Here is a 54165-nt window from a genome sequence, read left to right on the forward strand (position 1 = left end):
AGACGCCTCGCACATCCGCACCCGCCACCTACCCCGCGTCATGGCCGGCCTGCGCAACCTCGCCATCGGCGTCCACCGTCAGGACGGCCACACCAACATCGCAGCCGCCCTCCGCCACACCACCCGAAACCACCTGCGGCCCCTCACCGCCTTCGGCCTGGCGTGACGAACCCGGACACAAGATCACTTCTCAAAGACCCTGGGTAGGGGCCGCCCGGCCACCTCGACCACGGGGCCCAACCCAGCCCGTGAGACCATCCGTGATGGGCTGGAGGTGGTGGCGGTCCGGTCGGTCCCATCCCCGCGCGCCGGACGGTTCATCCGTTGGAAGCCCACTGCTCCTCCTCGCTACGGTCGCGCCGACCCGGACTGTGCGTACAGGCCGCACACCATGTCACGTAGACCCTATTCCCGATTGCCCACGGCGACGACCAATGGCATCGGCAGTCTGGTGGCGCCCGGTCATCGGCGCGGCGTTTTTCCCTATGACCTGCTGGAAATGAAGGAGACACCCAGCCCGCGGACGCTGTGGGGGACCCTGCGTATCTATGGTGCTGCCGAGGACCCCGAGCGGGTGCGGCATTCACCAGCGGCCCGGCACGGTCCAAGCGGTGGACCTGCGGAGGCCCGGCGCAAGCCTGGCCCGTGTCCCTCCTGCCCCACGGTGAAGGTTCTCATCGCCCGCGTCGACGGGCAGCGGGCCTGCGGTCCTTGCGCCGGACACCCGGACCCTATGTGTGCCCGCGCTGCGGAGCCCCAGCAGCCCCATCACTGGGGACTCGCGTGACCTGTGCGCGGTCGAGGACCGTGCACGAGGCGCACTCGCTCAAGCGTCGCGCGGCAAGCGCAACGCGGCCTGTTCCCATCCCGCCGCAGTTCGTACGCATGTTGCGTGCCCATGTGAATCGGTTCGACGTGGCACCCGACGGTCGACTTTTCCAGAACCAGGGCGGCAACTACGTGGACGCTGCCGCCTACGGCATCACATGGGCGCGGGCCCGGGCCCGGGAATACGCCCTGACCCGTACTGAGCGCACTTCTCGCCTGGCCAAGCGGCCTTACGATCTCCGTCACGCCGGAATCTCGTTCTGGCTCTACTCCGGAGTGGACCCGGCCGAGTGCGCCCGCCGCGCCGGCCAGAGCATCGAGGTTCTCTTTCGCCACTACGCCAAGTTCCTTGACGGCCTTCGAGAGCAGGCGAACCGTCTCATCGAGCAGTCCATGAACGAGTGGCAGCGTGTCAGTCAAGGTGACGTACCCGAGGGCTGAACCGGGGGTTTGGTCCGTGACTGGTCCGGAAGCACTGGTCAGGAGGGGTGCAGTCGTGGGAGGAATTGGGAGTTAGCGCGCAAGCCGGGCCGGTCGAGAGCGGGTGGCAACGAAGGACGCCTGACGGGTGAAAACCCAGGTCAGGCGCCTTTTCGCATGTGTCTAGAAGAAGCCCAGCCTCTTCGGCGAGTACGACACCAGAAGATTCTTCGTCTGCTGGTAGTGGTCGAGCATCATCCGGTGCGTCTCGCGGCCGATTCCGGACTGCTTGTAGCCGCCGAACGCGGCGTGCGCCGGGTAGGCGTGGTAGCAGTTCGTCCACACGCGGCCCGCCTGGATCGCGCGGCCCGCGCGGTAGGCGGTGTTGAGGTCGCGGGTCCACACCCCCGCTCCCAGCCCGTACAGGGTGTCGTTCGCGATCTTGATGGCGTCGTCGAAGTCGTCGAAGGAGGCCACCGAGACGACCGGTCCGAAGATCTCCTCCTGGAAGACCCGCATGCGGTTGTCGCCCTCGAAGATGGTCGGCTGGACGTAGTAGCCGCCCTTCAGTTCGCCGTCGTACTCGACGCGTTCGCCACCGGTGAGGACCTTGGCGCCCTCCTGCCGGCCGATGTCCAGGTAGGACAGGATCTTCTCCAACTGGTCGTTGGAGGCCTGTGCGCCGATCATCGTGTCGGTGTCGAGCGGGTGCCCCGGCTTGATCAGCCGGGTGCGGGCCACGGCCGCCTCCAGGAACTCGGCGTAGTGGCCCCGCTGGACGAGCGCCCGGGAGGGGCAGGTGCACACCTCTCCCTGGTTGAGCGCGAACATCGTGAAGCCCTCGAGGGCCTTGTCCCGGAAGTCGTCGTCCTGCGCCCAGACGTCGTCGAAGAAGATGTTCGGGGACTTGCCGCCGAGCTCCAGCGTGACGGGCTTGATGTTCTCCGAGGCGTACTGCATGATCAGCCGCCCGGTCGTGGTCTCCCCGGTGAACGCCACCTTCGCCACCCGAGGGCTGGACGCCAGGGGCTTGCCCGCCTCCGCGCCGAAGCCGTTGACGATGTTCAGCACGCCCGGCGGCAGCAGGTCGGCGATCAGGCTCACCCAGTAGTGGATGGACGCCGGGGTCTGCTCGGCCGGCTTGAGGACGACCGCGTTGCCCGCGGCGAGCGCCGGCGCCAGCTTCCAGGCGGCCATCAGGATCGGGAAGTTCCACGGGATGATCTGCGCGACCACACCGAGCGGCTCGTGGAAGTGGTACGCCACCGTGGCGTCGTCGATCTCGCTCAGCGAGCCCTCCTGCGCGCGGATGGCGCCCGCGAAGTAGCGGAAGTGGTCGATGGCGAGCGGGATGTCCGCCGCCAGCGTCTCCCGTACCGGCTTGCCGTTCTCCCAGCTCTCCGCCACGGCGAGGGACTCGAGGTTCGCCTGCATGCGGTCGGCGATCCGCAGCAGGACGTCGGAGCGGTCCGCCACCGCCGTCCGGCCCCATCCGGGCGCGGCCTCGTGCGCCGCGTCCAGCGCACGCTCGACATCCTCCGCCGTGCCGCGCGCGATCTCGGTGAACGGCTGCCCGTTGACCGGTGACGGGTTCTCGAAGTACTGACCGCGCGCCGGCGGCACGTACGCGCCGCCGATGAAGTGGTCGTAGCGCGCCTGGTAGGAGACGATCGCGCCCTCGGAGCCGGGCGCCGCGTAACGGGTCATGCTGGTCTGCCTCCCGGTGAAGCGCTGCCCGCCGTTGGGCAGCTCGCGGCGCGAGGCTAGGCGCGCGGACGTTGCGAGTACGTTGCGCCGTGGCCCGGTGGCGTGAACGCCCGGCCGCGTGGTGCCGCCGGCAGGGCCAGTTCCCCCTCCAGTGCCGCGACGCGCGCCCGTACCGATGCCGAAGGGCGCACCGCCGCCAGGGCCCGCCACACCTCCAGGTCGTCCTCGCCCCACGGGGCACCCGCCCATCCGGCGAGCAGATCCGGATCGCGCCGCGCGATCAGCGCCGACCGCATCCCCTCGGCGAGGCGCCGCCTGAGCCGTACGACCCCCGGGGCCCGCGAACCCGGCAGCAGGGGACCGGTGTACGACGCCACCGCCCCGGTCACCGCGCCCGCCTCCAGCCGCCGCTCCACCACGGTGACGTCGGTCTCCACGGGCACCGTCAGCCGGTACGGCCGTGAGGCGAGCAGCCCCGGCCCGATCAGGCGGCGCAGTCGCGCCAGCTCGGCCCGCAGCGTCACCGGGGTCACCGCCTCGTCCTCGTACAGCGCGCAGAGCAGTTCGTCTCCGGCCAGCCCCTCGGGACGGCGGGCCAGCAGCACGAGGATCTCGCTGTGCCGACGGCCGAGCCGCACCCGCCGTCCGTCCAGGCGGAGTTCCGCCTCGTCCCGGCCCAGCGCACTGAGCAGAGCCGTGTCCCGCGCCGGCCGGGGCGGCGCCAGCAGCGCGAGCTGCGACTCGGCGGCCCGGGCCACCGCCCGCACGAAGCCCAGGCTGTGCGGGTGGGCCAGCCCGTCGCCGCCGGTGATGTCGACGGCGCCCAGGACCCGCCCGGTGTGCGGGTCGTGCACCGGCGCGGCCGCGCAGGTCCACGGCTGCACCCGCCGGATGAAGTGCTCCGCCGCGAACACCTGCACCGGCCGGTCCAGCGTGACGGCCGTCCCCGGCGCGTTGGTGCCGACCGCCGCCTCCGACCAGAGAGCGCCTGGCACGAAGTTCATCCGGTCCGCGAGGCGCCGGGTCGCCGGGTGACCCTCGACCCACAGCAGTCGGCCGTGCGCGTCGCACACCGCCAGCAGATGCTCGCCGTCGGCGGCGAACGAGCCCATCAGCTCCCTGAACAGCGGCATCACCCGGGCCAGCGGATGTTCGGCCCGGTGGACGCCGAGATCGCCGTCGGTCAGCTCCACGTTCGCCGTGCCGTCCGGCCCCACACCGGCCCGCGCGCTGCGCCGCCAGGACTCGGCCACCACCGGGCGCACCGGGCGTGGCACCGTGCCCGCCGTGGTGAACGTCTCGTGCGCACGGCGCAGCGCCCGGACGCGCTCAGCGGGGTCGGCCCCCGGTTCCAGGGCCACCCAGGGGTCGGTCAACTGGCCCTCCCGACGGGTGAAACGGCTGGCACCATCGTCACTCGACGTGTTGGTGGGGACAACCGGTTCGACAGCCGCCTAGGCGAAATTGACCAGTCTGATGTAGCGCACCCAGTCCCACAGTGGGCCGGGATCGGAGTGGGTGCTGCCCGGCACCTCGTAGTGGCCGATGATGTGCTGTCTGTCCCTGGGGATGCCGTAGTGGGAGCAGATCGCCGCCGTCAGCTTCGCGGACTGCTCGTAGAGGGCGTTGGTGAAGTAGGCCGGCTGGTCCACCCAGCCCTCGTGCTCGATACCGACGCTGCGGGTGTTGTAGTCCCAGTTGCCCGCGTGCCAGGCGATGTCCGCCTCGCGCACGCACTGCGCCACATGACCGTCCGCCGAGCGGACCACGTAGTGGGCCGACACCTTCTTGTCGGGGTTGCGGAAGATGGACAGCGTGTCGCTGTACGTCTCCTGGGTGACGTGGATGATCACGCGGTCGACGGAGTAGCTGCCGGGGCGGTTCGACGCCGTGTAGTTGGTGGAGATCGCCGGCTGCCACTCGGCCGAGGGGTAGTCCAGGGTCGCCTGTGTGCTCGCGTGGGCGTCGGGGAGCAGTACGGAGGGGACCGCGGCGAGTGCCGCGCCCATCAGGATCCGTCGCCTGCTGAGCTGGAGTCCGGGCCGGTTCGTGTCCATCGTCGGCTGCCTTTCGGAGCGGGTGGGGGGATGGGGCCGTGCCGTTGCGCGGTTGACGGGACGTCAGAGGGGGTGCCGCAGGGTCTCGCGCGGCCGTGTGCGCGTGCCGGGCGCCGGTCACCGCACCAGGTCAAGCTGCGACATCCGGAACGCGTCCTCCAGCGGGCGCGCCGTGCCGGTCGAGATCGGCCGCGGGTCTGACTCCAACCGGGGGCGGGCGGCGGTGGCGCCCTCGCGGCGGACCACCATCACCACGGTGTTCGGTTCGCGCGCCACGGCCACCCCTCCCCGTACGTGTCGAGGTCTTCCCGCGACGGACGTCGGCCGCGGCCCCCTCGACGGGGGCGCGTTCCTCGCCCGACGTGTGTGCGTTCCTCGTCGCGCGAGGCACGTCCGCGGGGCAGTGGCGGGACGGCCCCGCGGTCGTGTCTCGTGCAAATCACGGTACGACGTGGGGGAGTTGGGCATAAGGGTGCGCAGCGGACCGGTGGACGGAGCGTGCTGTGTGGACAACTCGGCCACCCGATCGGGTGAGGTCGGCCGCTCGGTGCCCTCCGCCGGCCCCGGTCTCCCCGGACGGTCCGTCAGGCCGGTCCTCGGCCCTCGGCCGGTTCCTCAGCTCGATTCCTGCGCCCGTTTCCTGGGGTCGTCTCGTGCGCCTGTCGCCTGCGGCCGGTTCCTCGGCCCGGTTCGCCGAGTCCTCGGACGCGAGTCCGGACCAGGACGGAACCGGACCCGTCCCAGTGCGGGCCCCGGCCCCGGGTGTGCTCCGTGCCCGGCCGTCCGCCTCGTTCCGTCAGTCCCTCTCCGGCACGGGCCGCTCCGCGGCGGTCGCCGGGTCGTCGAGCACCGCCCGGACGACATGGTGGGCGGCGCCCAGCAGCGGGCCTTCGGGGCCCAGTGCCGACACGGACACCGGGCAGGCCGGCCCGGCCGTACGCCCCGTCAACTCCGCCTCCAGCGCGGGCAGCAGCCAGGGGGAGAGACCGGCGAGTGCCCCGCCCAGGACGACGGTCTCGGGGTCGAGCAGATTGACGGCCCCGGTCAGCGCCGTGCCCAGGGCCGTGCCCGCGTCCCGCAGGGCCCGGCGCACGGCCTCGTCGCCCTCCGCGGCGCGCCCCGCGAGCAGGCCGGCCAGGTCCTCGCGCGGCTCCAGGCCGGCCGCGCGCAGCACCGCCTCCTCGCCGGCGTACTGCTCCAGGCAGCCGCGCCCCCCGCACGGGCAGGCGGGGCCGTCGGGATGGACGGGCACGTGTCCCAGCTCGCCCGCGAAACCGCGTGCGCCGCGCAGCAGCCGCCCGTCCACGACCAGCGCGGCGCCGATGCCGATCTCGGCCGACACGTGCAGGAAGTCGCGCGGAGTGCCCGCGCCCAGCCACAGCTCCGCCAGAGCACCGAAGTTGGCCTCGTTGTCCACGGTCAGCGGCGGCCCGCCGGGCAACAGGGCCCCGAGGTCCGTATCGTGCCAGTCGAGGTTCGGGGCGCGGACGACGGTGCGGCCGTCGCGGGCCACGAGGCCGGGCACGGCGACCGCGAGTCCGGCGGCCCACAGGCCTTCCCGTTCGGCCTCGGTCAGGACGCCGCCGACCAGCTCGGTCAGCTCCTCCAGTACGGGTTCCGGGGCCCGGCCGCGGTTCGTGCCGTACCGCACGGCACGCGCGCGGACGGTCCCGCGCAGGTCCACCGCGCACACGGCCAGACGATCGACGCCGATCTCCGCCCCGATGCCGGCCGGGCCGCGTCCGCTCACCGCGAGAGCCGATCCGGGGCGGCCCACCCGCCCCGGCCGCTCCGGGCCCAGTTCCTCCAGCAGTCCCCAGCGGATCAGTTCGTCCACGAGGGTCGACACCGCGGCCCGGGTCAGTCCGATGCGCGAGGCGACCGCCGCCCGCGAGAGCGGGCCCGCCGCGCTGACGGCGTGCATCACCCGGGCGAGGTTGCGTCGGCGCATGCCCTGCTGGGTGTCCGGCAGGGAGCGTCCGATACCGCGCTCGCGACCCTCGTGCAGTGGTGCGGTCATACCCTTCGTCAACCCTCGGTGTCTGCTGCGGCCCCGGATCCCGGACCGGAGGCTCGGTCTCAGTGCGCTTCCGCACCCCGCTCCAGCAGCGGGGCCGCGTCGGAGAGTACCCCGCTGATCCGCGCCAGCGTCGCCTCGTCCCGCTCCACGGCCTCCAGCACCGGGCCGGCTGCCGTCCGCCACCGGCGTGCCACCGCGCCCGGATCCTCCCCGGTCAGCAGGCCGGCCGCCTGTGCGGCGGCCCCCAGGGCGACCAGTTCCCGGGCCCGCGGGATCTGGACCGGCCGCCCGGACAGCCGCCGTACGGTCTGCTGCCAGGCGGTGCCGCGGGCGCCGCCGCCGATCAGCAGCAGCGGCGTGCCGCGGTCCGCGTCCTCGTCCAGGACCAGTTCCAGCGCGCCGAGCAGGGCGTGCACCGCGCCGTCGTAGGCCGCCTGCAGCAACTGGCCGCCGGTCGTGTCATGACGCAGCCCGTGCAGCAGGCCGGAGGCGTGGGGGAGGTTCGGGGTCCGCTCGCCGTCCAGGTACGGCAGCAGGGTGACGGAGGTGCCGGCCTCCACGGCCTCGCGGTCCAGGCCCAGCAGTGCCGCGACACGGTCCACGGCGAGGGTGCAGTTCAGCGTGCAGGCGAGCGGCAGCCAGTCCCCGTGCGCGTCCGCGAAACCGGCCACCGTTCCCGTCGGGTCGGCGGGTCGGCGCCTGGCGACCGCGTACACGGTGCCGGACGTGCCGAGGCTCAGCACCGGCGTGCCCGGCCTGAGCCCGAGGCCCAGCGCGGCGGCTGCGTTGTCACCGGTGCCCGGTGCCACCAGGGTGCCCCGGGAGAACGGCAGGCCGCGGCCGTCGCGCACGGTGCCGGCCACCTCGCCGGGCCGCACCACCCGGGGCAGCAGCGCCGGATCGAGCCCCACGTGGGCAAGCGTCTCCTCGTCGTACGCCTCGGTGCCGGCGGCCCACCAGCCAGTGCCGGACGCGTCACCGCGATCGGTCGTGCCCTGACCGGTCAGCCGCTCGGTGAGATAGTCGTGCGGGAGCCGAACCGCCCTGGTGGCACGGACGGCATCGGGCTCGTGCTCGGCCAGCCAGGCCCACTTCGTCACGGTGAACGACGCCCCGGGCACACTTCCGGTCCGCTCCGCCCACGCCTTCGGACCGCCCAGTTCCCCGACGAGCCGACGGGCCTGCGGCGCCGAGCGGACGTCGTTCCAGAGCAGCGCGGGGCGCACCGGCTCGCCCCGGTCGTCCAACGTGACCAGACCGTGCTGCTGACCCCCGACCGACACCGCCGCGGCCTCGTGCGCCGGCTCGCCGCACTGACGCAGCGCCTCGCACAGCGCGTCCCACCACTGGCGCGGATCACTCTCCCGGCCCACCCCTGAGGACACGGTGTGCGGCGCCTGGCCGCTCGCCACCACCTCGCCGGTGGCCGAGTCGACGACCAGTGCCTTCGTGGACTGGGTGGAGGTGTCCACGCCCACCACGAGCGGACCCTCGGCTGCTGACATCGGGCTCTCCCTCTTTCCGCGGCTCCGCGGGACGTGCCGTGACCCGGCAGGACATCCGTCCGCGGCGGCGGTGGAACGAATCCACCGTCGTCGAGGACACACCTTGTCTCTTCCCGGAGGTGTGTGCGCATACTAATTTGTAAACGGCCATGACGAAATAGTCGTACCAAGCGAGGAGCCACGGCATGAGCTACCAGCCCACCCCCGAGGACAGGTTCACCTTCGGCCTGTGGACCGTCGGCTGGCAGGGCAGGGACCCGTTCGGCGACGCCACCCGCCGCGCCCTCGACCCGGTCGAGACGGTGCGGCGTCTGGCGGAGCTCGGCGCCCACGGAGTGACCTTCCACGACGACGACCTGATCCCCTTCGGGTCCTCGGACACCGAGCGCGAGTCCCACATCAAGCGCTTCCGCCAGGCCCTGGACGCCACCGGCATGACCGTGCCGATGGCCACCACCGACCTCTTCAAGCACCCCGTCTTCAAGGACGGCGCGTTCACCGCCAACGACCGCGACGTCCGGCGCTACGCCCTGCGCAAGACGATCCGCAACATCGACCTCGCCGCCGAACTGGGCGCGAGGACGTACGTCGCCTGGGGCGGCCGCGAGGGCTCGGAGTCCGGCGCCGCCAAGGACGTCCGAGCCGCCCTGGACCGCATGAAGGAGGCGTTCGACCTCCTCGGCGAGTACGTCGTCTCGCAGGGGTACGACCTCCGGTTCGCCATCGAGCCCAAGCCCAACGAGCCGCGGGGCGACATCCTGCTGCCCACGGTCGGTCACGCGCTCGCCTTCATCGAGCGGTTGGAGCGCCCGGAGCTGTACGGCGTCAACCCCGAGGTCGGGCACGAGCAGATGGCCGGGCTGAACTTCCCGCACGGCATCGCGCAGGCCCTGTGGGCGGGCAAGCTCTTCCACATCGACCTCAACGGCCAGTCCGGCATCAAGTACGACCAGGACCTGCGGTTCGGCGCCGGTGACCTGCGCGCCGCCTTCTGGCTCGTCGACCTGCTCGAGACCGCGGGGTACGAGGGCCCCCGGCACTTCGACTTCAAGCCGCCGCGGACCGAGGACCTCGACGGCGTGTGGGCGTCGGCGGCCGGCTGCATGCGCAACTACCTCGTCCTGAAGGAGCGGGCCGCCGCGTTCCGCGCCGACCCGGAGGTCCAGGAGGCGCTGCGCGCCTCGCGGCTGGACGAGCTCGCCCGGCCGACCGCGGCGGACGGCCTGGAGGGCCTGCTCGCCGATCGCGCGGCCTTCGAGGAGTTCGACGTGGCGGCGGCCGCCGCGCGCGGCATGGCCTTCGAGCGGCTCGACCAGTTGGCCATGGACCACCTGCTGGGCGCCCGGGGCTGAGTCCGGGCCCTGCCGGATCCGACCGGACGGCCCTCTCCGGCCCGGTCCCGTCGGCCGCGTCCCGCCGGGTCCCTCCGCATGCGCCGGACGGCTTCATTCGCCGGACGGCTTCGGAGAGGCCTGGCGGGGCCCCGGTCGGCCGACACCCTTCAGGTACTACGCCTCCCCCATTCCGCTGCCGGCCGGCGCGCCGGTCCGCCAGGTCGCCGCGGCCGTCGGGGGTCCTGGCGCGGCGGGGTCCTTGGGCCGCGCGGGCCGTCACCCGCGCGGCTGCCGGGCTCCGGGCCGGGGCATCCGCCGGATCCCAGCGGCCGCCCCGCGCCGGGCACGGCCACCGGCGGCCGTCCGGCTCTGGGCGCGACTGCACCCGCTTCATCCGGGATCGTGCACCGGTTTGCCGCCGCGCCGGAACGGCGGTCGCTGGTCCGCCTCCCAGGGCGTGTCCGGGGCTGCACGCGCGCGTGCGCGCGCCACGTCCCGGACCTGCCACTCCGCGTCGGGCACGGACGGGGGCCGCGGGCCCTCCCGGGCGCCATGCGCGAACGGCCGTCACCAGCCCCTCGCGGCCCCGCCCCGAAAACCCTCGGCGAGCCGCGCGGGCACGCGGCAGCGGGACCCCGCCGTCGGCGAGCCGTACGGCGTCCTCGGCCGCCGACGGCGCGCCGTGGTCCCGGTCCCCGGAACCGCTGCCGTCCGGGGACCGCCTCAGCAGCCGATGGGCCTCCCGGGCCGTCCTCCCGGACCGGTGCTCCGCCTGCTCGACGGCCGGGTCCACGAGACGGGCCCACTCCGTTCCGGACGGCTCGGGCGGCGGGACGTCGGCCCGGAGCGCCGTACAGCACGCCGGGGGCCCGGTTCTCCTGCACGGGCTGTGGTGCGGGCCACTAGGGGATGGGTATCGGGGATGTCTCAGGGGCTGGTCCCGGAACCGCAGGAGGCGTGTGGCCGTTCTCAGGACAGAGAGCGGCAAGGGCTGCCGCTGAGGAGGCGACGCTCATGTCCAAGAACGCGAAGATCGCCGCAGGGGGCGTTGCGGTCGGTCTGCTCCTGCTGATCTGGCTGCCCTGGTGGGTGGCGTTCCTCATCGTGGTGGGCGTCCCGGTCGCCGCCTACCTGGCCCTGGATCCCTCACAGCGGCGCAGACTGCGTCGTGCCTCGCGCAAGGAACTCGGCCGCTGAAAGTCCCGTGTCCGGCCGGGGCGGACACGGGTGGGGGCCCACCGGCGGGCCGGAGAGCGGTCACGGGGGCGCCGCGTGCCGCCGCGGGCGCGGCACTGCTTCCCGGCTCACAGGGGCCGCACGGCCAGCTTGTCGAGCGCCTCCAGCAGGCCGGGCAGCTCGGGTCCCCGGCCCACCGGCAGCACCTCACCCGGCTCCTCGTCCAGCAGGACGAAGGCGATGTCGTCCGTGCGGGCCACGATCGACCAGCCGGGGCCGTCCGCCCGCAGCGTACGGGCGTCGCCCGGGGCGAACGAGGAGCGGACCCGGCCGAGCGGCGGCGGCGAGTCGACGTACGCACGCGCCTCCGCCAGTACCCGCCGGACACCCGGGTGCCCGGACCTGGATTCGCCCGCGGCGGCGTCGGCCGGGGGCTCCTCCGCCTCGGCCCGCGGGTCGGGGGAGGGCGAGTAGTCGTCGCCGATCTGCTCCCGCCAGACCGCCCACTGCAGCGCGATCTCGTCGGCGCCCATGCGACGCTGAGCCGGCCCCCAGGAACTGGTGTCCGGCGGCGTCAGCGCGGGACCTTCCGCGGCTTCCGGGGTGGGATCGTGGGGTGCGGGCACGCCCGGCGCGGCCACGGCGACCGCCAGCGGCCAGCCCGGCAGGGCGGCCACCACCGTGCTCTCGTCCGGCGACAGTTCGTACTCCATGCCGCAGTCCCAGGAGGCGATCGCCACGGCGACCAGCGACACGTCGTCGATGGCGACCGTCCAGCGGGCACCGTCACCGTCCTGCCCCAGCACCAGCCCGTAGCCGTCGGCATGCGGCGCCAGACCCAGCGCCGCACAGGCCTGCGGATAGTCGTCGCCCAGCACGCTCGGGAACTGTGCGGGCGTCAGCAGCACCGCCGTGAGCACGTACAGCGCCTCGTCCGCGGCGGCGACGGCCTGCTCGTCCGTCCCGGCCATCACAGCCCTCCCAGTGGTTCGTCCATCGGCGCGCACCCTAGTGCGAGTGGAAGGTGCTTGTCACGACTTCGCACACCACGCGGAGCTGCAGGTTTCCACCTGGACGGGGCGAAACGGCCGCCCGGTGCGGGGCCGCGCCCCGGGGCGGGTCCGGTCCGGTTCAGGAGGCCGGCAGGCCGAGGAGGTCGCGGGCGACCGTCCGGGGCGACTCGTTGCGGTCCCGGGCCAGCGCGGCGACCGCCCGCGACGCCAGTTCGCTCACCCCGAAGGACAGCGCCTCCGGCGACACCCAGGCCGACGCCTCGTCGATGCCGTCCTGGTCGTCCTCCGTGCGCGCCGCCACGTAGGCCGCCGCGGCCTCGAACAAGTTGTGTGGACGCCGTTCCCGTCCGTCCGGCACCTTCGCGCGCGGGGAGGTGCGGAACCTGGCGGCGTACTTGCGCATCGCGTCGAACACGTGACCCGCCTTTCTCTGCGCGGGGTCGTCATCGACCACCCGTCCGGCACTGTTCAACGTAGAGTTGAAGCTCCGGCGGCAAAAGGGGGCAGCGGCGGTGCGCTTCGACCGGCTCAGGCGGATCCGGCGGATGGATCCGGTGGCTGACGCTCACGAAATCTACCGGCTCAGCACGGCGTTCGAATTCCCGTGGGACTACACGCGGGCCCTGGAGCTGGCCCTCTACCGCACCTACGCCGTCCCTTCGATCGGCCGGCTGCTGGCACGGACGGGGGAGCTGACCGAGCGCACCCAGAAGCGGTACGACGACACCGCACTGCTCCTGGACACCGTCGTGGAACACGGCTTCGCCTCTCCCGACGGCCGCACCGCGATCCGCCGCATCAACCAGATGCACCGTGCCTACGACATCAGCGACGACGACATGCGGTACGTGCTGTCCACGTTCGTGGTGGTGCCCCGGCGCTGGATCGACACGTACGGCTGGCGCCGCCTGTCCCGGCACGAGGTCGTCGCGGCCACCGAGTACTACCGCACCCTCGGCCTGCACCTGGGCATCCCCGGTGTCCCGGAGACCTACGAGGAGTTCGAGGCGCTGCTCGACGCCTACGAGCAGGCGCACTTCGCCTGGGACGACCAGGCGCGGCGGGTCTCCGACGCCACGCTCGACCTGATGGCGTCCTGGTATCCGCGCCCGCTGGCACCGCTGCTGCGCACGGCCACGCTCGCCCTGCTCGACGAACCCCTGCTGCGTGCGTTCCACTACGAGCCGCCGGGTCCCGCCGTCTCCGCGCTCGTGCGCCGCGCGGTCCGCTTCCGCGGCCGGCTGGTGCGCCTGCTCCCGCCCCGCCGCGCGCCGCACTTCGCCCGGCAGAACCGGGAGATCAGGAGCTACCCGAACGGCTGTCGTCCCGCCGACCTGGGCACCCGCCCGGTTCCGGGGACGGGCGGCTGCCCGGTACGCCGCCTCGACGCCTCAGCGGGCGACGTCCCCGAGTGAGGCCAGGGTGTCGCGCAGCCAGGTGAGTTCGGCCCGGCTCGTGGCGCGTGCGATGGTCAGGACGCCGCGCCGGAACGGATCGTCGAGTTCCTCGGCGCGCAGTGGCCGGTCTCCGTCGTAGAAGAAGCTCGCCGGTTCCTCCAGGAAGGCCAGCCGGCGCCGCAGCACCGCCGCCTGGGCGGCCGGATCGTCGAGGTGCCGCAGGAACGCGAGCACGGTGAACCAGTGGTTCTCGTCGGTGATCTCGCGCTGTCCGGGTTCGGAAAGGCGGCGGCGCAGCTCCTGCCTGCCCTCCTCGGTCAGCGTCAGGACGTGACGCGGCGCGGCCACGGCGCCCGGCTCGGTGGTCCGCGCCAGCAGCCCCGCCTTCTCCAGCCGCTTGATCGCGGGGTACAGCGTGCTCTCGGCGACGGGCCGCACGTGCCCGGTGAGCGCGGCGATGTGCCTGCGCAGGACGTAGCCGTGCAGCGGGACGTCGCAGAGGAAGCCCAGGATGGCGAGTTCCAGCATGGGTGCATTCTCCCGGACGGGCACTGTACGGCGAGATGTACGGCGAGGCCGAATATTACTGTGGCGCAATACATCGGTGTCGAAGTATGGTGCCCGGCGCAGCCGAGCAGCAGTGACGCAGGAGGGGCGACGTGGAGCAGGCCGTGTTCGACGACAGGGGAAGCCGGATCCGGTGGACGCAGGTGCCCGGGGAGGAGCCCGCGCGCGTGTACCTGCACGGACTGGGGTCGGTCTCCTCCGTGTACCACGCGCATGTCGCGGCCCGTCCCGAACTGGTCGGCAGGCGGAGTCTGTTCGTGGACCTGCCCGGGCACGGGACCAGCGATCGGCCCGAGCACTTCGGCTACACGTTGGAGGAGAACGCCGACGCCGTGGCGGTGGCGATGGACCGGGCGGGCGCCACCGGCGCCGAGTTGATCGCGCACAGCATGGGGGGCGCGGTGGCCATCGTGCTGACCCACCGGCGGCCCGACCTGGTCTCACGCCTGGTGCTGACCGAGGCCAACCTCGACGCCTTCCCGCCGCCCACGGCCGGCAGCAGCTCGATCGCCGCCTACGGGGAGGACGAGTTCGTCGAACGGCGCCACGCGCGCGTGCTGGAGGCCGTCGGCCCCCTGTGGGCGGCCACCATGCGGCTGGCCGACCCCCGGGCACTGCACCGCAGCGCCGTGGGCCTCCGCCGCGGCTCGGACCCTGTCATGCGCACCATCCTCGAGGGCCTGGACATCGACCGCGTCTATCTCCAGGGCGAGCACAGCGGAGAACTCCCGGGCCGGAAGGACCTGGAAGCCGCGGGGGTGCGCGTCCTCACGGTGCCGGGCGCCGGGCACAACGTCATGTTCGACAACCCGGACGCCTTCGTGGCGGCCGTGGCGGGACGGGGCTGACAGGCCCCTCGCGCTCAGTCCTCGCGCGTCGCCAGCGCGAGGAAGCGGGAGTCCTCGTCGGCGTACGAGGTCAGGCGCCACCCCGCACGGTCCAGCACCGGACGGAGGTTGGCCTCGGCGCGGAGGTCGTCCGGAGTGATCAGCCGCCCCTGCCGCGCCGCCAGTGCCGCCCGGCCGATGGGATGGAACAGCGCGAGCCGGCCGCCCGGACGCACCACACGGGCCAGCTCCCGCAGGTTCTCGACCGGCCGCGGCAGGTGAGCGATCAGACCGGCTGCGAAGACCGCGTCCAGCGCACCGCGGCGCAGCGGCAGCGCGGCGACGTCCGCGAGCAGCAGGCGGCCCTCCCGGTCCCTGCCGGCCCGCACGGCGGCCTGGAGCATCTCCGCGGTCAGATCGACGCCGACCACCACCCCGCCAGGCCCGACCGCGGCCCGCAGCGGCGGCAGAGCGCGGCCCGTGCCGCATCCGGCGTCGAGCACACGGTCGCCCGGGCGCAGGCCCATCTCCGCCACCGCGGCCGCGTAGGCGGGGCCGTCGTCGGGGAACCTGCTGTCCCAGCCGGCCGCGCGGGCGCCGAAGAACTCCTGGACGTGGGTGTGGTCGTCGCTCATGTCACGCATGATTCCTCACCGACACGACGGACACTCCCGCGCGCACGTTCAAGCACGACCCGATCGTTCCACCACCTCTCCGTGTCATATTCCAGCACCTTTCGAAATGCGCCCCCTGTGTGCTCCTCTGCCCCGGCTAGCGTCCCTGGGCCATGGGACACCTGGACCACGCCGCTTTCGGCTGGCTGACCCCCGTGCTGTCGTACGTCATGGCCTGCACGGGCTCCGCGCTGGGCCTGCGCTGCACCGTCCGCGCACTGGCCGCCACCGGCCGGTCACGCCGCAACTGGCTCCTCACCGCCGCCTCCGCGATCGGCACGGGCATCTGGACCATGCACTTCGTGGCCATGCTCGGCTTCCGCGTCAGCGGCACCGACATCCGGTACGACGTGCCACTGACCATCCTCAGCCTGGTCATCGCCGTCGCAGTCGTCTGCGCCGGCGTCTTCGCCGTCGGTCGCAGCCAGGACCGCAACCGCGCCCTCCTGCTCGGCGGGCTCACCACCGGGCTGGGCGTCGCCAGCATGCACTACCTGGGCATGGCGGCCGTACGACTGCACGGCGACGTGACCTACCGGCCCGTCCTCGTCGGCCTCTCGGTGCTGATCGCCGTCGTGGCGGCGACAGCGGCCCTGTGGGCGGGGCTCAACATCAAGTCGCCCCTCGCGGTCACCCTCGCCTCCCTCGTCATGGGAGCGGCGGTCAGCAGCATGCACTACACCGGAATGCTCGCGGTGCGAGTGCGTGTCGCCCCTTCCGGCGACCCTCTGCCCGGGGCCACTGCGATGCAGTTCATCTTCCCTCTCGCCGTCGGCCTCGGGTCCTATCTGTTCCTCACCTCCGCCTTCGTCGCGCTCTCGCCCACGGTCGGCGAACGCGAGGCGTCCGCCTCCGCCGAGCGGCCCGTCCAGAGCGCCGTCCGCTAGCGGGACCCCGTTCCCGGACCCCGTCCCACGTCCCGAGCGAGGAGGCCATGCGCCCACCCCGAGACACCCCGGATGCCGGCTCGGCCGGACGACTGCCGGCCCCGCCGCGCGGACGCCGCGCGCATGCCGGACCACCGGCCGACGAGGGCGCGGATCAGCCCCTCGGCCCACCTCCGCTCGACCCGCCCGCGCGCGTGGGACGCCGGCGTCTGCGCCCCCGCACGGTGCGCGCCAAGGTGATCTGCCTGCTGATGGTGCCCGTCGTCTCCCTGCTCGCCCTGTGGGGCTACGCCACCGTCAGCACCGCCCAGGACATCGCCCGGCTGCGCCAGTCCCAGCGCGTGGACACCGAGCTGCGCGCCCCGGTGGCCGCCGCCGTCACCGCGCTGCAGGACGAGCGGGCGGCGGCCGTACGCTACGCCGCCGAGCCCGACGCGGCACACGGCGACGCTCTGAAGACCGCGGGCGCCCGCACCGACCGCGCGCTGACCGCGCTGCGGCTCGACGACGCCAGCACGGTCGCCGACAGCCAGGAGCTCCCGGGACGGGTCGCGGACCGGCTCGAGACCTTCGTGACCCGTGCCGAGCGCCTGCGCACGCTGAGGACCGCCGTGCTCGACCGCCGGGCCGGCTGGAACCAGGCCCACGTCCAGTACACGGGTGCCATCGGTACGGCCTTCACGGTGGACGGCGCCCTCACCGGCATCCAGCAGGCCGACGTCGGCTCGGACGCGCGCGTGCTGCTCGAATTCTCCCGGGCCGCCGAGGCACTGGCGCAGGAGGACGCCCTCGTCGGCGGCATCCGCCCGGACGCCCGGCCGCAGGGCGAACGGCTGCGGCTGTTCGCCGCGGCCGTCGCCACGCGCCGTGCGCTCACCGAGGCCGCGGTGGCGGACCTGCCCGGCACGCAGCGAGACGTGTGGCAGGACCTCGCGGGTACCGAGGCCCACACCGCCCTGACCGCCACCGAGGACAGGATCCTCGACGCCGGACCCGGTGCCGGGGCCGCGGCACCGGGGACCGCCTGGAACAGCGTCCACGCGCGCGTGCAGGACGACATGCGGACCCTGGCGGCGGACACCGGCCGCGCCGTGGCGGGCAGATCCGATCCCTACCGGCGCGGACTGCTGAGTCCGGCGGGCGCCGCCGTGCTCTTCGGTCTCGTCGCCGTCGGCGCCTCGCTCGTCATCTCCGTCCGCATCGGCCGGGCCCTTGTGATCGAACTGGTCAGCCTGCGCAACGACGCCCTGGAGATCGCCCGCCGCAAACTCCCCGAGGCGATGCGGAAACTGCGCACGGGCAAGGAGATCGACGTCGAGGCCGAGGCCCCCGCCGGGCCGCCCGCGGAGGACGAGACCGGCCAGGTCGCCGAGGCCCTGACCGTCGTGCACCGCGCCGCCCTGCGCGCGGCCGCGGAGCGGGCCGAACTCGCCGGCGGCATCTCCGGGGTCTTCGTCAACCTGGCCCGGCGCAGCCAGGTACTGGTCCACCGTCAGCTCAGCCTCCTGGACAGCATGGAGCGGCGCTCCGACGACCCCGACGAGCTGAGCGACCTGTTCCGGCTCGACCACCTCACCACCCGGATGCGGCGCCACGCCGAGAGCCTCATCATCCTCTCCGGTGCGGCACCCGGCCGGGCCTGGCGGACTCCGGTCCCCCTCACGAACGTCGTACGCGCGGCGGTCTCCGAGGTCGAGGACTACGCGCGCGTGGAGGTGCGCGGGCTCCCGGCGGCGGCCGTCGTCGGGGCGGCGGTCGCCGACCTCACCCATCTGCTGGCCGAACTCGTCGAGAACGCCGCCCAGTTCTCCCCGCCCCACACACGCGTGCGGGTCACCGGCGAACCCGTCGGCAACGGCTACGTCCTGGAGGTCGAGGATCGGGGCCTCGGCATGGGGGCCGAGGTCCTCGCGGAGGCGAACCGGCGCATCGAACAGTCCGAGGCCCTCGATCTGTTCGACAGCGACCGTCTGGGACTCTTCGTGGTCAGCAGACTCGCCTCCCGGCACGGCGTCAAGGTGCACCTGCGCACCTCCCCCTACGGAGGCACGACCGCGGTCGTGCTGCTGCCCACCGCCCTCCTGCACACAGGGTCCCCGGAACACCCCGCACCCGAGGAGACGCCCGCGGCCCCGCCGCGCACACCCCGGTACACCCGTGTGCCCGAGGAGCCGCCGGCCCCTTCCGAGGTCCCCGCCCGGCCCGGCCGGCCCGCCCTCGCGGCCACCGCCCCCGCGCACCACCTCCCGACTCCGGAACGCCGGCCGTCGCCACCCGAGCACCAGGACCCGGCCCCCGCGCCCCCGTCGGCCCCCGTGCCCTCGCTCTCGGCCCCCGTGCCTCCGACCTCGGGTTCCGCACACGAACCGCCGCCCGCCGCGGTCACCGCCCTGAGGCCGCCTCGCCCGCCCCACGACTCAGAGCCCTCCGAGGTCCTTCCACGTCGTGTGCGCCAGGCCAACCTCGCCCCCCAGCTCCGCCGGCAGACGCCCGAGGAGCCGGCCCCGGAACCCGCCCCGCGCGGTGACGACGGGCGCACTCCCGAACGCGTACGGGACCGTATGGCGGCCTACCGCGACGGCTGGGTCCGAGGCGGTGGCGGACCCGCAGGCCGAGGTGCCGTCCCCGGACCCGGAACAGGCAGTGAGAGCACCGAAGGAGACCCGGCATGATCCACGACTCGAGCATGAGGGCCGCCCATCGATCCGGCGAACTCGACTGGCTGCTGGACGACCTGGTCATGCGGGTGAGCGAGGTACGGCACGCGGTCGTGCTGTCCAACGACGGCCTCGCCGTGGGCGCCTCCACCGGCCTCGGACGGGACGACGCGGAGCATCTGGCAGCTGTGGCCTCCGGCTTCAACAGCCTCGCCAAGGGCGCCGGACGCCACTTCGGAGCGGGCGGCGTACGCCAGACCATGGTGGAGATGGACGACGCCTTCCTCTTCGTCGCCGCCGCCGGAGAAGGCTCCTGCCTCACCGTGCTCACCGCCGCCACCGCGGACATCGGCCTGGTCGCCTACGAGATGGCACGACTGGTCAAGCGCGTCGGTGAGCACCTGCACACCGCGCCCCGCATCTCCGCCCGGCCGCCCGCCGCCGGATGAGCCGGAAGAGCGGAAGCGATGATCGACATGCCGCCCGGCCGTCCGGGCGAACCGGGCATCCAGTGGTACGACGGCGAGGCCGGCCCGCTGGTACGCCCCTACGCCATGACCGGCGGACGCACGCAGCCCGGCCCCTCCGGGGTGAGCTTCGACCTGATCGCCCTCGTCACCCTCGACCCGGCCGCACCGGCGACGGACGACGACACGCTGCTGGGACCCGAACACCGGGCCCTGGTCGACCTGTGCCGCCTGGAGACGCAGTCCGTCGCCGAACTCGCGGCCGGGGCGGACCTGCCGGTGGGCGTGGTCAGAGTGCTCCTCGGCGACCTGCTCGAACTGGGCCGTGTCACCGTCCGCCGCCCGGTGCCCCCGGCCCAGTTGCCGGACGAGCGCCTTCTGCGCGAAGTCATCGAAGGGCTGCGGGCGCTGTAGATGAACCCTGTGGAACCCAACTCACGCCGAGAGAAGTGATCAATGGTCTCCGAGCACTCCGACGCAGCGGCCGACACGTCCGCCCTGGCGCTGAAGATCCTCGTCGCCGGCGGCTTCGGTGTCGGCAAGACGACCCTGGTCGGCGCCGTCAGCGAGATCCGTCCGCTGCGCACCGAGGAACTGCTCAGTGAAGCCGGCCAGTCGGTGGACGACACCGACGGCGTGGACCACAAGGTCACCACGACCGTCGCCATGGACTTCGGGCGTATCACCATACGCTCCGGCCTCTCCCTGTACCTCTTCGGAACGCCGGGGCAGGACCGCTTCTGGTTCCTGTGGGACGAACTCTCCCAGGGGGCGCTCGGCGCCGTGGTCCTCGCCGACACCCGGCGCCTGGAGGACTGCTTCCCGGCGGTCGACTACTTCGAGCACCGGCGCATCCCGTTCGTGGTGGCCGTCAACTGCTTCCCCGGAGCGCGCGGACACGGCGCCCACGATGTGTCGCGGGCCCTCGACCTGGACCACGGCACACCGGTCGTCCTGTGCGACGCGCGCGAGCGGGACTCGGGCAAGGAGGTGCTGATCCGGCTCGTCGAGTACGCCGGGCGGATGCACACCGCCCGGCTCCTCGACTCCGTGGGCTGAGCGGTCCGCTCAGGCGGCCAGGTCCTTCACCGCCACCACCTTGTCGATGGTGACCCTGACCAGCAACTCGCCCGGCACGCCGTTGCGGGCCCCGTACTCCTCGGCGCGCTCCTCACCCATGTACCGGGCGGCGATTCGGGTGGCCCACGACCGCACGTCCTCCAGGTCCTCCGACAACCGGGCCCGGCCGCTCAGCACCACGAAGTGAAAGGGCGGCCGGTCGTCGTCCACGCACAGGGCGATCCGTCCGTCACGGGCGAGATTGCGCCCTTTCACGGTTTCCTTGCCGGTGTTGAACACCAGTTCGTCCCCCTCCAGCAGAAACCAGATGGGGGCCACATGCGGGCTCCCATCGGCGCTGACGGTGGACAACTTGCCGGTTCGGGTGCCGTTCGAGACGAACGCCCGCCATTCCTCATCGGTCATCTTCTGTGCCATACGCCCATCCTGCTTGCCCGGACGCTGGTCGTGGGGAAGGCTGGCGGGCAGATCCTCCGGCCAGGAGGGGATGTCGCACGGGGAGACGGAACATGGCGCAGAACCAGGGACTCGGCTGGCTCCTGGACGACCTGACCCAACGAGTGGACCATGTGCGGCACGCGCTGGTCCTGTCCAACGACGGGCTGGTCACCGGAGCGAGCACCGGGCTCCGCCGGGAGGACGCCGAACATCTGGCCGCCGTGGCCTCCGGACTGCACAGCCTGGCGAAGGGTTCCGGGCGCCACTTCGGCGCGGGCACCGTCCGGCAGACCATGATCGAGTATGACGACGCCGTGCTGTTCGTGACCGCGGCCGGCACCGGTAGCTGCCTGTGCGTGCTCAGCGGCGCCGAGGTCGACATCGGCCAGATCGCCTACGAGATGACCCTGCTCGTCAATCGCGTCGGCGAGCACCTCGGAGTGGACGCCCGTCAGCCCGACCACCCCGCGACGGACCTCTGACCTGCGTGTTCTCCTGAACCTTCGAGTTGTCCACAGGCGTATCGCACCTCGCGGAATTCTGGCTACGGTGTGTGGACGGGCAACGCACAGGGCGTGAGCCATCCACTCCACGGGGGAGTACCACCATGCCGGACCGCACCCTTGTCCCCGCCGTCCCCGCCGTCCCCGCCACCTGCTCACCGAGCCGGGCCGCTCGCGAACTCGGCCTCAGGCGAGCCGAGTTCGACCTCGCCGTTCATCTCGGCCGGATCCGGACGGTGCCCGACGAAGGCGGAGGCACCGGCCGCGGGGTGGAGCGGGCCGAGATCGAGCGGCTGCGCGCCCAGTACGGCTTTCCCAGCAGTCTGCGTGAGCACGTACGGGTGGTGGGCACGGCACAGGGCGCCGCGCTCATGAGGATCGCCGAGGGCAGGTTCACCCGGCTCGCCCGCCTGGGCCTGCTGGTGCCGGTCCGCTTCCATCTCAACCGCTATCGCGCCGTGGTCTGGCTGTATCTGGCCGAGGAACTCGAGCAGTTCGCGACCGGCGCGGAGAACGCCCGCCTGCTCAAGGGGCGTACGCCCGAGACCCTCAGGGCACAGCTTGCGACCGGGGTGGATCTGCGGGCCCGCAACTGGCGGGGACGGCACTTCGGATTCCTGCTGCGACAGACCGGGGGTCCCTGGCCCCGGGCGGCGGCGGTGGCCGCGTTCCTGGCGCCCGCCGAGGTCGCGGACGTCGTCCGGGACCCCCGCGAACGAGCTGTGCTGGAGCGGCTCCGGCCCGCCCCGCCCGCCCACGGCGCGCCGGGCTCCTCCTTCGCCCACCTCGCCGAGCACCTCATGACCGCGCAGGACTCCGACGAGATCGGCTGGCTCCGCAGCGAGCTGGCGCAGGCGACGCGAGAGGCTCGCGCCCAGTCACCCGCCCCGCGGCCGCCGGCTCCGCTCCCGGAACCCGCGGAGCGCGCTCCCGCGGAACGGGACGGGTCCGGGCGACCCGTGCCCGGGATGTCCGGAGGGGCCGCGCGGGGCGGGCCCGCCCGAGAACTCCGGGCGGCGGCACGCGCCGCGATCGCGGCGCCTCCCGACCCGGCCGCTCTGCGCCGGGCCCGTGCCGCCGGGCGGGAAGCGTCCCGCCCCACCCGCGGGCTTCGGGCGTGGCTGCACCGCGCGAACTCCGGGTCCGCGCCGCGGACACCGCGCTACAGGGTCCGGAACAGACCTTCCTGCACGACGGAGACGAGCAGCCGGCCGCGCACGTCGTAGATGCGGCCGCGGGCCAGCCCGCGCCCACCGGTGGCGACCGGGGACTCCTGGTCGTACAGGAACCACTCGTCCGCGCGGAACGGCCGGTGGAACCACATGGCGTGATCCAGCGAGGCCATGTCGAAGTTCCGCGCGCCCCAGAGGGGTTCGACCGGAATGCGCACCGCGTCCAGCAGCGTCATGTCACTGGCGTACGTCAGGGCGCAGGTGTGCACCAGCGGATCGTCCCCGAGCGGACCGACCGCGCGCATCCACACGGCACTGCGCGGCTCGGCCCCCTGGATCTCCTCGGTGTTCCAGCGCAGCCGGTCCACATAGCGGATGTCGAACGGCTGGCGGCGCGCCATCCGTTCCAACCGCTCCGGCAGCTCGCCCAGGTGCTCGCGGATCTCCTCGGTCACCGTCGGCAGGGACTCCGGTTCCGGCACCTCGCGGGCGGGCGGCAACTGGTGCTCGAAGGGTCCTTCCTCGGGCTTGTGAAAGGAGGCGGTGAGATTGAAGATCGTGCGGCCCTGCTGCACGGCCGTGACCCGTCGGGTGGTGAACGACCGGCCGTCGCGCACTCGTTCCACCTGGTACACGATCGGCACCCCCGGCCGGCCCGGGCGCAGGAAGTACGCGTGCAGCGAGTGCACGGGGCGCTCGCCGTCCGTGGTGCGCCCGGCGGCGACCAGGGCCTGCCCCGCCACCTGGCCGCCGAACACCCGCTGCAGGGACTCCTGCGGGCTCCGGCCACGGAAGATGTTGACCTCGATCTGCTCCAGGTCGAGCAGGTCGACCAGCCTTTCGGCGGGGTTCGTCGTCATCGGTGGAGTTCTCCCGTGCTCACAACTGGCCGACTTCGGTGACGCGGACGACCGCACGCCCCTCGGCGTCGGAGGCGGCGAGGTCGATCTCCGCGCTGATACCCCAGTCGTGGTCCCCGTTCGGGTCGTCGAAGATCTGCCGGACCCGCCACAGGCCGTTCTCCGGCTCTTCCTTGATCACCAGCAGCTTGGGGCCACGGGCGTCGGGGCCGGTGCCGAGGTCCTCGTACTCGTCCCAGTACCTGTCCATCGCCTCGCCCCACGCGTCGGCGTCCCAGCCGGCCTCGGCGTCCAGCTCGCCGAGGTCCCCGACCTGGTCGAGAGCGGCGAGTTCCACCCGGCGGAACATGGCGTTGCGGACCAGGACCCGGAAGGCGCGCGCGTTGGCGGTGACCGGCTTGACCTCGTCGGCCTTCTCCTGGGCCTCCTCGGCGGTCATCTCCTCCGGGTTGGCCAGTTGCTCCCACTCGTCGAGCAGGCTGGAGTCCACCTGGCGGACCATCTCGCCGAGCCACTCGATCAGGTCCTGCAGGTCCTCGGACTTCAGGTCGTCCGGGATCGTGTGGTCCAGGGTCTTGTAGGCACTGGCGAGGTAGCGCAGCACGATGCCCTCGGTCCGGGCCAGCTCGTAGAAGGACACCAGTTCCGTGAAGGACAGCGCGCGTTCGTACATGTCGCGGATCACGGACTTCGGCGACAGCGGATGGTCGCCGACCCACGGATGGCTCTTGCGGTAGGTGTCGTAGGCGTGGAAGAGCAGCTCCTCCAGCGGCTTCGGGTACGTGACGTCCTGGAGGCGCTCCATGCGCTCCTCGTACTCGACCCCGTCGGCCTTCATCGCCGCGACGGCCTCACCGCGGGCCTTGTTCTGCTGGGCGACGAGGATCTGCCGGGGGTCGTCCAGCGTGGACTCGACGACGGACACCATGTCGAGGGCGTAGGAGGGCGACTCGGGGTCGAGGAGCTCGAACGAGGCCAGCGCGAAAGTGGACAGCGGCTGGTTCAGGGCGAAGTCCTGCTGCAGGTCGACCGTGAGCCGGACGATGCGGCCCTCGGCGTCCGGCTTGTCGAGCTTCTCCACGATCCCGCCGTCCAGCAGCGAACGGTAGATCGCGATGGCCCGCCGGATGTGCCTGAGCTGCTGCCGGCGCGGCTCGTGGTTGTCCTCCAGGAGATGGCGCATCGCCTCGAACGCGTTGCCGGGCCGGGCGATCACCGAGAGCAGCATCGTGTGCGTCACCCGGAACCGCGACGTCAGCGGCTCGGGCTCGGAAGCGATGAGCTTCTCGAACGTGTTGTCCGTCCAGGCGACGAAGCCCTCCGGAGCCTTCTTGCGCACCACCTTGCGGCGCTTCTTGGGGTCGTCGCCCGCCTTGGCGAGGGCCTTCTCGTTCTCGATGACGTGCTCGGGCGCCTGCGCCACGACGAGTCCCGCGGTGTCGAAACCGGCCCGCCCGGCCCGGCCCGCGATCTGATGGAACTCGCGGGCGCGCAGCGTACGGACCCGGGTGCCGTCGTACTTGGTGAGAGCCGTGAACAGCACGGTGCGGATGGGCACGTTGACGCCCACGCCGAGGGTGTCCGTACCGCAGATCACCTTCAGCAGGCCGGCCTGCGCGAGCTTCTCCACCAGGCGCCGGTACTTGGGCAGCATGCCGGCGTGGTGGACGCCGATGCCGTGCCGGACGTAGCGGGAGAGGTTGCGGCCGAACTTCGTGGTGAACCGGAAGTTGCCGATCAGCTCGGCGATCCGGTCCTTCTCCTCACGCGTGCACATGTTGATGCTCATCAGCGCCTGCGCCCGCTCCACGGCCTGCGCCTGGGTGAAGTGCACGATGTACACCGGTGCCTGCCTGCTTGCCAGCAGGTCGGTCAGTGTCTCGGTGAGCGGGGTGAGCTCGTACTCGTACGAGAGGGGCACCGGGCGGGTGGCCGAGCGGACCACCGAGGTCGGGCGGCCGGTGCGGCGGGTGAGGTCCTTCTCGAAGAAGGACACGTCACCCAGGGTGGCGGACATCAGGATGAACTGCGCCTGCGGGAGCTCCAGCAGCGGAATCTGCCATGCCCAGCCGCGGTCGCCCTCCGCGTAGAAGTGGAACTCGTCCATGACGACCTGGCCGACATCGGCGTTCCTGCCGTCGCGCAGCGCGATGGAGGCCAGTACCTCGGCGGTGCAGCAGATCACCGGCGCGTCCGCGTTCACGGAGGCGTCGCCGGTCAGCATGCCGACGTTCTCGGTGCCGAACAGCTTGCACAGCTCGAAGAACTTCTCGGACACCAGTGCCTTGATCGGGGCGGTGTAGAAGGTGACCTCGTCCCGGGCCAGCGCGGCGAAGTGGGCGCCGGCGGCGATCATGCTCTTGCCGGAGCCGGTGGGTGTCGAGACGATCACGTTCGCCCCGGACACCACCTCGATCAGCGCCTCCTCCTGGTGGGGATAGAGGGTGAGGCCGCGCTCCTGTGCCCACGACTCGAAGGCTTCGTACAGGGCGTCGGGGTCGGCGGTCGGCGGGAGCTGATCGATGAGGGTCACGCCCCCATCTTGCCTGGCCTCGTGCCCGAGGGGGGAATCGGCTGCGAGGACGAAGATCACTGCGGCTACGCTGTGTCGCCGACGACGCGTCAGCGCTCCAGGTCAACGGGGCGGCGGCACACGAGGAATGGGGCGGGAAGCGGCCATGATGGGACCAGCACACTCACTGTCGGGGGCCGCGGCCTGGCTCGGCGTCGGAGCGGCCGCCGCCGCGGCCGGACATCCGATGCCCTGGCCCGTCCTCCTCGTCGGCGCCCTGATCTGCGCCGGAGCCGCGCTCGCCCCGGACCTCGACCACAAGGCGGCCACCATCTCCCGGGCCTTCGGGCCGGTCTCCCGGTGGATGTGCGAAATCGTCGACAAGCTCTCCTACGCCGTCTACAAGGCGACCAGGAAGACGGGCGACGCCCGCCGCTCGGGCGGCCACCGCACGCTCACGCACACCTGGCTGTGGGCGGTCCTCATCGGTGCGGGCAGCTCCGGCGTGGCGGTCGCCGGTGGCCGCTGGGCGGTGCTGTCGATCCTCTTCGTGCACATGGTGCTCGCGATCGAGGGCCTGCTGTGGCGGGCGGCCCGCGGGTCCAGCAGCGACGTACTGGTCTGGTTGCTCGCGGCGACCAGCGCGTGGATCCTCGGGGGAATACTGGACGATCCCGGCAACGGTGCCGACTGGCTGTTCACGGAGCCCGGGCAGGAGTACCTGTGGCTCGGTCTGCCGATCGTGCTGGGCGCCCTGGTCCACGACATCGGGGACGCCCTGACGGTGTCGGGCTGCCCGATCCTGTGGCCGATCCCGGTGGGCCGCAAGCGCTGGTACCCGCTGGGGCCGCCGAAGGCGCTGCGTTTCCGGGCCGGGAGCTGGGTGGAGCTGAGGGTGCTGATGCCCGCGTTCATGCTGCTGGGCGGCGCCGGGGCCGCGGTCGCGCTCAACGTGGTCTGACGCGCCGCCGCCCCTCAGGTCTCCCCGCCGGCTCCGCTTGCCCCGAAGCGGCGTTCGAAGCGGGCGACGCGGCCCTCGGCGTCCACCGTGCGGGCCTTGCCCGTGTGGAAGGGGTGGCTCTCGGAGGAGATCTCCACGTCGACGACCGGGTAGGTCTCGCCGTCGTCCCACTCGATGGTCTGCTCACTGCCGGCGGTGGAGCGGGTGAGGAAGGCGTATCCGGCGGAGCGGTCCCGGAAAACCACGAAGCGGTAGTCGGGGTGCTTGTCCTTCTGCATGGCGGCTCCTCGCGCGGGGCGGTCGGGCAGGGGGCGCCCGATTCAGCCGGAGAGGGTGTCCTCGTCGACGATGTGCATCGCGGCCTCCTCGGCGGATGCGGCGGCGCCGTCGATACCGACGTCCGTGGCGACGAGGGCGCTCTCCTCGTCCTCGTGCGCACCCTCGTCCGGGGCGACCAGGCGGCCGGAGCGGGAGGCGCCGACCTCGTTGTCGAGGAGTTCGCCGTCCGTCCCGTCGCAGTCACCGATGCCGTCCCCGTCGGGGGCGGCGGGTTCGGGCAGCTCTTCGGCGAGCCGCTGGTCCAGCGTCTCCCCGGTCAGGCGTTCGCCCGCCGTCACTCCGGTGTGCTCCACCGCCCACGGCCGCTCGGGAGGGGACCAGCCCCGGTCGAGAGGGTCGTCGACACCGTCGAAGTCGAGAGTGTCCTCGGCGTCGAGGATTCCCGAGTCCTCCCGGATCTCCGAGGGATCGGGCTGGTAGACGTCATCCCCCCATCCGTCGGCGCTGTCCACGGGTACCTCCATGTGGTGAGGACGGCCTTGTGCCCCCAGGAGGGGCAGTGCGCCGTCGGCACGCTCGGCGCCGCCTGCGTACGCCGGGACCCGACGGGTTCCCGGCCGTCCCCCGAGCCGGTGCCGCTTTCCAGCCTTCCACCCCTGTTCGCTCCCGCGCAACGGCACGGGTCGTGGCACGGGGTCGCACACCCGGGACGGACGGTACGGAACCGCCGTCACGGCCCGCCCCCGGGTGCCCGCCGGGACCCGACCACGGACCCCGTCGCCGAGCGGCCCACACTCCGTCCGGCCCCGCGTGCCGCGGTACGGTCCGCGTGCCCGGCCACCGCCCGGCCAGCCCTTCCGGCCGCGCCTCGGGCCGCGCCCACGGCCCGGGCCGCGCCCCACCTCCGCCCGCGCTCGCGACCACGGCTGTGCCCGCGGGTCCGGACGCGCCCGCGAGCCGAGGCGGTGACGAGCGCGCCCAGCCCGGGCACCGCCCCGCCCGGCACGCCGGTGCCGTGCCGGCGGACTCGCGATACCGGCTCCGCCGGCCCGCCCACGCTGTCCACCGTCCCGGCGTCCCCGCGGAGCCCCGGCCCCTCATCCGTGCCAGGACCGCCACAGCGCCGCGTACGCCCCGTCCGCGGCGACCAGCTCCGTATGGCTGCCCAGCTCACTGATCCGGCCGCCTTCCACGACGGCGATCACGTCGGCGTCATGGGCCGTGTGCAGCCGGTGCGCGATCGCGACCACCGTGCGGCCGTCCAGCACACGTGCCAGCGAGCGTTCCAGATGCCGGGCCGCGCGCGGGTCGAGCAGCGAGGTCGCCTCGTCCAGGACCAGGGTGTGCGGGTCGGCCAGCACCAGCCGGGCCAGCGCGATCTGCTGGGCCTGCGCCGGGGTCAGGGCCAGCCCGCCGGAACCGACCTCGGTGTCGAGTCCGTCGTCCAGCGTCCGGGCCCAGCCGTCCGCGTCGACGGCGCCCAGCGCCGCCCAGAGCTCGGCGTCGGCGGCCGCGGTCCGTGCGAGCAGCAGATTGTCCCGAAGGGAACCCACGAAGACGTGATGCTCCTGGTTGACCAGGGCGACGTGCGAGCGGACGCGTTCCGCGGGCATCCGGGACAGCTCCGCGCCGCCCAGGGTCACGCGCCCGTCCCGGGGCGCGTAGATCCCGGCGAGCAGCCTGCCCAGGGTGGACTTGCCGGCGCCGGACGGACCGACCAGGGCCAGCCGGGTGCCCGGAGCGACCTCGAGGGACACCTGGCGCAGTACGTCGACGCCCTCGCGGTAGCCGAAGCGCACCCGGTCGGCGTGGACGTCCCGGCCACCGGGGGCCACCGAGGCGTCCCCGGCGTCCGGCTCGATGTCCCGTACGCCGACCAGACGGGCCAGCGACACCTGGGCCACCTGTACCTCGTCGTACCAGCGCAGAATCAGGTTCACCGGATCGACGAGCATCTGCGCGACGAGCGCGCCCGTCGTCAGCTGGCCGACCCCGATCCAGCCCCGCAGCACGAAGAAGCCGCCCACCATCAGCACCGAGCCGAGCACGGTGACATGGACGGCGTTGATGACGGGGAAGAGCACGGACCGCAGCCAGAGGGTGTAGCGCTCCCAGGCGGTCCACTCCTTGATCCGCCGCTCCGACAGGGCGATGCGCCGGTCGCCCAGGCGGTGCGCCTCCACGGTGCGGCCGGCGTCCACCGTCTCGGCGAGCGCGGCGGCGACGGCGGCGTACCCGGCCGCCTCCGAGCGGTAGCCGGAGGGGGCCCGCCTGAAGTACCAGCGGCACCCCACCACCAGCACCGGGACCGCGAGCAGCACGGCCGCCGCGAGCGGCGGGGCCGTGACCACCAGACCGCCGAGCAGCAGCAGCGCCCACACCACGCCGATGGCGAGCTGCGGCACGGCCTCCCGCATGGCGTTGGCGAGGCGGTCGATGTCGGTGGTGATGCGGGACAGCAGGTCACCGGTGCCCGCCCGCTCCAGCACGCCCGGTGGCAGCCCCACCGAGCGGACGAGGAAGTCCTCGCGCAGGTCGGCCAGCATCCGCTCGCCGAGCATCGCACCCCGCAGCCGCACCTGCCTCACGAACACGGCCTGCACGAGCAGCGCGACCACGAACAGCCCGGCGGTCGGGCCCAGACGCAGCTCCCGCGCACCGTCCGACACCCGCTCGACGAGGCCGCCGAGCAGGTAGGGCCCCACCATGGAGGCGATCACGGCCACCGTGTTGACGGCGACGAGCAGCAGGAAGGACCGGCGGTGCCTGCGGAACAGTTCGGCCACATAGGCGCGGACGGTCGCGGCCGCGCCTACGGGCAGGGTGGTGGCGGTCGTCGGGGCCGCCGGGTCGTACGCCGGTGGCGCAACGCCGATCATGCGCTCTCCTCGATGTCGTCCAGCGTGCCCGAGGCACCCAGGAGGGCCCCCTGCCCGGGAAGTTCCTGTTCGGCCCCGGCCGCCGTCCGCTCATCGCCGGTCTCCCGTGTCACCACGGCCCGGTACCGCGGCTCCGTGTCGACCAGTTCGCGGTGCACCCCGACCGCCACGACCTCGCCGCCGTGGACCAGGACGACCCGGTCCGCGTGGTCGAGCAGCAGCGGGGAGGACGTGAACACCACCGTCGACCGTTGCGCACGCAGCCGCCGCAGCCCCCGCGCGATCCATGCCTCGGTGTGCGAGTCGACGGCGGAGGTCGGCTCGTCCAGGACCAGCACCTCGGGGTCGGCGATGAGCGAGCGGGCCAGGGCGAGCCGTTGGCGCTGGCCGCCCGAGAGGGAGCGGCCCCGCTCGGTGACACGGGAGTCCAGCGGGTCTGCGGCGCCCAGTGAGCCCTGCACCAGCGCGTCCAGCACGTCCTCGCAGCGGGCGGCCGCCAGCGCGTCCTCGGCCCTTACCGCACCGGAGGCGGGCACGTCGAGCAGCTCGCGCAGCGTTCCGGACAGCAGCACCGGGTCCTTGTCCTGGACGAGGACCGCCGCGCGGGCGCTGTCGATGGGGAGTTCGTCGAGCGGCACGCCGCCGAGCAGCACCGACGGACCGGCCTCAGCGGGGTGGCCGCCCAGGCGTTCCGCCAGCCGTCCGGCCGCGTCGGGGTCGCCGCACACCACCGCGGTGAGCAGGCCGGCGGGCGCCAGCAGTCCGGTGGCCGGGTCGTACAGGTCACCGCACGGCACCTGAGCGCCGCGCGCTCCGCCGGCGTCCGTGGACCGCCGCAGTGACAGCACGCGTGCCGCCCGCCTGGCCGAGGGGCGCGAGAAGGAGTACGCCATCGCGATCTCCTCGAAGTGCCGCAGAGGGTAGTTGAGCACCATGACCGCGCTGTAGACGGTGACGAGTTCGCCGACCGTGATCCGGCCCTGACGGGCCAGGTGGGTGCCGTGCCAGACCACCGCGATCAGCAGCAGCCCGGGAAGCAGCACCTGGATCGCCGAGATCACGGACCACATCCGGGCGCTGTGCACGGCGGCGTGCCGTACCTCCTGGGAGGCGCGGCGGTAGCGGTCGAGGAAGAGCTCCTCGCCGCCGATGCCGCGCAGCACCCGCAGGCCGGCCACCGTGTCCGCGGCCAGCTCGGTGGCCCGGCCGGCCTTCTCGCGCTGCACGTCGGCCCGCCGGGTGGCCCGGGGCAGCAGGGGCAGCACGGCGAGCCCGACGACCGGCAGACCCACGGCGACGACCACGCCGAGGGCGGGCTGGTAGACGACCAGGCCGACGCAGACCACGACGACGGTGAGCGCGGCGGCGGTGAACCGGGATACGGCCTCGACGAACCAGCCGATCTTCTCCACGTCGCCGGTGGACACGGCCACCACCTCACCGGCCGCGACGCGGCGGGTGAGCGCGGAGCCGAGCCGGGCCGCCCTGCGGGCCAGCAGTTGCTGGACCCGGGCGGCGGCGGTGATCCAGTTGGTGACGGCGGACCGGTGCAGGAAGGTGTCGCCGACCGCGATGGCCGTGCCGCACAACGCCATCAGACCCCCCGTCAGGGCCAGCCGGCCGCCGGAGCGGTCCACGACGGCCTGGACGGCGAGACCGACGCAGAAGGGGAGCGCGGAGACGGCGACGAAGTGCAGCAGGCCCCAGGCCAGCGCCTTGAGCTGGCCGCCGAGCTGGTTGCGCCAGAGCCACCACAGGAGGTGGGGACCCGAACGCGCGTCCGGTACGCCCGGATCGGGGTACGGAAGGTCTTGGATTCGCATGACGTCCCAGTGGCTCGTGTCAGAGAGGGTGGTGGAGCGGTGACAAGCCGTGAAAGGGTCGCGTCGCGGACCGGGGAATCTCAACCGGTTTTCCCCGGGTGGCGCACGCGGTTCGCCTGGTTCCGGCCAGGCGCGGGCCGTCGGCGGCACAGGCCCTGACCCGGAAGAGTGAATGTCCGGAAGGTCGCACGATGCCCCGGCGGCCGATGCCAGCATGGGCGGCGTGCGGAGCGACGGTGCGCGGGGTGCGGCATGGGTGGTGACGGCCGCCGCGATGCTGCTCGCCGCCCTGGCCGCCTGCGGCTCCCCGGGGGGCGGCGTCCACGCCGGGGAACCGGGCGGCCGGGCCGGCACGGACGGGCACGACCCGCGCCGCGTCCCGGGCATCGGCCCCGAGGTGTGGCGGCGCGTCCCGGCCGGTTCCGGACAGGTGGTGGCCGTCTACGGCGACGGCAGGGACTCGGCGGACTCCACGGTCGCGCTCTACACCAGGCACGGCGGGGCGTGGCGGCGCGTCCGTGACTGGCCGGCGCACAACGGCAGGAAGGGGTGGACGGGGGACCACCACGCCGGCGACCGGCGCAGCCCGGTCGGGGTCTACACCCTCAGCGACGCCGGCGGTGTGCTCGATGATCCGGGCACCGAACTGCCCTACACGCAGGACCGGTCCTTCGCCGCCCCGCGCTGGTGGGCCAGGCCGTACTGGCACGACTTCGACTACGTCATCGCCATCGACTACAACCGCGTCCGGGGCACCCCGCCGAACGACCCGCGACGGCCCGAGGGCGAGGCGAAGGGCGGGAGCATCTGGCTGCACCTGGACCACGGCAGCGGTACGTCGGGCTGTGTCAGCGTGTCCGGCCAGGCCATGGAGTTCCTGCTGCGCGAGCTGGACCCGGACCGGCATCCCGTGGTGGTGATGGGGGACAGGGCGGATCTGGCGGGGCGGTGAGGATGGCGCCACGCCGCATTGCGGCCCGGTCCCGAATCGCCGTAGAACCGGGCTCATGAGAAGACGGATAGTCATGTCCATGCTCGCCGGGGCGGCTCTCCTGGCGAGCACGCTCTTCGGCACCGGCGCGGCGACCGCCGAGACGGCTGCACAGGCCGCCGACGCTCCCGCGGAGTTCGGCACCGACTGGCACGACCCCGTGACCGCCGCTCCCCCCGTCACCCGGCCGCACACCAAGTCCTGCCAGGTCACCCTGGCCGAGCACCAGTTCCGTGACTTCACCCCCTACCGCGGCGCGTACACACCGCCGCGGGGCTGCGGCGAGCACTGGAGCAAGGTCGTCCTGCGGCTCGACGGGAAGGTGAAGGGCCGTCAGTTCGACCGCCTCGGCTACCTGCACGTCGGCGGTGCCGAGATCCTGCGCACCTCGACACCGGAGCCGTCGCCCGAAGGCGTCGAATGGCGCGTCGAGAAGGACGTCACCCGGTACGGCGACATCTTCCGCGGTCCGCGGGACGTCGAGATGCTCATCGGGAACGTCGTGGACGACACCTACACCGGCGTCATCGACGTCAGGGTGACCCTCACCTTCTACCGCGGCCGCCCCGAGACGCCGGCACCCGACCGCGTCCTCACCCTCACCGGCGCGGCGGACGCCACCACCCTCACCACCCCACGCAACAGCGAGCGCATCGTCGCGGAGGTGTACGCGACCGGATCGGGGGGCGGCTGCGAGGAGTTCTGGTACCTGACCGCGCCCGACCCGGCCGCCTACTCCTGCAGGGCCGGCCACGGCCCTTACCGCGAGGTGCAGATCAAGGTCGACGGACAGCTCGCCGGAATCGCCGCGCCGTTCCCCCATGTGTGGACCGGCGGCTGGTCCAACCCCTTCCTCTGGTACGTCCTCCCGGCGCCGCGCGCCTTCGACGTCCGGCCCGTCGAGTACGACCTCACGCCGTTCGCCGGGCTCCTCAACGACGGCCGACCGCACCGGGTGGAGGTCTCCGTCGTGGGCGTGCCCGCCGGCCGGTCCGGGTGGAGCGCCCCCGTGAACGTGCTGGTGTGGCGGGACGCGCATCGCGAACACGTCACGGGAGCACTCACCCGGTCCGAGGCGACCGACGTCGCGGACTCCTCGGTGTACACGCCGGGTGCGGAGAACCGTGTCGACACCGACGCCGGACACCGGCTCACCGTCTCCGGCCACCTGAACACCTCGCACGGTCGCGTGACCACCACCGTCACCCGCGCCCTCGCCAACACCTCCGCGCACCGCTGGACCGACGGCGAGGACACGGACGCACTGGACGCGGTCTGGGCGGACGACGAGACCGTCACCGTGGAGGGAGCCGGCCCCGAGCGGACGACACGCACCCATCGGACGTACACCGTGAACGGCGCCGTCACACTCGGCGCGGACGGCCGGCTGCGCACCGTGCTCACCCTGGGCGACCGGGCCACGGTCGTGCGGCACGAGAGCGGCCGGCGCGCCGTCCGGTCGCGGCTCGACGACACCTACAGCGGCGACGCCGCGTACACGGTCGACGTACCGCGCGACCAGCGGCACGCGGTCGGCACCTCGAACGAGCGGTACCGCGTGCACGGCCCGGCGGGATGCTGGGACCGATCGCTGGGCACGGCGCAGGGCGCGCTGACGGAGGACCGTCGCCGCTGCTGAGGCCGAGGGCCGTCCCCGCTCCCGCGGCGCGAGACGGAGCGGGGACGGCCGCGTTCGTTCAGCAGGGCTTGGCGGTCTCCGCGTCGACCAGCGTGTCCAGCAGCACGCCGAGCACCGCGCGCTCCTTCTCCGTGAGCGGGGCGAGTATCTCCTCGGCGGCCGAACGGCGGGCCCCGCGCAGCTCGCGCAAGGTCTCCCGGCCCTCGTCCGTCAGCTCGATCCGGGTCACCCGCCGGTTCGACGGGTCGGCGGCCCGGCGCACCTTGCCGCTCGCCTCGAGGCCGTCGACCAGCGTCGTCACCGCGCGCGGCACCACTTCGAGGCGCTCGGCCAGGTCGGCCATGCGCGGGGGCGAGCCGTAGTGCGCCAGGGTGCGCAGCAGCCGGGACTGGGCCGGGGTGACGCCCAGCTCCCGTCGCTCCAGATGGCGTTTCTGGATGCGGTGCACCCGGCGGGTGAGCCGAAGCAACTGCTCGGCGAGCAGGCCGTCGGGATCGGGGGAGGTCATGTGGGAACAATATCAGGATGCCGTTCATTGTGAGTATAGGTAACAATGAGCTACGATCCGTCAGTCGGCGGCGGCCGGTCCCGGCCGCCGCCCGCCACCTCCGTAGGAGCCCATGCATCCCGAACGAGAACCCTCCTGGACCCCGCCTGCCGACGCCGCCGAGCAGCCCCGGCAGGTGCGCCGCATCCTGAAGCTCTTCCGCCCGTACCGCGGGCGCCTCGCGATCGTCGGCCTGCTGGTCGGCGCGTCGTCGCTGGTCTCGGTGGCCACGCCGTTCCTCCTCAAGGAGATCCTCGACGTGGCGCTCCCCGAGCGCCGCACGGGCCTGCTGAGCCTGCTCGCGTTCGGCATGATCCTGAGCGCGGTCCTCTCCAGCGTCTTCGGCGTCCTGCAGACCCTGATCTCGACCACGGTCGGCCAGCGCGTCATGCACGACCTGCGCACGGCCGTCTACGGCCGCCTGCAGCGCATGTCGCTCGCCTTCTTCACCCGCACCCGCACCGGCGAGGTGCAGTCCCGCATCGCCAACGACATCGGCGGCATGCAGGCCACCGTCACCTCCACCGCCACCTCGCTGGTCTCCAACGCCACCGGCGTCGTCGCCACGATCGCCGCGATGGCGGCCCTCGACTGGCGGCTCACCATCGTCTCGCTGCTCCTGCTGCCCGTGTTCGTGTGGATCAGCCGCCGTGTCGGCAACGAGCGCAAGAAGATCACCACCCAGCGCCAGAAGCAGATGGCCGCGATGGCCGCCACGGTCACCGAGTCGCTCTCCGTCAGCGGCATCCTGCTCGGCCGCACCATGGGGCGTTCCGACTCCCTCACCGCGTCATTCGCCGCGGAGTCCGAGCAACTGGTGGACCTCGAAGTGAGATCCAGCATGGCGGGCCGCTGGCGCATGGCCGTGATCACGATCGTCATGGCCGCGATGCCCGCCGTCATCTACTGGACCGCGGGACTCGCCCTCCGGTTCGGCGGCCCGCAGGTCTCGCTCGGCACGATCGTCGCGTTCGTCTCCCTCCAGCAGGGCCTGTTCCGTCCGGCGGTGAGCCTGCTGGCGACCGGCGTCCAGGTGCAGACCTCCCTCGCGCTCTTCCAGCGCATCTTCGAGTACCTGGACCTGCCCGTCGACATCACCGAGCGCGAGCGGCCGGTCCATCTCGACGAAGTGAAGGGCGAGGTGTGCTTCGAGGGTGTCGAGTTCCGCTACGACGCCAAGGGTGCCCCGGTCCTCGACGGCCTCGACATCACCGTGCCCGCCGGCGGCAGCCTCGCCGTCGTCGGCCCCACCGGCGCCGGCAAGTCCACCCTGGGCTACTTGGTGCCCCGGCTCTACGACGTCACCGGCGGCCGCGTCACCCTCGACGGCATCGACGTGCGCGACCTCGACTTCGACACCCTCGCGCGCGCCGTCGGCGTCGTCTCGCAGGAGACCTACCTCTTCCACGCCTCGGTCGCCGAGAACCTGCGCTTCGCCAAACCGGACGCCACCGACGAGGAGTTGCACGCGGCGGCGCGGGCCGCCCAGATCCATGACCACATCTCCGCGCTGCCCGACGGCTACGAGACCGTCGTCGGTGAGCGAGGCCACCGCTTCTCCGGCGGGGAGAAGCAGCGGCTGGCGATAGCCCGCACCATCCTGCGTGATCCGCCGGTTCTCATCCTGGACGAGGCGACCAGCGCCCTGGACACCCGTACGGAAGCCGCCGTGCAGCAGGCGATCGACGCCCTGTCGGCCGACCGGACGACCCTCACCATCGCCCACCGCCTGTCCACCGTCCGGGGGGCCGAGCAGATCGTCGTTCTGGACTCCGGCCGGGTCGCCGAGCGGGGCACGCACGAGGAACTGCTCGATCTGGAGGGTCGGTACGCGGCCCTGGTGCGCCGGGACGCCCACCTGGAGCCGGCGGGCTGACCGACGGCGGCCCTCGCCGACAAACTGACGATATGTCGGGTTTGCGGACGTATGCGTATTACCGTGCCCGCATGCAGATGAACACTCCACCACGGAGCACGATGCGACTGACGCGCCGGGGCAAGCTCGTCCTCGTCGTGACCGGCGCCGTCCTGGCCGGCACCGCCGTGGCGGTGCCGCTGCTGAGCCTGGCGAGCGGTCGTGCGGAGCAGGCCGGGCCCCGCACGCTGGTCATCCCGGAGGGCCGGCGCGCGAGCCAGGTGTACGAGGCCGTCGACAAGGCCCTCGCACTGCCCCCGGGCAGCACCCGCAAGTCACTCGGCAAAGCCGGCCTCAAGCTGCCGAAGGAAGCGCAGGGCAACCCGGAGGGCTACCTCTTCCCGGCGGTCTATCCCATCGCGAAGGGCGCCACCCCCGCGTCCCTGCTGCGGCTCATGGTCGACACGGCCGGCAAGAAGTTCGACACCACACCGGTCGCCGCCGGGGCCCAGCGCAACACGCTGAACGTCTACCAGACGGTCATCGTGGCCAGCATCGTGCAGGCCGAGGCGACCGCCAAGGCCGACATGGGCAAGGTGGCGCGGGTCATCCTCAACCGGCTGCAGCGGGGCATGCCGCTGCAGGTGGGATCCACCCTCAACTACGCCCTGAACCGCACCGGCGGCGACGCCGGCGAGCACGCCGACTCGGACAGCCCGTACAACTCATACCGGCGCGTGGGGCTGCCGCCCACCCCGATCGGCAACCCCGGCCCGGAGGCGATGCACGCCGTGACCAACCCGCCGTCCGGCGACTGGCTCTACTACGTCACGGTCAAGCCCGGGGACACCCGCTTCACCGCCGACTACGCCGAACACGTGCGCAACGTCGCCGAGTTCAACGCCCGCCGGCAGAGCCCGGCGCAGTCCCCGCAGCCCAGTGGCAGCCCCCGGCAGCCCGCGGTCACCCAACCGCCGCGCTGACCCGGCGGAACGTCACACGGCGACCGGCCGGACCGGCTCCCCGGCCAGCAGCCGACCGATGTCCCGGGCGGCCGCGCGTCCGGCCCGGTTCGCGCCGACCGTACTGGCCGAGGGGCCGTAGCCGACGAGATGGACGCGCGGATCGGCGACCGCCCGGGTCCCCTCCATCCGGATGCCGCCGCCCGGCTCCCGCAGCCGCAGCGGCGCGAGGTGCTCCAGGGCCGCCCGGAAACCGGTGGCCCAGAGGATGACGTCGGCCTCCACCCGCCGTCCGTCGCCCCACTCCACCCCGTCCGGGGTGATCCGCTCGAACATCGGCCTGCGGTCCAGGACGCCGTCGGCGAGGCCCCGCCGGACAGCGTCGTTCAGGGGGAGCCCGGTGACGGAGACGACGCTCCTCGGCACCAGACCCTGCCGCACCCGCTCATCCACCAGCGCCACGGCCGCCCGGCCCGCCTCCTGGTCGAACGGGCCCTCGCGGAAGACCGGGGGCCGCCGGGTGACCCAGGTGGTGGCGGCCGCGTACGGGGCGAGTTCCAGCAGATGCTGGGTACCGGAGGCGCCACCGCCCACCACCACGACCCGACGGCCGGTGAACTCCTCCGGTCCGGCGTACTGCGCGGTGTGCAACTGCCGTCCTCGGAAGGTCTCCTGGCCCGGGTATCGCGGCCAGAACGGCCGGTCCCAGGTGCCGGTCGCGTTGATCAGCGCCCGGGTGTCCCAGCCGCCGTCCGAGGTCTCCACGGCCAGCCGCCCGCCCCGCCCTCCGGTCCCCGGACGGACGGCCGTCACGTCCACCGGACGTCGTACGCGCAGGTCGAAGGCCTGCTCGTAGCGGTCGAAGTAGGCGCCGACGACCTCGGCCGACGGCCGCGCCGGATCGGCGTCCGTCAGCTCCATACCCGGCAGCGAGTGCATCCCGTGCACCTTGCCGTACGTCAGCGAAGGCCAGCGGAACTGCCAGGCGCCGCCCGGCCCGCGGGAGTGGTCCAGGACCACGAAGTCGCGGCCCGGCCGCAATCCCTTGCGCCGCAGGTGATAGGCACTGGACAAACCCGCCTGACCAGCGCCTATGACGACCACGTCGACCTCGCGCGTCTCACTCACGCCCCTGCCAACAGCGGCGCGGCCACCGATCTTCCCGCCTGCCCGGCACCCGCCCGCGCTCAGCCGGTTCCGCCCTCGCCCGGCGTGTGAAACCCGGCACATGGGTCAGGATGGAGGACATGTCGGATGCCTTCACCACACGCATGCTGAACGTCGTCACGGGTTCCCGGGAGCGGGTCGTCGATCTCACCGGTGAGTGCGAGGACTTCCTCCGGGAGGCCGCGGCCGGCCGCGACGGCCTGCTCAACATCTTCGTCCCGCACGCCACGGCCGGCGTCGCCGTCATCGAGACGGGTGCCGGCAGCGATGACGACCTCCTCGCCGCCCTGCACTCCCTGCTGCCCGCCGACGACCGCTGGCAGCACCGGCACGGCAGTCCGGGCCACGGCCGCGACCACGTCCTGCCCGCGCTCGTGCCGCCGCACGCGACCCTTCCGGTCATCGGCGGGCACCTGGAGCTGGGGACCTGGCAGTCGGTCTGCCTCGTCGACACCAACAAGGACAATGACAACCGTCAAGTTCGGTTGAGCTTCCTGGGCTGATCGAGCCGATCAAGATCGTCCTGGGTGTGGCCGACGATTCTCCCTACGCACCGGCGAAACGGGAGGAGGATGCGCGGCACCACCATGGACGAGATCGAGCGGCCGTACGACGGCTGCGGAACGTGCCTGCTCGGAAGTGCGCCGGCTGTCGCGGGTCCGAGCGACCGAGGTGCCCGCCGGGCGACCGGGGAAGCCGATGACGCCCAACGGCACCGACGCCGACTTCGCCCGGTCCAAGCCCTCGGTGATGGGGGGCGCAGGGCGGCTTTCCTGCCCCGGGGCCGCCCGCACCCCACGTGCGGTGGATCAGTTCGCCGGCGGAACCAGGCGCGGACGGTTTCACCGCGTACCGTGCGGAAGGCGGGGTGGACAGGTGGAGGCGCGCCTCCGGGGGCGGGGGAGTGGGGCGGCGGTGGTCGCAAAGGGAAGGTAAAGATCTGGCTTGGACTGGGCGTCGGCATGGCGGCGGTTTTCGGCCGGGGGACCTCGGCGAGGGGCGGCCGCGTCCGCCGTGGTGGGTTCGTCGCAGCGCTTGTCGCCCGGGCTGATCAGGGATTTGGGCTGCTTGGTTCCAGCCAAGTAGGGGGGGGCGAAGTAGGGGTACTCCCGGCTTTGGGCGCTCTGCTAGAACTGGCTACACCGAAACGCGTGTACGGAATTGGCGGAAGCGTTCGAACCGCCGACCGCGCGCGACGCATCTGGGACTTGAACAGGGAGTTTCAGTCCGTTGATTGAAAAGCAAAACACTGGCCTCTGGGTTCGCCGCTACCACGCTTCGGACGAAAGCCCGGTGCAGCTGGTCTGCCTTCCGCACGCCGGTGGCTCGGCCTCCTTCTACTTCCCCATGTCCCAGTCGCTGGCCCCGGAGGTGGACGTCCTCTCCATCCAGTACCCCGGCCGGCAGGACCGCAGGGACGAGCCCGGGATCACCGACATCGGTGCCTACGCGGACGCGCTGACCGCACAACTCAAGCCATGGCTCGATCGGCCCCTTGCATTCTTCGGCCACAGCATGGGCGCCGTCCTCGCCTTCGAGGTGACCCGCAGGCTGGAGCGCGACCACGGCACCAGCCCCCTGCACATCTTCGCCTCCGGTCGGCGCTCGCCCTCCAGCCACCGGCACGAAACCGTGCACCTGCGGGACGACGACGGAATCGTGAAGGAAATGCGGGAACTCAGCGGGACCGATGCGAAGATTCTCGGGAACGAGGAAATCCTCCGCATGGTGCTCCCCGCCATCCGCAGCGACTACACCGCCATCGAGAACTACCGGGCCGCCCGCGAAGAAGTCGTGCGCACCCCCGTCACCGTACTCACCGGCGACGCGGACCCGAAGACCAGCCGCGAAGAGGCCGACGCCTGGGAGGCGCACACCACCGGCGGATTCGGCATTCACTGCTTCCGCGGCGGCCATTTCTTCTTGGCGAACCATCAGGAACAGATCATGAAGATCGTGACGGAGGAACTCGCCACCGCGGCTCGGAGCCACTGAGCGGAACGCGGCGGGAACCACCACGCCGGGCAGGGCCCGGCGCAACCCCGCGCAGTCGGACGGCCGCATGACCAACGGCCGACCGGAGGCGGACCGGCGGGGGCAGGCCGCGGTGGCGGCCCGGCAGGGCGCGTCGCGCCCGTCGCACCACACCGAGCCGCGTCGGCGTCGCCGGCCGGGCACGCCACGGACCGGTGTGGATCGTGCGCAAGTCATGCAGTTCGGGGGAAGGGAAATCTGTGGCGGCCAGACTCGTCGAGCGCGAAGAGCAGCTGGAGACACTGAAGGAACTGCTCGGCAGTGCGACGCGCGGCAGAGGACGCGTCGCCGTCATCAGCGGGGCGGTCGCGGGCGGCAAGACCAGCCTGCTGGAAAGATTCACCGAAGAGGCCCTCGCACAGGACGCCCTGGTACTGGAAGCGGCCGGCTCCCGGGCGGAGCGCTACCTGCCCTTCGGCATCCTGCGCAGGATCCTCGACAGCGCGGCCCCCGTGGCCCCCGACGTGCACGCCTACGCCACCGAACTGCTCGACCGCGTCACCGACGGGACGACCGACGCCGAAGCCGCAGGCGAAGCCGGCATGCGCGTCATGCCGCACGTCTCCACCGCACTGCTGCGCATCGCCCGCAACCGCACCGTCGTCATGGCCGTCGACGACGTCCACCACGGCGACGAACTGTCCCTCGCCTTCCTGCTGTGCCTCGCCCGGCGCGTACGGCAGGCCGGTGTCCTCATCGTGCTCACCGAAGCCGTCCGCCTCCGGCCCGCACAGCTCGCCTTCCACGCCGAACTCCAGCGCCAGCCCAACTGCACCACCCTCCGGCTCCCGCTGCTCAGCACGGGCGGCATCACCCGCGTCCTCGCCGACCACTTCTCCCCCTCGGCCGCGCAGCGGCTGTCCGCCGAGTGCCAGGAGACCACCGGCGGCAACCCGCTGCTGGTCAGGGCCCTGGTCGGCGACGGCCTCACGGCCCTCGGCGACAGCGAGCCCTTCCAGCGGCTCGCCCCCGCCGAAACCTTCGAACGGGCCGTCCTCGACTGCCTCCACCGCGGCGACCCCGAACTGCTCACCGTCGCCCGCGGCGTCGCCGTCCTCGGCGACGCCGGCTCCCCGGTCCTCCTCAGCCGGATCGTCGACCTCCACGTCAAGGCCACCGAACAGGCCCTCCAGGACCTCGCCCGCTGCGCCGTCCTCCACGACGGGACCTTCCGTGACCCCGCGGCCCGCACCGCCGTCCTCGAAGCCGCGCCGGCCGGCGTCCTGTCCGCCCTGCACTCCCGCGCCGCGAAGCTCCTCCACCAGGAGGGCGCGGCGGCCCTCGATGTCGCCCGCCACCTCCTCGCCGCCCGCAAGAACGTCGAGGACTGGGCCATCCCCGTCCTCCAGGAGGCCGCTGAGTACGCCCTCGTCGACGACGAGCACGACCTCGCCCTGCGCTGCGGCGAACTGGCCGTCGCCTCCTGCGCCGAAGGACCCCGGCACGCCTCGCTCAAGTCCCGCCTCGTCAGCATCGTCTGGCGCAGCAGCCCCGCCGCGGCCGAGGGGCATCTCCGCCAGCTCTCCCGCGAGCTCGCCGCCGGCCGGCTCGCCGACCGCGACCTCGTGCACGTCGTGTCCTGCCTCCTGTGGATGGGCGAGTCCCGAGCCGCCGGCGAGGCCGTGCTGCGCCTCCAGGAAACCGACGGCAAGGCCCGGGCCGAAGGCCGCGCCCCCGCGTACGACCCGAACACCCTCGCCGCCGCCCATAGCTGGCTCACCATGGTCAGCCCCCCGGTACGGGACGTCCTCGGCGCCCCGCACCCGTCGCGGACAACGCTGTCCGGCGCCCCTGGAGCGCTGCCCCTCGCGGGACTCGAGACCGTCCCGTACGACATCCCCGACAACGCCCACGTCCAGGCCGCCGACGCCGTCCGCACCGTCCTCGGCGGCAGGAACCAGGCCGACGCCGCCGTCGGCGAGGCCATCCGGGTGCTCCAGCGCTACCACCTCAGCGACCGCACCCTCCAGCCCCTCGTCTTCGCCCTCCTCGCCGTCGTCTACGCCGGACGCCTCGACCTCGCACTCGCCTGGTGCGAACGCCTCCTCGCCGAATGCTCCGGCCGCAACACCCCCACCTGGCAGGCCGCCCTCGGCGTGATCCGCGCCGAGATCTCCCTGCGCAGGGGCGATCTGCCCGGCGCCGCCGCCCAGGCCCGCCACGCCATGTCCCGCATCTCCGTGCAGGGCTGGGGCGTCGGCATCGCGCTGCCGCTGGCCATCCTCGTCGAGTCCGAACTCGGGATGGGCAACCACGACGAGGCGATGAGCCTGCTCGAACAGCCCGTACCAGAAGCCATGTTCAGCACCCTCCCCGGCCTGCACTACCTCCGGGCCCGGGGCCGCTGCCACCTGGCCAACGGCCGCTACCACGCCGGCCTGCGGGACTTCCTCAACTGCGGCGAACTGATGCAGTCCTGGGGCATGGACGCGGCCGAGCTGGTCCCCTGGCGACTGGACGCCGCCGAGGCGTGGCTCGCCCTCGGCAACCCCGGCCGCGCCAAGGAGTACACCGAGCAGCAGAAGGCGCGCGAGACGGGCTCCGCGGGCAGTCGCACCCGCGGCTTCCTGCTGCTCGCGCTCGCCCGCACCAGCACCGACCTCACCGTCCGGCTCAAGCGCCTCACCGAAGCCGTCGAGACCCTGGAGGAGGACGGCGACCGGCTCCAACTGGCCACGGCCCTCGGTGAACTGGGCCGTGGATACCGTGCGCTGGGCGACTTCAACCGCGCCCGCATGCTGGTCCGCAAGGCCTGGCACGTCGCCAAGTCCTGCGGCGCCGAACCCCTGTGCCAGCAGTTCATGCCGGGCCAGGGCGACGGCGACACCGGAGCCTCGCCGAGCGTCCGGGAGACGGAGGCCCCCAGCGAGGTCGAGGTCCTGTCCGAGGCCGAGGCACGGGTCGCCCTGCTCGCGGCACGCGGCCACACCAACCGGGAGATAGCGACCAAGCTGTACGTCACCGTGTCGACCGTCGAGCAGCACCTGACGCGCATCTACCGCAAGTTGAAGGTCAAGCGCCGCCGCGACCTGCCCGCCAGTCTCTCCGACATGAGCCTCCCGGGCATCGCCTGACCTCGGGTGGCCGCGGCACCGGCACCACGGCCGGTCCACGGCCCCCGGACGCCGCGCCCCGGCCACCGGGAACCGGCACCCGGGCCGACACCCGCGTCGGCGCCGCTACCGGCGCCGGACCGTCAGGACAGCAGGCCGCGTTCCAGCGCCGTGATGACCGCGGCCGTACGGTCCGACACCGACAGCTTCTTGAACGTCCGCAGCAGATGCGTCTTCACCGTCGCCTCGCTGATGAACAGCCGGCGCCCGATGTCCGCGTTCGTCAGTCCCTGGCTGACGAGCTGGAGCACCTCCCGCTCCCGGTCCGACAGCGCCGGCGGTTCCACCACCCTCGCCCGGAACAGCTTGGGCGCCAGCGACGGCGTCAGGACCGTCTCGCCCCGGGCCGCCGCCTTCACCGCCTGCACCAGGTCGTCGCGCGAGCTGCCCTTCAGCAGATAGCCGGCCGCCCCGGCCTCCACGGCCCGCAGGATGTCGGTGTCCGTCTCGTACGTCGTCACGATCACCACCTTGGTGGCCGGCGCGACACGCAGCAGATGGCCGGTGGTCTCCACCCCGTCCATCCCGCCCATCCGCAGGTCGAGCAGGACGATGTCGGGAGCGAGCCCGGCGACCGTCGCGATCGCCTCCTCGCCCGAACCGGCCTGCCCGACGACCCGCACCCCTTCGGCGGACCGCAGCATCGAGCTGAGGCCCTCCCGCACGACCGGGTGGTCGTCGACCAGCATCACGCTGATCGTCCCGTCAGCTCCCACCGTCCGCCCCTCCGCTCGCGGGCACCGTCACCTCGACGGTGGTGCCCCGCCCCGGGGCGCTGACCACGGTCACCGCCCCGCTGATCTCCTGCGCCCGTGTCCGCATGCCGCGCAGCCCGAACCCCTGCCGGTCCTCGTCGCCCACGGCGAACCCCGGACCGTCGTCCCGTACGAGCAGCCGCGCCGTCTCCCGCCCGTACACCAGCCGGACCTCAGCCGAGCGGGCCTCGCTCGCGTGCTTGCGGATGTTGGCGACCGCCTCCTGGAGGGAACGCAGCAGCACCACGCTGACCGCCATCGGCAGCTCCCGCTCGTCGCCCTCGACGGAGACGTCCGCCCGTATCCCGGTCTGGGCCGCCAGCCCCTCCGCCTGCCGTCGGGCGGCCTGCACCAGCGACGACTCCCGCAGCGCAGGCGGCGTCAGCTCGGTGACGAACTCCCGTGCCTCGGCCAGGCTTTCGCGCGCCACATGCCCCGCGAGCCCCAGGTGCTCCCTGGCCAGCTCGGGATGGGCCGTCAGGTCCGTCTCGGCGGCCTCCACGAGGCCGATGATGCTGGTGAGGCCCTGGGCGAGGGTGTCGTGGATCTCCCGGGCGAGCCGCTCCCGCTCGGCCGAGACCCCCGCCGCCCGCGACAGCGCGGCCACCCGCTCGCGGTTGCGGTGCAACTCCTCGATCAGCTCCGCCCGTTCCCGGCTCTGCCGGGTCACCCGCGTGATCCACAGCCCGAGCATGACCGACAGCGCGATCCCGAGCAGCGACGTCGGCAGCACGGCCATGATGTCCCTGCTCAGGGTGCCGCCGCGCAGCCACACCACCGTCATCGGCATCAGGTTCGCCAGGACCACCACGGCGATCGCCTGCGAGGTCGCCAGACTCATCATCAGCATCGGCACCACGGCGAACAGCGCGAATGAGGCCGCCAGGTCGAACAGCACCGCCACCGTGAACAGCAGGAACAGCCCCACCGAGAAGACGATGCTGCGCCGGCCGTGCCCCTGGCCCGGCTGGACCATCGCGCTGCGCCCCAGGGCCGCGTACCAGAGAACGGCCAGCGTCAGTGCCGCCATCGCCACGGCACGGTGGACCTGCTCGCCCGCCGAGGTGAACAGCAGCATCGTGGTGACGACGTACGAGACGGCGAAGAACGCGTCCCAGAGGCCGAACCAGCGGGTCCCCGCCTCGGGCGGGTGGTCCGGGCCGACGGCCGCCTCCACCCGGGTTTCAGTGCTCACGCCACCAGTCCTATCACCCCGGACGGGCCCGGCACGACGCCGGGCGCGAGGCCGTGCGGGACGCCGTGCGGGGGCGGCAGCGGTGCGGCCCCGGGCCACGGCGGCGTCCACCGTGTCCACCGATCGGTTGACGACCGAACCCACTGGACGGTTGTCCACACCGACCCCGCCCCACCCCTAGCGTTGCAGGTGAGAGGCAGGGAGCACCGCGCTGCCGAGACCGAGGAAGAGGCCCGCCGCATGAGCCCGTTCTTGACCGCACTGATCGCCAGCGGGACGATCCTGATCATCATCCTGTCGACCGACCTCGGCACCCGCAAGGTCACCAACATGCGGATGCTGCGCTCGATCCTCGCGGTCGTCATCGTCCTCGCGCTCTTCGTGCACACCCTGCCGCTCGACGGCAACGACCCCTCCCTCCAGCTCGCAGGCATCGGCGCCGGCGTCATCTGCGGACTGGTCGCCGCCGCCCTGCTCCCCGCCCACCGGGACGCCTCCGGCGAGATCTACACCAAGGGCGGCGTCGGATACGCCCTGGTGTGGACCGCGCTGTCCGCCTCGCGCGTGCTCTTCGCCTACGGTTCCGAGCACTGGTTCAGCGAGGGCATCATCCGTTTCAGCATCGAGTACAAGCTCAGCGGGCAGGACGTCTACTCCAACGCCTTCGTCTTCATGGCCCTTGCCATGGTGCTGACGCGCACCGCCGTCCTGCTGAACAAGCGCCGCCGGCTCCACGGTGGTCAGCTCTCCGTGGCCGGCAACACCGGTACCCGCCAGGGCAGTTCCGCGGGCACGCACTGAGCTGGCGGACGTCGGATCAGGTTCGGTACAAGATCGTCCCACACCTAGGGTGAAGCAGTGGAACGCATGGATGATGTAAGGCTCAGGCCCCCGCGCAATCGCGTCGAACGCAGGGCGATCGGCTGGTGGACGCTCCAGTCCTCGATGTTCGCCCTGCCCCTCCCGCTCGTCTTCGGCGTGCTGTACCTCTGCATCCCGCCCGCAAGGCCGTTCTTCGGCTGGGCCTTCCTGATCTCCCTCGTACCCAGCCTCGCCTACATGGCCGTCATGCCGGTCTGGCGCTACCGGGTCCACTGCTGGGAAACCACCGACGAAGCCGTCTACGCGGCGTCCGGCTGGCTCTGGCAGCGCTGGCGGGTCGTCCCCCTGTCCCGCATCCAGACCGTCGACACCCTCCGCGGCCCCCTCCAGCAGCTCTTCGACCTCTCCGGCATCACGGTCACCACCGCCTCCTCCTCCGGCGCCGTGAAGATCAAGGGCATCGACCACCGGACCGCCCAGGAAGTGGTCGAGCACCTCACCACGTCCACCCAGGCCACCCCCGGTGACGCGACATGAGCCATGACAGCACCACCGGCACGGCGCACCCCGCCGGCACGGTCCGGGCACCCGGCGACCCCGGGTGGACCAAGCTCAGCCCCCGGCTGCTCCTGGTCAACCTCAGCATGCTCGCCGGCCCACTCGCCCTGTTCGCCCTGACCGTCGCCCTCACCGGCGCCAACCTCCAGGCGCTCATCTCGCTCGGCTCCCTGGTGATCACCTTCCTGGTCATCACCGGCATCAGCACGATGCGCCTGCTCACCACCCGCTTCCGGGTCGCCGGCGACCGCCTCGAACTGCGCTCCGGGCTGCTCTTCCGCAGCCGCCGCTCCGTCCCCGTCGACCGGATCCGCAGTATCGACCTCGACGCCAAGCCGATGCACCGCCTCTTCGGCCTCACCTCGCTGCAGATCGGCACCGGGGAGCAGAGCTCCTCCTCCGGCCGCAAGCTGTCCCTCGACGGCATCACCCAGCAGCACGCCCGCGAACTGCGCCGACTCCTCCTCGACCGCCGCGGCGGCGCCCGCACCACCGGCCACGGCGAGGACCTCACCATCGCCGAGATGGACTGGGCCTGGCTGCGGTACGCGCCGCTCACCGTCTGGGGCGTCGGCAGCGTCTTCATCGGCGTCGGCACCGCGTACCGCATCCTGCACGAGATGAAGGTCGACCCGCTCGAACTCGGCATCGTCAAGAGCATCGAGGAAAGCTTCGGCTCCGTGCCCCTGTGGTTCGGCATCCTCGTCGCCGTCGCCCTCACCGCCGTCGCGGGCGTCGCGGTCTCCGTCGCCACCTTCGTGGACGCCTGGGCCAAGTACCGCCTGGAGCGCGAACAGGACGGCGTCTTCCGGGTGCGCCGCGGACTGGTCATCTCCCGCTCCGTCACCATCGAGGAGCGCAGGCTGCGCGGCGTCGAGGTCACCGAGCCGATGCTGCTGCGCTGGGCCGGCGGCGCCCGCCTCAACGCCATCGCCAGCGGCCTCGGCAACAGCGAGGAGAACCGCAGCCGCCGCTCCCTGACGCCACCGGTGCCCCGGGCGGAGGCCCTGCGGGTCGCCTCCGACGTCCTTGCCGAGGAGCAGTCCCCGACGGAGTTCGCCGATCTCGTCCCCCACCCCCGCGTCGCCCGGCGCCGCCGCGTCAACCGCGGCCTGCTGGTCCTCGCCGCCATCGTCGCCGTACCGCTCGGCCTGGGTCTGTGGCTCACCCCCGTACTCGTCCACATCGCGTGGATCACGGCGCTCGTCGGCCTGCCGGTCGTCGTCGCCCTCGCCCACGACGCCTACCGCGCCCTCGGCCACGGCCTCCGCGACCGCTACCTCGTCGTCCGTGCCGGAACCTTCGCCCGCCGCACCGCCGCCCTCCAGCGCGACGGCGTCATCGGCTGGAACATCACCCGCTCCTACTTCCAGCGGCGCAAGGGTCTGCTCACCATCGGCGCCACCACAGCCGCCGGCGACGGCGTGTACAAGATCCGGGACGTCCCGGTCGGCGCGGGCCTCGCCTTCGCCGAGGAAGCCGTGCCCAAGCTGCTCGCCCCCTTCATCGAGCGCGTCCCGCCCGCCTGAGACCGCTCGCCCCCCCTCGAACCCCGCTGCCCGGGAGTCGAGGCCCCTGACCAACTGGCGATCCCCCGAGAGGTGGAGGGGTGGCATCCCCCGTGCCGCCCCTCCACCTCACCCCCGGGCAGCCTCCCCGTACGCCCCACGCATGCCGGGCCGTCCCGCATGGCCCGTACGCCCCGCCTGCCCCCGACGCCGCAGGGGCCGTATCCGGAAACCGCTTCCGGATACGGCCCCTGCCGCTCGTCTCCCGCCGGGTGTACACGGGCCCCGGGCCGAACCGGCGCCGGCCGGCGACCCCGCAGGCTCAGCCCGCCAGCTCCTCCAGCCTCGGCACCAGCGACGCGGGCGAGGGCATCGTCCCGATCTCCTCCCGCACCTCCCGCGCGACCGCCGACATCTTCTCGTCCGACAGCAGCCGGCCGAGGACCGCCGCGTCGAGGTCGTCCGCCGTGCCGAGCAGGCCCGCGCCCCGGTCCCGTACGGCCTCCGCGTTGATCTGGCGGTCCGCGCCGTCCGGCAGGACCAGCTGCGGCACGCCCGCGTTCAGCGCGGCCAGCGTCGTGCCCGCGCCACCGTGGTGCACCGCCGCGTCACAGGTCTGGAGCAGCGCCGTCAGCGGCACCCAGCCCACCACCCGGACATTGTCGGGTAGTTCGCCGAGCGCCGCGGTGTCCACGTCCCCCAGCGCCAGCACGAACTCGGCGTCCACGGCCGAGGCCGCGGCCACCAGCCGCTGGACCGGCCCCAGGCCGTTCACGTGCACCGAAGCCGTACCCAGCGTCACACCGATGCGGCGCCGTCCCGGCTCGTCCAGCAGCCAGTCCGGCAGCACGGCACCGCTGTTGTACGGGACCGGCCGCATCGACCAGCCGTCGCGCTCCGCCTCCGCCATGCTCGGCGGCGCGATGTCGATCACCGGTACGTCGGCGGGCACCCCGGTGACGCCGTGCCGGGCCATCGTCTCGCCCAGCATCGACACCGTCAGCTCACGGAGCTGCGTACCGCGCGCGAAACCGAAGTTGTGCTGCACGGCGGGAACACCGAGCCGTGCGGCGGCGATCAGACCGGACACGAAGATCTGCTCGAAGACGATCAGATCGGGCCGGAACGCGTCGGCGGTCCGCACGATGCCGTCCGCCAGATGGTTGTTGAGGTGGGTGAACAGCCGCAGTCCGTCCATCGGGTCGACACCGCCCGGGCCGCGCAGCCGCGCCATCAGCTCACCGGCCGTCGACTGGAGGAACCCCTCCAGCTCGAAGCCGGGGCAGACGTCCGCCACGTGCAGACCGGCGTTGGCGGCCTCCAGGGCGTCACCCGCGCTGGCGACCAGGACCTCGTGCCCGGCCGAGCGGAGCGCCCAGGCCAGCGGAACAGTGGGGAAGACATGGCCAATGGCCGGATAAGAGACGAACAGCACGCGCATGGAAACGCGCTCCTCCCGGGTAGCTTTGAACAGTCCGGGCCGGAGATTCGGCGATGGCAGAGTTCCGGTGATGGAATAACATCGCTACTCTTGCAATTGCCAGCCCTATCGGCGCATCCTGATGCAGTGATGCGTGCCGAGTCAAGGTGCTTCCCAGAGCCCGTGGTTAGGGGTCCGTAGGGGCTTGTTAGGGGTTTCTCGCCCTTCTCTCGCGTGCCAGAGTGTCCCCTGGTCTTGGATTCCTTATTCGGGGGTAATGGAGCGCGCGATGTTGAACGAGTCCGAGGATTTCACGCCCGAAATCAATGCCGCCCCCGAAAACGGTGAAACGCAGGACGGACATGCCGAAGGGGCCCCGTCGTGGCGTGAACGCCTGCTCGACCTCACCGAGACCGAGCAGCACGCCGCCCTGCTGGACTGGGTCACCACGCTCACCTCCGCCGCGCTGCGCGGCACGGCCCCCGCGGTCCTCGACCCCCACCGCCCCTTCCTCGACCTGGGCTTCGACTCGCTCGCCGCCGTCGACCTGCACGCCAGGCTCGTCGCCGGCACCGGCCTCCGCCTGCCGGTCACCCTCGCCTTCGACCACCCCACCCCCGCCCACCTGGCCCGGCACCTCCGTACCGCCCTCCTCGGCCTCACCGAGGACACCGGGACGCCCGTCACCGCCGCCGTCAGCAGCGACGAGCCCATCGCCATCGTCGGCATCGGCTGCCGCTTCCCCGGCGGCGTCCATTCCCCCGAAGCACTGTGGGACCTCGTCGAGACCGGCACCGACGCCGTTTCCGCATTCCCCACCGGACGCGGCTGGGACCTCGACGCGCTCTACGACCCGGACCCCGACCAGGCCGGCACCAGTTACGCCCGCGAAGGCGGATTCCTCCACGACGCCGACCAATTCGACGCCGCGTTCTTCGGGATCTCCCCGCGCGAAGCCCTCGCCATGGACCCGCAGCAGCGCCTGCTTCTCGAAACGTCCTGGGAGGCCTTCGACCGCGGCGGCATCGACCCCGAAACGCTGCGCGGCGACCAGGTCGGCGTATTCGTCGGCGCGGAGACCCAGGAATACGGACCCCGCCTCCAGGACGCCACCGACGGTTTCGAGGGCTATCTCGTCACCGGCAACGCGGCCAGCGTCGCCTCCGGCCGCATCGCCTACACCTTCGGCTTCGAAGGCCCGACGGTCACCGTCGACACGGCCTGCTCCTCCTCCCTCGCCGCCCTCCACCTCGCCGTCCAGGCACTGCGCACCGGCGAATGCTCCCTGGCGCTCGCGGGCGGCGCGGCCGTCATGGCGAGCCCCGGATCCTTCGTCTCCTTCAGCCGGCAGCGCGGGCTGGCCCCGGACGGCCGCTGCAAGCCCTTCGCGGCGGCCGCGGACGGTACGGGGTGGGGCGAGGGCGTCGGCATGCTGCTCGTGGAGCGGCTGTCCGACGCGCGTGCCAACGGCCACCAGGTACTGGCCGTCGTGCGCGGCTCCGCGATCAACCAGGACGGTGCCAGCAACGGCCTCACCGCCCCCAGCGGCCCCTCACAGCAGCGCGTCATCCGGCAGGCACTCGCCAACGCCGGCCTGTCCGCCGCCGACGTGGACGCGGTGGAGGCGCACGGCACCGGCACCAGACTGGGCGACCCGATCGAGGCCCAGGCGCTCCTCGCCACCTACGGGCAGGACCACACCGACGACCAGCCCCTGTGGCTCGGCTCCCTCAAGTCGAACATCGGCCACACCCAGGCCGCCGCCGGCGTCGCGGGCATCATCAAGATGATCATGGCCATGAGGCACGGTGTGCTGCCCCGCACCCTGCACGTCGACGAGCCGACCCCGCACGTCGACTGGGAGGCCGGAGCGGTCTCCCTGCTCACGGAGTCCGTCGCGTGGCCGGAGTCCGACCACCCGCGCCGCGCCGGCGTCTCCTCCTTCGGCATGAGCGGCACCAACGCGCACGCCATCATCGAGGAACCGCCGGCAGCGGAGCCCGCGGACGTCGCGGTGTCGGGAGAGCCCGAGGGCGCCGCGCAGTCGGCGAGCGACGAGGCCGGGACGCCGGGAGTCCTCCCGGTCGGTGGACCCCTGCCCTGGGCCCTGTCCGCCAAGACCCCCGAGGCCCTCCGCGCCCAGGCGCGCAGGCTGAGCGACCACCTCCGGTCCCGGCCGGACGCCACACCCCTCGACGTGGGCCACTCCCTGGCGACCACCCGCGGCCGGTTCGAGCAGCGCGCCGTCGTGCTGTGCCACGACCGTGAGACGCTGATCGGCGGACTGCACGCCCTCGCCGAGGGCACCGACGCACCCTCCGTGGTCCAGGGCGACCCCGCGCCCGGCAAGCTGGCGTTCCTCTTCACCGGCCAGGGCAGCCAGCGGCTGGGCATGGGGCGCGAGCTGTACGACACGTACCCCGTCTTCGCCGACGCCCTCGACGACGCCTGCTGGTACCTGGACGACCAGCTCGAACTCCCGCTCCTCGACGTGCTCTTCGCGGACGAGGGCACGCCGGCGGCCGCACTCCTGGACCAGACCGCATACACCCAGCCCGCGCTGTTCGCGGTCGAGGTGGCACTGTTCCGGCTGCTGGAGAGCTGGGGCGTGAGGCCCGACTTCGTGGCCGGTCATTCGATCGGTGAGATCGCGGCCGCGCATGTGGCGGGTGTGTTCTCGTTGGAGGACGCGTGCATGCTGGTGGCCGCACGTGGCCGTCTGATGCAGGCGCTGCCGACCGGTGGCGTGATGATCGCGGTGCGGGCGTCGGAGGACGAGGTCCTGCCGCTGCTGACGCGCCGGGTGAGCATCGCGGCGGTCAACGGTCCGCAGTCCGTGGTCGTCGCGGGCGACGAGGCCGATGCCGTAGCGGTTGCCCGGCGCTTCGAGCAGCAGGGGCGCAAGACCAAGCGCCTCACCGTCAGCCACGCGTTCCACTCGCCCCACATGGACGGCATGCTGGAGGAGTTCCTCCGCGTGGCCCAGGTCCTGGACTACGGGACCCCCCGCATCCCGGTCGTCTCCCTCCTCACCGGCGGCACCGCCACCGCCACCGAACTGGCCACGCCCGAGTACTGGGTGCGTCACGTCCGCGACGCCGTACGGTTCCTCGACGGCGTACGCACCCTTCGGGAGCGCGGCGCCGGCACCTTCCTGGAACTGGGTCCCGACGCCGTCCTGACCGCCATGGCGCAGGACTGCGTCGCCCCCCAGGACCTCGCCTTCGCCCCCGCCCTCCGCTCCGGCCGGCCCGAGGCGGCCACCCTGCTCAACGCCGTCGGCCGCGCTCATGTGCGGGGCGCGCGGGTCGACTGGTCCGCGTTCTTCGCCGGTACGGGTGCCCGCCGGGTCGATCTGCCGACGTACGCTTTTCAGCGGCAGCGGTACTGGATGGACGCGCGGCCCGCCGGCGCTCAGCCCCTGTCCGGCTCGCCGGGCCGGGCCGACGCGGCCGACACCGTCTTCTGGGACGCAGTCGAACACGAGGACGTGGCCACCCTCGCCGCCGCCCTCGACCTGGACCTCGACGGGGAGCAGCCGCTCAGCGAGGTGGTA

The 54165-nt window shown here is 72.7% G+C and carries 45 protein-coding genes and 1 pseudogene; 24 read left to right on the forward strand and 22 right to left on the reverse strand.

Features of this window, described 5'->3' with window-relative positions; genetic code table 11:
• The first annotated feature begins 807 nt into the window (after nucleotides 1–807).
• Entirely contained in the window at nucleotides 808–1269 is a 462-nt protein-coding gene (locus MXD57_RS26825) for an integrase (RefSeq protein ID WP_250404611.1), read from the forward strand.
• A gap of 162 nt (nucleotides 1270–1431) precedes the next feature.
• Here MXD57_RS26825 and exaC read toward each other — a convergent pair whose 3' ends face one another.
• From exaC to xylB, 6 genes are all read right to left on the reverse strand, one after another.
• Entirely contained in the window at nucleotides 1432–2955 is a 1524-nt protein-coding gene (exaC, locus tag MXD57_RS26830; RefSeq protein WP_250404612.1) for an acetaldehyde dehydrogenase ExaC, read from the reverse strand.
• Nucleotides 2956–3011: 56 nt separating this feature from the next.
• Nucleotides 3012–4331, reverse strand: coding sequence for a GAF domain-containing protein (locus MXD57_RS26835; RefSeq protein ID WP_250404613.1), 1320 nt, complete (start codon nucleotides 4329–4331; stop codon nucleotides 3012–3014).
• Nucleotides 4332–4409: 78 nt separating this feature from the next.
• Nucleotides 4410–5012, reverse strand: coding sequence for an N-acetylmuramoyl-L-alanine amidase (locus MXD57_RS26840; protein ID WP_250404614.1), 603 nt, complete (start codon nucleotides 5010–5012; stop codon nucleotides 4410–4412).
• A 117-nt stretch (nucleotides 5013–5129) separates the two neighbouring features.
• Nucleotides 5130–5288: a hypothetical protein gene (locus tag MXD57_RS26845; RefSeq protein WP_374114753.1), complete on the reverse strand. Its 159-nt coding sequence runs from the start codon at nucleotides 5286–5288 to the stop codon at nucleotides 5130–5132.
• A gap of 520 nt (nucleotides 5289–5808) precedes the next feature.
• Entirely contained in the window at nucleotides 5809–7032 is a 1224-nt protein-coding gene (locus MXD57_RS26850; protein WP_250404615.1) for an ROK family transcriptional regulator, read from the reverse strand.
• Between the two features lie 59 nt (nucleotides 7033–7091).
• Nucleotides 7092–8537 carry a xylulokinase gene (gene xylB, locus MXD57_RS26855; RefSeq protein ID WP_250404616.1) on the reverse strand — a complete coding sequence of 482 codons (1446 nt, stop codon included), beginning with the start codon at nucleotides 8535–8537 and terminating at the stop codon, nucleotides 7092–7094.
• Nucleotides 8538–8722: 185 nt separating this feature from the next.
• Between xylB and xylA the strand changes: the two genes are divergently transcribed.
• Both xylA and MXD57_RS26865 read left to right on the forward strand, forming a co-directional pair.
• The gene (xylA, locus tag MXD57_RS26860; protein ID WP_250404617.1) at nucleotides 8723–9889 is read left to right on the forward strand and encodes a xylose isomerase; all 1167 of its coding nucleotides are present in this window, start codon (nucleotides 8723–8725) and stop codon (nucleotides 9887–9889) included.
• 996 nt (nucleotides 9890–10885) lie between these two features.
• The gene (locus MXD57_RS26865; protein WP_250404618.1) at nucleotides 10886–11068 is read left to right on the forward strand and encodes a hypothetical protein; all 183 of its coding nucleotides are present in this window, start codon (nucleotides 10886–10888) and stop codon (nucleotides 11066–11068) included.
• Nucleotides 11069–11175: 107 nt separating this feature from the next.
• Here MXD57_RS26865 and MXD57_RS26870 read toward each other — a convergent pair whose 3' ends face one another.
• Both MXD57_RS26870 and MXD57_RS26875 read right to left on the reverse strand, forming a co-directional pair.
• The gene (locus MXD57_RS26870; RefSeq protein WP_250404619.1) at nucleotides 11176–12018 is read right to left on the reverse strand and encodes a hypothetical protein; all 843 of its coding nucleotides are present in this window, start codon (nucleotides 12016–12018) and stop codon (nucleotides 11176–11178) included.
• Nucleotides 12019–12178: 160 nt separating this feature from the next.
• Nucleotides 12179–12463: a hypothetical protein gene (locus MXD57_RS26875; protein ID WP_284506154.1), complete on the reverse strand. Its 285-nt coding sequence runs from the start codon at nucleotides 12461–12463 to the stop codon at nucleotides 12179–12181.
• 142 nt (nucleotides 12464–12605) lie between these two features.
• Between MXD57_RS26875 and MXD57_RS26880 the strand changes: the two genes are divergently transcribed.
• Nucleotides 12606–13475, forward strand: coding sequence for an oxygenase MpaB family protein (locus MXD57_RS26880; protein WP_250404621.1), 870 nt, complete (start codon nucleotides 12606–12608; stop codon nucleotides 13473–13475).
• On the opposite strand, the gene MXD57_RS26885 is transcribed toward MXD57_RS26880, so the two are convergent.
• Nucleotides 13452–13985: a PadR family transcriptional regulator gene (locus MXD57_RS26885; protein ID WP_250404622.1), complete on the reverse strand. Its 534-nt coding sequence runs from the start codon at nucleotides 13983–13985 to the stop codon at nucleotides 13452–13454. The two genes, MXD57_RS26880 and MXD57_RS26885, sit on opposite strands and share 24 nt — an antisense overlap.
• Nucleotides 13986–14116: 131 nt before the next feature.
• On the opposite strand from MXD57_RS26885, the gene MXD57_RS26890 reads away from it, so the two are divergent.
• Nucleotides 14117–14872, forward strand: coding sequence for an alpha/beta fold hydrolase (locus MXD57_RS26890; protein ID WP_250404623.1), 756 nt, complete (start codon nucleotides 14117–14119; stop codon nucleotides 14870–14872).
• Nucleotides 14873–14886: 14 nt separating this feature from the next.
• Here the strand turns inward: MXD57_RS26890 and MXD57_RS26895 are convergent, their stop codons facing one another.
• Nucleotides 14887–15486, reverse strand: a complete 600-nt coding sequence (locus MXD57_RS26895) for a class I SAM-dependent methyltransferase (RefSeq protein WP_250404624.1) — start codon at nucleotides 15484–15486, stop codon at nucleotides 14887–14889.
• A 152-nt stretch (nucleotides 15487–15638) separates the two neighbouring features.
• Between MXD57_RS26895 and MXD57_RS26900 the strand changes: the two genes are divergently transcribed.
• The 5 genes from MXD57_RS26900 to MXD57_RS26920 are packed head-to-tail and all read left to right on the forward strand — an operon-like array spanning nucleotide 15639 to nucleotide 20595.
• Nucleotides 15639–16412 carry an MHYT domain-containing protein gene (locus tag MXD57_RS26900; RefSeq protein WP_250404625.1) on the forward strand — a complete coding sequence of 258 codons (774 nt, stop codon included), beginning with the start codon at nucleotides 15639–15641 and terminating at the stop codon, nucleotides 16410–16412.
• A gap of 47 nt (nucleotides 16413–16459) precedes the next feature.
• The gene (locus MXD57_RS26905) at nucleotides 16460–19084 is read left to right on the forward strand and encodes a nitrate- and nitrite sensing domain-containing protein (RefSeq protein ID WP_250404626.1); all 2625 of its coding nucleotides are present in this window, start codon (nucleotides 16460–16462) and stop codon (nucleotides 19082–19084) included.
• Nucleotides 19081–19518: a roadblock/LC7 domain-containing protein gene (locus MXD57_RS26910; RefSeq protein WP_250404627.1), complete on the forward strand. Its 438-nt coding sequence runs from the start codon at nucleotides 19081–19083 to the stop codon at nucleotides 19516–19518. Before MXD57_RS26905 ends, MXD57_RS26910 begins: the two co-directional genes overlap by 4 nt.
• An 18-nt stretch (nucleotides 19519–19536) precedes the next feature.
• Nucleotides 19537–19950, forward strand: a complete 414-nt coding sequence (locus tag MXD57_RS26915) for a DUF742 domain-containing protein (RefSeq protein ID WP_250404628.1) — start codon at nucleotides 19537–19539, stop codon at nucleotides 19948–19950.
• A gap of 42 nt (nucleotides 19951–19992) precedes the next feature.
• Nucleotides 19993–20595: a GTP-binding protein gene (locus MXD57_RS26920; protein WP_250404629.1), complete on the forward strand. Its 603-nt coding sequence runs from the start codon at nucleotides 19993–19995 to the stop codon at nucleotides 20593–20595.
• Between the two features lie 9 nt (nucleotides 20596–20604).
• Here MXD57_RS26920 and MXD57_RS26925 read toward each other — a convergent pair whose 3' ends face one another.
• Nucleotides 20605–21033 (reverse strand): PPOX class F420-dependent oxidoreductase, encoded by a 429-nt coding sequence (locus MXD57_RS26925; RefSeq protein WP_250404630.1) that lies wholly within the window; start codon nucleotides 21031–21033, stop codon nucleotides 20605–20607.
• Nucleotides 21034–21125: 92 nt separating this feature from the next.
• On the opposite strand from MXD57_RS26925, the gene MXD57_RS26930 reads away from it, so the two are divergent.
• A complete protein-coding gene (locus MXD57_RS26930) occupies nucleotides 21126–21536 on the forward strand; it encodes a roadblock/LC7 domain-containing protein (RefSeq protein ID WP_250404631.1) in 411 nt (136 codons plus the stop codon).
• A 125-nt stretch (nucleotides 21537–21661) separates the two neighbouring features.
• Nucleotides 21662–22783, forward strand: coding sequence for a DUF6397 family protein (locus MXD57_RS26935; protein WP_250404632.1), 1122 nt, complete (start codon nucleotides 21662–21664; stop codon nucleotides 22781–22783).
• Here the strand turns inward: MXD57_RS26935 and MXD57_RS26940 are convergent.
• A complete protein-coding gene (locus MXD57_RS26940) occupies nucleotides 22720–23589 on the reverse strand; it encodes an acyl-CoA thioesterase (RefSeq protein WP_250404633.1) in 870 nt (289 codons plus the stop codon). The two genes, MXD57_RS26935 and MXD57_RS26940, sit on opposite strands and share 64 nt — an antisense overlap.
• A gap of 19 nt (nucleotides 23590–23608) precedes the next feature.
• The gene (locus MXD57_RS26945; RefSeq protein WP_250404634.1) at nucleotides 23609–26122 is read right to left on the reverse strand and encodes a DEAD/DEAH box helicase; all 2514 of its coding nucleotides are present in this window, start codon (nucleotides 26120–26122) and stop codon (nucleotides 23609–23611) included.
• A 145-nt stretch (nucleotides 26123–26267) separates the two neighbouring features.
• On the opposite strand from MXD57_RS26945, the gene MXD57_RS26950 reads away from it, so the two are divergent.
• Nucleotides 26268–27062: a metal-dependent hydrolase gene (locus MXD57_RS26950; protein ID WP_250404635.1), complete on the forward strand. Its 795-nt coding sequence runs from the start codon at nucleotides 26268–26270 to the stop codon at nucleotides 27060–27062.
• Between the two features lie 14 nt (nucleotides 27063–27076).
• Here MXD57_RS26950 and MXD57_RS26955 read toward each other — a convergent pair whose 3' ends face one another.
• The 4 genes from MXD57_RS26955 to MXD57_RS26970 all read right to left on the reverse strand — a co-directional run bounded on the left by MXD57_RS26955 (nucleotide 27077) and on the right by MXD57_RS26970 (nucleotide 32043).
• Nucleotides 27077–27340 carry a type B 50S ribosomal protein L31 gene (locus tag MXD57_RS26955; protein WP_250404636.1) on the reverse strand — a complete coding sequence of 88 codons (264 nt, stop codon included), beginning with the start codon at nucleotides 27338–27340 and terminating at the stop codon, nucleotides 27077–27079.
• Nucleotides 27341–27382: 42 nt separating this feature from the next.
• Nucleotides 27383–27853, reverse strand: a complete 471-nt coding sequence (locus MXD57_RS26960) for a DUF5709 domain-containing protein (protein WP_250404637.1) — start codon at nucleotides 27851–27853, stop codon at nucleotides 27383–27385.
• A 585-nt stretch (nucleotides 27854–28438) separates the two neighbouring features.
• Nucleotides 28439–30220, reverse strand: coding sequence for an ABC transporter ATP-binding protein (locus tag MXD57_RS26965; RefSeq protein ID WP_250404638.1), 1782 nt, complete (start codon nucleotides 30218–30220; stop codon nucleotides 28439–28441).
• Nucleotides 30217–32043, reverse strand: coding sequence for an ABC transporter transmembrane domain-containing protein (locus MXD57_RS26970; RefSeq protein WP_250404639.1), 1827 nt, complete (start codon nucleotides 32041–32043; stop codon nucleotides 30217–30219). Before MXD57_RS26970 ends, MXD57_RS26965 begins: the two co-directional genes overlap by 4 nt.
• Nucleotides 32044–32266: 223 nt before the next feature.
• On the opposite strand from MXD57_RS26970, the gene MXD57_RS26975 reads away from it, so the two are divergent.
• Both MXD57_RS26975 and MXD57_RS26980 read left to right on the forward strand, forming a co-directional pair.
• The gene (locus MXD57_RS26975; protein ID WP_374114754.1) at nucleotides 32267–32995 is read left to right on the forward strand and encodes a L,D-transpeptidase family protein; all 729 of its coding nucleotides are present in this window, start codon (nucleotides 32267–32269) and stop codon (nucleotides 32993–32995) included.
• 55 nt (nucleotides 32996–33050) lie between these two features.
• Nucleotides 33051–34673, forward strand: a complete 1623-nt coding sequence (locus tag MXD57_RS26980; protein ID WP_250404640.1) for a peptide-N4-asparagine amidase — start codon at nucleotides 33051–33053, stop codon at nucleotides 34671–34673.
• Nucleotides 34674–34731: 58 nt separating this feature from the next.
• Here the strand turns inward: MXD57_RS26980 and MXD57_RS26985 are convergent, their stop codons facing one another.
• Entirely contained in the window at nucleotides 34732–35181 is a 450-nt protein-coding gene (locus tag MXD57_RS26985) for a MarR family winged helix-turn-helix transcriptional regulator (protein WP_250404641.1), read from the reverse strand.
• A gap of 112 nt (nucleotides 35182–35293) precedes the next feature.
• Here MXD57_RS26985 and MXD57_RS26990 point away from each other — a divergent pair, with 112 nt between their 5' ends.
• Nucleotides 35294–37096: an ABC transporter ATP-binding protein gene (locus MXD57_RS26990; protein WP_250404642.1), complete on the forward strand. Its 1803-nt coding sequence runs from the start codon at nucleotides 35294–35296 to the stop codon at nucleotides 37094–37096.
• A 71-nt stretch (nucleotides 37097–37167) separates the two neighbouring features.
• Nucleotides 37168–38058, forward strand: coding sequence for an endolytic transglycosylase MltG (mltG, locus tag MXD57_RS26995; RefSeq protein ID WP_250404643.1), 891 nt, complete (start codon nucleotides 37168–37170; stop codon nucleotides 38056–38058).
• A gap of 12 nt (nucleotides 38059–38070) precedes the next feature.
• Here mltG and MXD57_RS27000 read toward each other — a convergent pair whose 3' ends face one another.
• The gene (locus tag MXD57_RS27000) at nucleotides 38071–39165 is read right to left on the reverse strand and encodes an NAD(P)-binding domain-containing protein (protein WP_250404644.1); all 1095 of its coding nucleotides are present in this window, start codon (nucleotides 39163–39165) and stop codon (nucleotides 38071–38073) included.
• A 119-nt stretch (nucleotides 39166–39284) separates the two neighbouring features.
• Here MXD57_RS27000 and MXD57_RS27005 point away from each other — a divergent pair, with 119 nt between their 5' ends.
• The 3 genes from MXD57_RS27005 to MXD57_RS31890 all read left to right on the forward strand — a co-directional run bounded on the left by MXD57_RS27005 (nucleotide 39285) and on the right by MXD57_RS31890 (nucleotide 44312).
• Complete coding sequence (locus tag MXD57_RS27005; protein WP_250404645.1) at nucleotides 39285–39707, forward strand: YjbQ family protein; 423 nt, start codon at nucleotides 39285–39287, stop codon at nucleotides 39705–39707.
• Nucleotides 39708–40434: 727 nt separating this feature from the next.
• The gene (locus tag MXD57_RS27010) at nucleotides 40435–41199 is read left to right on the forward strand and encodes a thioesterase II family protein (RefSeq protein WP_284506153.1); all 765 of its coding nucleotides are present in this window, start codon (nucleotides 40435–40437) and stop codon (nucleotides 41197–41199) included.
• 239 nt (nucleotides 41200–41438) lie between these two features.
• Complete coding sequence (locus tag MXD57_RS31890; protein ID WP_250404647.1) at nucleotides 41439–44312, forward strand: helix-turn-helix transcriptional regulator; 2874 nt, start codon at nucleotides 41439–41441, stop codon at nucleotides 44310–44312.
• Nucleotides 44313–44434: 122 nt separating this feature from the next.
• Here the strand turns inward: MXD57_RS31890 and MXD57_RS27020 are convergent, their stop codons facing one another.
• Both MXD57_RS27020 and MXD57_RS31895 read right to left on the reverse strand, forming a co-directional pair.
• A complete protein-coding gene (locus tag MXD57_RS27020) occupies nucleotides 44435–45040 on the reverse strand; it encodes a response regulator (RefSeq protein ID WP_250404655.1) in 606 nt (201 codons plus the stop codon).
• 16 nt (nucleotides 45041–45056) lie between these two features.
• Nucleotides 45057–46301: a sensor histidine kinase gene (locus tag MXD57_RS31895; RefSeq protein ID WP_250404648.1), complete on the reverse strand. Its 1245-nt coding sequence runs from the start codon at nucleotides 46299–46301 to the stop codon at nucleotides 45057–45059.
• Between the two features lie 240 nt (nucleotides 46302–46541).
• On the opposite strand from MXD57_RS31895, the gene MXD57_RS27030 reads away from it, so the two are divergent.
• From MXD57_RS27030 to MXD57_RS27040, 3 genes are all read left to right on the forward strand, one after another.
• The gene (locus MXD57_RS27030) at nucleotides 46542–47102 is read left to right on the forward strand and encodes a hypothetical protein (RefSeq protein ID WP_250404649.1); all 561 of its coding nucleotides are present in this window, start codon (nucleotides 46542–46544) and stop codon (nucleotides 47100–47102) included.
• A gap of 66 nt (nucleotides 47103–47168) precedes the next feature.
• Complete coding sequence (locus tag MXD57_RS27035) at nucleotides 47169–47660, forward strand: PH domain-containing protein (RefSeq protein WP_250404650.1); 492 nt, start codon at nucleotides 47169–47171, stop codon at nucleotides 47658–47660.
• Nucleotides 47657–49210 (forward strand): PH domain-containing protein, encoded by a 1554-nt coding sequence (locus MXD57_RS27040; protein ID WP_250404651.1) that lies wholly within the window; start codon nucleotides 47657–47659, stop codon nucleotides 49208–49210. Before MXD57_RS27035 ends, MXD57_RS27040 begins: the two co-directional genes overlap by 4 nt.
• Before the next feature lie 301 nt (nucleotides 49211–49511).
• Here MXD57_RS27040 and MXD57_RS27045 read toward each other — a convergent pair whose 3' ends face one another.
• Nucleotides 49512–50630 carry a nucleotide disphospho-sugar-binding domain-containing protein gene (locus MXD57_RS27045; RefSeq protein ID WP_250404652.1) on the reverse strand — a complete coding sequence of 373 codons (1119 nt, stop codon included), beginning with the start codon at nucleotides 50628–50630 and terminating at the stop codon, nucleotides 49512–49514.
• A gap of 298 nt (nucleotides 50631–50928) precedes the next feature.
• Between MXD57_RS27045 and MXD57_RS27050 the strand changes: the two are divergent.
• A pseudogene (locus tag MXD57_RS27050) lies at nucleotides 50929–54165 on the forward strand (type I polyketide synthase); the annotation flags it as partial.

Source organism: Streptomyces cellostaticus (genome assembly GCF_023630175.1).
GTDB lineage: Bacteria > Actinomycetota > Actinomycetes > Streptomycetales > Streptomycetaceae > Streptomyces > Streptomyces cellostaticus_A.

Coding starts and splice junctions, on each gene's coding strand:
- exaC (WP_250404612.1), bottom strand. CDS start 2,955: ATGACCCGTTACGCGGCGCCCGGCTCCGAGGGCGCGATCGTCTCCTAC.
- MXD57_RS26840 (WP_250404614.1), bottom strand. CDS start 5,012: ATGGACACGAACCGGCCCGGACTCCAGCTCAGCAGGCGACGGATCCTG.
- MXD57_RS26850 (WP_250404615.1), bottom strand. CDS start 7,032: ATGACCGCACCACTGCACGAGGGTCGCGAGCGCGGTATCGGACGCTCC.
- xylB (WP_250404616.1), bottom strand. CDS start 8,537: ATGTCAGCAGCCGAGGGTCCGCTCGTGGTGGGCGTGGACACCTCCACC.
- xylA (WP_250404617.1), top strand. CDS start 8,723: ATGAGCTACCAGCCCACCCCCGAGGACAGGTTCACCTTCGGCCTGTGG.
- MXD57_RS26865 (WP_250404618.1), top strand. CDS start 10,886: ATGTCCAAGAACGCGAAGATCGCCGCAGGGGGCGTTGCGGTCGGTCTG.
- MXD57_RS26870 (WP_250404619.1), bottom strand. CDS start 12,018: ATGGCCGGGACGGACGAGCAGGCCGTCGCCGCCGCGGACGAGGCGCTG.
- MXD57_RS26875 (WP_284506154.1), bottom strand. CDS start 12,463: ATGCGCAAGTACGCCGCCAGGTTCCGCACCTCCCCGCGCGCGAAGGTG.
- MXD57_RS26880 (WP_250404621.1), top strand. CDS start 12,606: ATGGATCCGGTGGCTGACGCTCACGAAATCTACCGGCTCAGCACGGCG.
- MXD57_RS26885 (WP_250404622.1), bottom strand. CDS start 13,985: ATGCTGGAACTCGCCATCCTGGGCTTCCTCTGCGACGTCCCGCTGCAC.
- MXD57_RS26895 (WP_250404624.1), bottom strand. CDS start 15,486: ATGAGCGACGACCACACCCACGTCCAGGAGTTCTTCGGCGCCCGCGCG.
- MXD57_RS26900 (WP_250404625.1), top strand. CDS start 15,639: ATGGGACACCTGGACCACGCCGCTTTCGGCTGGCTGACCCCCGTGCTG.
- MXD57_RS26905 (WP_250404626.1), top strand. CDS start 16,460: ATGCGCCCACCCCGAGACACCCCGGATGCCGGCTCGGCCGGACGACTG.
- MXD57_RS26910 (WP_250404627.1), top strand. CDS start 19,081: ATGATCCACGACTCGAGCATGAGGGCCGCCCATCGATCCGGCGAACTC.
- MXD57_RS26915 (WP_250404628.1), top strand. CDS start 19,537: ATGATCGACATGCCGCCCGGCCGTCCGGGCGAACCGGGCATCCAGTGG.
- MXD57_RS26920 (WP_250404629.1), top strand. CDS start 19,993: ATGGTCTCCGAGCACTCCGACGCAGCGGCCGACACGTCCGCCCTGGCG.
- MXD57_RS26925 (WP_250404630.1), bottom strand. CDS start 21,033: ATGGCACAGAAGATGACCGATGAGGAATGGCGGGCGTTCGTCTCGAAC.
- MXD57_RS26930 (WP_250404631.1), top strand. CDS start 21,126: ATGGCGCAGAACCAGGGACTCGGCTGGCTCCTGGACGACCTGACCCAA.
- MXD57_RS26935 (WP_250404632.1), top strand. CDS start 21,662: ATGCCGGACCGCACCCTTGTCCCCGCCGTCCCCGCCGTCCCCGCCACC.
- MXD57_RS26940 (WP_250404633.1), bottom strand. CDS start 23,589: ATGACGACGAACCCCGCCGAAAGGCTGGTCGACCTGCTCGACCTGGAG.
- MXD57_RS26950 (WP_250404635.1), top strand. CDS start 26,268: ATGATGGGACCAGCACACTCACTGTCGGGGGCCGCGGCCTGGCTCGGC.
- MXD57_RS26955 (WP_250404636.1), bottom strand. CDS start 27,340: ATGCAGAAGGACAAGCACCCCGACTACCGCTTCGTGGTTTTCCGGGAC.
- MXD57_RS26965 (WP_250404638.1), bottom strand. CDS start 30,220: ATGATCGGCGTTGCGCCACCGGCGTACGACCCGGCGGCCCCGACGACC.
- MXD57_RS26970 (WP_250404639.1), bottom strand. CDS start 32,043: ATGCGAATCCAAGACCTTCCGTACCCCGATCCGGGCGTACCGGACGCG.
- MXD57_RS26980 (WP_250404640.1), top strand. CDS start 33,051: ATGAGAAGACGGATAGTCATGTCCATGCTCGCCGGGGCGGCTCTCCTG.
- MXD57_RS26985 (WP_250404641.1), bottom strand. CDS start 35,181: ATGACCTCCCCCGATCCCGACGGCCTGCTCGCCGAGCAGTTGCTTCGG.
- MXD57_RS26990 (WP_250404642.1), top strand. CDS start 35,294: ATGCATCCCGAACGAGAACCCTCCTGGACCCCGCCTGCCGACGCCGCC.
- mltG (WP_250404643.1), top strand. CDS start 37,168: ATGCAGATGAACACTCCACCACGGAGCACGATGCGACTGACGCGCCGG.
- MXD57_RS27005 (WP_250404645.1), top strand. CDS start 39,285: ATGTCGGATGCCTTCACCACACGCATGCTGAACGTCGTCACGGGTTCC.
- MXD57_RS27020 (WP_250404655.1), bottom strand. CDS start 45,040: ATGCTGGTCGACGACCACCCGGTCGTGCGGGAGGGCCTCAGCTCGATG.
- MXD57_RS27030 (WP_250404649.1), top strand. CDS start 46,542: ATGAGCCCGTTCTTGACCGCACTGATCGCCAGCGGGACGATCCTGATC.
- MXD57_RS27035 (WP_250404650.1), top strand. CDS start 47,169: ATGGATGATGTAAGGCTCAGGCCCCCGCGCAATCGCGTCGAACGCAGG.
- MXD57_RS27040 (WP_250404651.1), top strand. CDS start 47,657: ATGAGCCATGACAGCACCACCGGCACGGCGCACCCCGCCGGCACGGTC.
- MXD57_RS27045 (WP_250404652.1), bottom strand. CDS start 50,630: ATGCGCGTGCTGTTCGTCTCTTATCCGGCCATTGGCCATGTCTTCCCC.